Genomic DNA, 55,360 nt, shown 5'->3' with positions numbered 1-55,360 from the left:
CGCGCGGAGAGTCCTTGTTTTGAAATCAGTTTCTGATTGTAACAGGCTCGCTTTCGATGCGTCGGTACCAACTGAGCGTTTCGGCCAACTTCACCACCTCGCCGATGATGATCAGCGCCGGCGACTGCACGCCATGCCGGGCGATCACTTCGGGCAGGCTGGCCAGGGTGCCGGTGACGGTGCGCTGGCGCGCCGTGGTGGCCCACTCGACCACCGCCGCCGGCGTCTCGGCCGGCTTGCCGTGGGCGATGAAAGCGTCGCACAGCTCGCGCGCGGTGGAAACGCCCATGTACACCACCACGGTCTGCTCGGGACGGGTCAGCGCCGGCCAATCGAGGTCGATGCTGTCGTCCTTGCGATGGCCGGTGACGAACACCACCGATTGCGCGTAATCGCGGTGCGTCAGCGGGATGCCTGCGTAGGCGGCCGCACCGCTGGCGGAGGTGATGCCCGGCACCACCTCGAACGGGATGCCGTGCGCCGCCAGGGTTTCGATCTCCTCGCCGCCGCGGCCGAAGGTGAACGGGTCGCCGCCCTTGAGGCGCACCACGCGCCGTCCCTCCTGGGCCAGCCGCACCATCAGCTGGTTGATGTCTTCCTGCGGCAAGGCGTGGTTGGCGCGCGCCTTGCCGACGTAGATGCGTTCGGCGTCACGCCGCACCAGCTCCAGCAGTTCCGGCGCCACCAGTTTGTCGTACAGCACCACGTCGGCCTGCTGCATCAGGCGCAAGGCGCGGAAGGTGAGCAGGTCGGGGTTGCCCGGACCGGCCCCCACCAGGTAGACCGCGCCAGTCGGCTTGTCGTCGGCGCTGGCCAGCCGCTTTTCCATCTCGGCACAGGCGGCCTCGTCGTTACCCAGCATCACGGCGTCGGCCACCGGGCCTTCCAGCACCGACTCCCAGAAGATGCGCCGCGCTTCGACGTCGCCGAAGCGCGCCTTGACCCGATCGCGGAAACGCGTGGCGAAGCCCGCCGGGCGGCCGTAGCCGGCGGGAATCAGGCTTTCCAGCCGGGCGCGCAGCAAACGGGCCAGCACCGGCACGCCGCCGCCGGTGGAGAGGGCGATCACCAGCGGCGAGCGGTCGACGATCGCCGGGGTGATGTAGCTGGAGATGTCGGGGTCGTCCACCACGTTGACCGGGATGCCCTGCACCCGGCCGGCTTCCGCCACCGCCAGGTTGACGCGGCGGTCGTCGGTAGCGGCCACCACCAGGCGCATGCCGGCCAGTTGTTCGCCGCTGAAGCGGCCGTCGACGTGGCGGATTTCCCCCGTGCCGGCCATGGCGCGCAGTTCGGCCACCAGCTCCGGCGCCACCACGGTTACCGCCGCTTCCGCCGAGCGCAACAGGCGTACCTTGCGCAGGGCGACCTCGCCCCCTCCCACTACCAAGCAGGGCTCGCCGCGCAGTTTCATAAAGATCGGAAAATAATCCATTCAGGCGGCTCCCATCGATGCCCCAAGCATACTGCAAATGTTGTAAAAAAACGACGACCCGTGGAACTCGTCCGGAGCAACACAGGACGTCCTATGATACTGGAAGAGACTGACCGCCACGCAGAGGCCCGCTTGACACCGATTTTCCCACGCTGCACGACCGTATTTCTGCCTTTTCCAGTGGCAGCCCGTCCCTTCGGGTTGATCAGAGGTCGCCGCTGATGCCGTCATCGGGCTGGCTGCTGGCGCTACTGGCCATGCTGGCGGGCATGGCACTGGGTAGTGCCGTCACGACGCTGCAGCGCCGCCACCGTGAACGCCAACGCCGGCTGCAGGCCTGCGCGGAGATGGCTGCGCCCTGCCTGCTGCTGCACGCGGACGGCCGCATCCTGCAGGCCAACACGGCGGCGCGGCGCTTGCTGGGCGCCCCGCTCGCCCACCTCGACGACCTGCACCTGCCCGGCGAGGCCCGCAGCTGGCTGGCCGATCACGGCGGCGGGGGCGAAACCCGGCGCTGCGAGCTGAACCGCCCGGCGGCGGCCCCCTCTCGTTGCGGCTGGAAAAGCGCCTTGCCGACCTCGACGGCCAGGACGCGGGCTTCAGCTGGCTGCTGCTGCACGACATCAGTCAGCAGGACGATGACGAGCGCGGCCAGCAGCTATGGCGGGAGGCCTTGCAAGATTCGCGCCTGGCGCTGTTCGAGTACCGTCTGGCGCCGCGCCGCGTCTACGGCCGGGTGCTGGCGGCGGATAACGTGCTGGGGCTGCCGCCGGGCTGGGTCGACATCGGTTTCGACCACTGGCTGGAACGGGTGCACCCGGACGACCGCGACGCCCTGCGCACCATGTTGGAGCACCCGGAGCGCCTCGCCACCGGCTCGGCCTACCTCGAGTTCCGCTTCCGCCACGGCCACGGCCATTGGGAATGGCTGGAGCAGCGCACCCAGTTGCGCCACGAGGACGGCCGAATCAGCGCCATCGTCGGCCTGTGCCAGTCGATCACCTCGCGCAAGCACGCCGAAACCGAGTTGCTGCGGCGCGAGCAGGTGTTCCGCACCCTGGTGGAAAACGCCGACGACGTGATCGCCCGCTACGACCTGAACCTGTGCTGCCAGTTCATCAACCGCAGCATCACCCGTTACCTGCCGCTGCCGCGCCACGAGCATCTGGGCAAGACGCTGCGCCAGCAGGGCTGGCCACAGGGCGCGCTGGACACCCTGGAGCCGGCTTTCCGGGCGGTGCTGGCGCGGCACGAGGCACGCCATCTCGAGGTGGAGCTCGACGTCTTCGGCAAGGCGGCGACCTTCAGCATCCACCTGATTCCCGAGCTGGGGGCGCACGGCGAACTGGTGTCGATCCTGGCGATCGGGCGCGAGATCACCGAGCTGCGCCTGGGCTCGCGCCTGCTGGCCGACGAGAACGCGGTGATGGAGATGATCGCCAACAACCAGCCGCTGAACGATATCCTGACCCGGCTGTGCCGGCTGGTGGAGGCGCAGCGGCCGCAGGCGGTGTGCTCGATCATGCTGCTCAACGAACAGAAGACCGAGCTCAACCTCGGCGGCCGGGCCGTCGTTGCCGGCCAGCTTCAGCGGTTTCCTGCACGGTCTGGCCATCGGCCCCGAGACCGGTTCCTGCGGGAGCGCGGTGTTCTCCGGCGAGCGCGTGGTGGTGAGCGACATCGCCCACGATCCGCGCTGGGAAAACTACCGCTATCTGGCGCTGCCGCACGGGCTGCGCTCGTGCTGGTCGACGCCGATCTACTCCAGCAGCCGCGAGATGCTGGGCGCCTTCGCCATCTACTATCCGACCCCGCGCAACCCCGGCAAGGCCGAGCTGCGCCTGACCGACCGCTGCACGCACCGGCGTCGATCGCGCTGGAGCGCGACCGCCACGAGAAGCAGCTGTATTTCCTCGCCACGCGCGACGGCCTGACCGGGCTGCTCAACCGCCGCTCCTTCATGGAGGTGGGCGAAGCCGAGGTGCTGCGCAGCAAGCGCTACGGCCACGACCTGTCGATCATGATGATGGACCTCGACCACTTCAAGGGCATCAACGACCAGCATGGCCACGCCACCGGCGACCAGGTGCTGCAGCACTTCGCCACGCTGTGCGGCAACACCTTCCGCCATGCCGACATCGTCGGCCGGCTCGGCGGCGAGGAGTTCGGCGTGCTGCTGCCGTTCACCACGCTGGCCGAGGCCGGCATCCTGGCCGAGCGCCTGCGCGCCGAGGTCGACGGCAGCGTGGTGATGGCCTGCGGCGTCGCGGTGCATTATACGGTGAGCATCGGCATCTCCTCGGTGTTCCCCGACGACAAGGACATCGACGGCCCGCTCAGCCGCGCCGACACCCTGCTCTACCAGGCCAAGACGCTGGGGCGCAACCGCATCCGTTACGACGGCGACCCGCCGTCGCTGCCGCTGGCGGGGTAGAATGGCGCCTTTGCTTGATCGCGCCCCATCGTGACCCGCTGGCACTCGACTTACTTCCCTCATCCGCTGTACGCCCCGCTGCGCGCCTTCGCCCCGCTCGCCGACGGCGACGACTGGCCGAACCAGGCCGACTACGACCGCCTGCTGGAGCGCGCCCGCGCCGCCGGCTGCGCGCTACCGAACGACCTGCGCTTCGTCTGCGACCTGGAGCCGCAGGACTATTACGAACTGCACATCGCGCAGAGCGGCGAGGTGCCGACCCGCCACGGCAACTGGCACGACTGGTTCAACGCGCTGGCCTGGCTGGCGTGGCCGCGCAGCAAGGCGGCGCTGAACGCGCGCCACGCCCGCGCCATCGCCCGCGGCGAGGTGCGGCGCGGCCCGCTGCGCGACGCCGCCACGCTGCTGGACGAATGCGGTGTGGTCGTCGCCAGCGCCGACCCGGCGCTGACCACGGCGCTGGACGGCATGCGCTGGCACGAGCTGTTCGTGGCAAGAAGGCACGACTGGGGGCGGCGCATCGGCGTCTTCACGCTCGGCCACGCGCTGTTCGAGACCGGCCTCGAACCGCACCTGGGCTGGTGCGGCAAGGCGCTGCTGCTGGCGGTGGATGACGCGTTCTTCGGCCAACCCTACGCCCGGCAACTGGCCCAGCTCGATCACCGCTTGGCCGAAGCCCTGGCCGACGACGGCTGGCTGGCGCGGCCGCGCGAACTGTGGCCGCTGCCGCTGCTGGGGATACCCGGCTGGTGGCCGGACAACGAGGACCCGGCGTTCTACACCAACACCGACTACTTCCGCCCGACGCGGCGCGCGAAGTCGGCCAGCGTCTCCTGATCGAGCCGCTCCAGCGCCGGCGCCAGCAGGGTGTCGAGCCCCTGGCCGATGTCGTCGTCGTAGCCGACGTCGGAGCGGTAGACGAAGAGCTGGAACAGCTCCGCGAGCGGGATGGTCTCGAGCTTGCGCATCAGCACCCAGCCGTCGCGCTGGCCGCGCTGGGCGTAACCCAGCTGCGCCAGCTTGTCGAGCACCAGCCCGAGTTCGTCGTAGCCCACCTGCACCTCGCGCCGCAGCTCCACCGGCGTCAGCGCCACGCCCTGGCGCTGCGCGGTGTCGAGCAGCAGCAGGACCTCCAGCGCGTCGAGGAAGCGGCGCCGCGGCTCGAAGCGGCGGCGCCACGCCTGCCCCTCCCAGTACGACAGCGAGGCGGTGAACACCGCGCCGGTCAGCACCACCAGCCACAGGCAGTACACCCACAGCAGCAGGATCGGGATGCTGGCGAAGGCGCCGTACACCAGCTTGTACGACGCCACCTCGCCGATGTAGAAGCCGAACACCGCCTTGGTCACCTCCAGCAACAGCGCGGTGACGAGCGCGCCCCACAGCGCGTGACGGTAGGGCACGAAACGGTTCGGCACCACGCGGTACAGCAGCGACAACACCAGCGTGGTCAGGAAGATGCTGCCGCCGCGCTGCAGCAGTTCGTCCAGCAGGCGCGAATAGCGCTCGAAATGGGTCGCCTTGAGCAACCAGTGCCAGCCGATCAGGCCGCCGCCGAAGGCGATCGGCCCCAGCGTCAGCACGCTCCAGTACACCATGCCCTGCTGCAGCCAGGGACGGCTGCGGCGCACGCTCCAGATGGCGTTGAAGGTGCGCTCGATGGTGGACATCAGCATCAGCGAGGTCAGCCCCAGCATGACGATGCCGGCGGCGGTCAGCTTCTCGGCGTTGTCGGCGAACTGGCGCATGTAGACGGTGATCACCTTGCCCGCGAACTCCGGCACCAGCGTCGACAGCAGCATCAGCTTGAAGCGCGCGCTGTAGTCGGCAAACACCGGGAACGCCGCCACCACCGTCAGCACGATGGTCAACAGCGGCACCAGCGCCAGCAAGGTGGTGAAGGTCAGGCTGCCGGCCACCTGCAGCACGCGGTGCGTGCCGACACGGCGGGCGAGGAAACGGGCGAAGCCGCGGTAGGGTTCAATTCGATTGGCAAGACACATGAATGGATCAGAATTTCGGCAAAGGGACTAAAGAGTGCGTTGAACGACGGAAAATTCCGCGCGGCGCGGCAAGCCGGCCGAATTGCACTAAGATTGATGCTTATCGCTTTATGGTAACGATTCGGATGACGATATGCAGGATATTCTGGTTCTCTACTACAGCCAGCACGGCGCCACGCGCGAGCTGGCCCGGCTGATCGCACGCGGCATCGAGAGCGTGCCCGGCTGCCGAGGCGCGGCTGCGCACCGTGCCCAAGGTGTCGACGGTGTGCGAGGCGACCGAGCCCGCCGTGCCGGAGGCCGGCGCGCCCTACGTCGAACGGCGCGACCTCGCCGAGTGCATCGGCCTGGCGCTGGGCAGCCCGACCCGCTTCGGCAACATGGCGGCGGCGCTGAAATACTTCCTCGACGGCACCAGCGCCGAGTGGATGGCGGGCACCCTGGCGGGCAAGCCGGCCTGCCTGTTCACCACCTCGGCCAGCCTGCACGGCGGCCAGGAATCGACCCTGCTGTCGATGATGCTGCCGCTCATGCACCACGGCATGCTGATCCTCGGCCTGCCGTTCACCGAGCCGGCGCTGTCCACGACCCAGTCTGGCGGCACCCCGTACGGCGTCAGCCACGTCGCCGGGCTCAACAACGACCGCCGCATCAGCGACGACGAGAAGACGCTGGCCATCGCCCAGGGCAAAAGGTTGGCCGAAGCGGCGCTGAAACTGGCGGCCAAACACGACTGACAGGGCCAGAGTGGCGGCAAGGGCGTGATCCGGACAGCAAGCAAAACCCCGGAGCCAAGATAGAGGCAACTTACCCTGCTCCCCGTTGGCCCGTGCCGCTTGGGCAGGGTAGAGCGAGGTTTTAAGCCGCCGCTTGTCGGGGTCGACTGGGGTTGCAAGGGGGCTGGCGACACAGCCCCTTGCCTGCCAGCGGTCAGCACCGCCCCTAAATCCGCTAGCGGACACAAATATCCAGATCGATAACCGGCATAGAGAACACTTGTGAAGTGGCTCTCAGCCGTCGTCGCGCCCCCACGGCGCGACCTTCGCCAGCAGCGCCATGCCCGGCAGTGCCAGCAGCGTGCACAGCAGGAAGAACGGCGCCCAGCCGATGGCCTCGACCAGGTAGCCGGTGGCGGCGTTGGCCACGGTGCGCGGCACCGCCGCCAGGCTGGTGAACAGCGCGAACTGGGTGGCGGTGTAGGCCGGGTGCGTGGTGCGCGCGATGTAGGCGACGAAGGCGGCGGTGCCGAGACCGACGCCGAGCGCCTCGAAGCCGATCACCAGCGCCAAGCGCGACAGCTCCGCCGCGCCGATGGCGGTGAACGGTCCCTGCCCGGCGAGCCAGGCGAACCCCAGGATCGACACCACCTGCACCACGCCGAACGCCCATAGCGCGCGGTTGATGCCGAGCTTGATCATCCACACCCCGCCCAGCAGGCCGCCGATCACCGCCGGCCACAGCCCGGCGTGTTTGGCCACCAGCCCGATCTCCGACTTGGTGAAGCCCATGTCGAGGTAGAACGGCGTGGCCAGCGCGGTGGCCATGCTGTCGCCCAGCTTGTAGAGAAAGATGAAGCCCAGCACCAGCGCGGCGCCCTTGAGGCCGCTGCGGGTGAGGAATTCGTGGAACGGCTCGACCACCGCCTCGCGCAGCGTCTTCGGCGCCGCCGCGGCCAGCGCGGGCTCACTCACCGCGAGCGTCATCGCCACCCCCGGCAGCATGAACAGCGCGGTGATCCAGAACACCGTGCCCCACGGCAGGTGGTCGGCCAGGATCAGCGACAGCGAGCCGGGGATCAGGCTCGCCAGGCGGTAGGCGTTGATGTGGATGGTGTTGCCGAGCCCCAGCTCCTGGTTGCTCAGGATCTCGCGACGGAAGGCGTCGAGCACGATGTCCTGGCTCGCCGAGCAGAACGCCACCGCCAGCGCCAGCGCGGCGATGGCCCACAGCTCCTGCTTCGGCGTGAACGCCCCGAACCCCGCCATGGTGGCGATCAGCGCGAGCTGGGTGAGCAGCATCCAGCCGCGCCGGCGCCCGAACAGCGGCGGCGCGTAGCGGTCCATCAGCGGCGACCAGACGAACTTCCAGGTGAACGGCAGCTGGATCAGCGCGAACAGGCCGATCGCCTTGAGGTCCACCCCTTCGCTCCTGAGCCAGGCCGGCAGCAGGTTGATCAGCGTGTAGAGCGGCAGGCCGGAGGCGAAGCCGGTGAACACGCAGGTGAGCATGGTGCGCGAGAAGATCACGCGGCGCCAGGAAATCGCGGATTCAGTCATAGGGGGCAAAGGTTGGCCGAAAGAGGCTAGACCCCGTGCCCATGGCGTGGTTCGGGCGCGGGGTCCACGAAACAACGGGGCGGTCCGAGCCGCCCCGCGCGTCAAGCGTGGCGCGCCACGCGGTAGAACGCCAGGCTGCCGCGCAGGTTGGGCAGGACACGGATGCGCCGCCCCTCGTTCATCACCACCCGCTCCAGCACGCCGATGCCGTTCTTGGCGCACAGCGCCTCGAAGTCGCCCAGCATGCACCAGTGGATGTTGGGGGTGTCGTACCACTGGTAGGGAATGGTCTCCGACACCGGCATGTGACCCTGCAGGATCTGCCAGCGGTTTTCCCAGTAGCCGAAGTTGGGGAAGGTGACGATGGCCTCGCGCCCGACGCGCAGCATCTCCAGCAGGATTTCCTCGGTGTGCTGCATCGCCTGGATGGTCTGCGACAGGATGACGTGGTCGAAGCTGCCGTCGCGGAAATCGGCCAGCCCCGCCTCCAGGTCGCCCTGCACCGCGTTGACGCCGGCGGACACGCAGCGCGCGATGTTGCCGACGTCGATCTCCACGCCGTAGCCGGCCACCTGCTTGTGGCTCTGCAGGTGGGCCAAGAGGGCGCCGTCGCCGCAGCCCAGGTCGAGCACGCGGGCGCGCGCGGGAATCCAGTCGGCGATCAGTCGCAGGTCGGGGCGCAAGGTCGTTTCGGAGTGCTGGCTCATGCCGCCACCTCCTTGGCTACACGGTCGAGGTAGGCGCGCATCAGGTCCACGTAGGGTTGGTCGGTCATCAGGAAGGCGTCGTGGCCGTGGGCGGATTCGATCTCGCCGTAGGCCACGCGCTTGTCGGCGGCGATCAGGCCCTGCACCAGCTCGCGCGAGCGCAAGGGCGAGAAGCGCCAATCGGAGGTGAAGCTCGCCACCAGGAAGTTGGCGGTCGCCTTCTTCAGCGCCGCCACCAGGTCGCCGCCGTGGTCCTTGGCCGGATCGAAGTAGTCCAGCGCCTTGGTCATCAAGAGGTAGGTGTTGGCGTCGAAGTAGTCGGAGAACTTGTCGCCCTGGTAGCGCAGGTAGGACTCGATCTCGAACTCGACGTCGTAGCCGAACTTGTACTCGCCGGAGCGCAGCATGCGGCCGAATTTCTCGCCCATGCCGTCGTCCGACAGATAGGTGATGTGGCCCAGCATGCGCGCCAGGCGCAGGCCGCGACGCGGGATGGCATCCTGCTGGTAGAAGTCGCCGCCGTGGAAGTCCGGGTCGGTGAGGATGGCCTCGGCGCGCCACGTCGTTGAAGGCGATGTTCTGCGCCGACAGCTTGGGCGCCGAGGCGATGACGATGGCGTTGGCGACGCGATCGGGGTAGTCGATGCTCCACTGCAGCGCCTGCATGCCGCCGAGCGAGCCGCCGATGATCGCCGCCCAGCGGTCGATACCGAGACGGTCGGCCAACCGCGCCTGCGCCGTCACCCAGTCCGGCACCGTCACCACCGGGAAGGCCGAGCCCCACGGCTGGCGCGTGGCCGGGTTGATGCTGGAGGGGCCGGTAGAGCCGTGGCAGCCGCCCAGGTTGTTGAGCGCCACCACGAAGAAGCGGCGCGTGTCGATCGGCTTGCCCGGCCCGATCATGCTGTCCCACCAGCCGGCGCTCTTGTCGTCCGGCTGGTAGCGGCCGGCGGCGTGGTGGTGGCCGGACAACGCGTGGCAGATCAGGATGGCGTTGCTCTTGGCGGCGTTCAGCTCGCCGTAGGTCTCAAAGATCAGCTGGTACGACGTCAGCGTCTTGCCGCAGGCCAGATCGAGCGGCACGTCGAACAGCGCCTGCTGGGCGCTGACGATACCGACCGACGATTCGGTTGTGGACATAGTGAAAACAGTGCCTCTTTGATATGGTTTTGTCGGCTTCAAGGCGTACGTGTTATGGCCGGTCCAGGCCGGCGCGGTTTTGAAGGATTATATCTGCATCGGCTTGTGCGCATAGCACCGGCGCCGGATAATCGCCTCTCCTTCCCGCCAGGGCCCCCCATGATCGGTCGCCTGTTCAAGTTCTTCGTGCTCTGCGCCGTGCTCTACGCCGTGGCGCGCTGGCTGCTCAACCGCCGCCAGAAGGAGACGTTGCGCGAACTGTTCCAGACCCTGGCGCAAGCGCTGCTGATCAGCTCGCTGATCTTCGTCGGGCTCTACCTGGCGGGCTTCCACCGGCTGTAGCCCCCCGACGCACGCCCCGCACCAGACCGGCGCCGCGCCCCGGAATCCTTGATCCGGCTCAGGCCGGCGGCGCGGCAAAGCCGCTAGACTGCCGGCTTTTCCGCCGACGAGCCCGGCCGCGCATGGATCTGACCCGCCACCTTCATACCTTCGGCCACTACCTCAAGACCCGTTTCGGGGAAAAGGTGCACAAGCTGTCGCTGGCCGGCGACTTCACCTGCCCCAACCGCGACGGCACGCTGGACCGCGGCGGCTGCACCTTCTGCGACGTCAAAAGCTTTGGCCGCGACGCCGCCGCCCTTTCCATCGCCGAGCAGATCGCGCGCGAAAAACACAAGACCGACCGCGCCCGGCGCTATCTGGCCTACTTCCAGGCCTACACCAGCACCTACGCCGAAGTGACCACGCTCAAGGCACTGTACGACGAGGCGGCGGCGCAGAGCGACGTGGTCGGGCTGTGCGTCGGCACGCGCCCGGACTGCGTGCCGGACAGCGCGCTCGAGCTGCTCGCCGACTACCAGCGGCAGGGCTACGAGATCTGGCTCGAGCTCGGCCTGCAGACCGCGCACGACGCCACTCAGGAACGCATCCGGCGCGGCCACGGCCTCGCCGACTACCGCGACGCGGTGCAGCGGGCGCACCGGCGCGGGCTCAAGGTCTGCACCCACCTCATCGCCGGGCTGCCCGGCGAGGACGACACCCACGTGCACCAGACCCTGGCCGCGGTGCTCGACATCGGCGTTGAGGGGCTCAAGCTGCACCCGCTGATGATCGTGCGCGGCAGCCGCATGGCGGCGCAGTACCGGCGCGGCGAGATCGCCCCGCTGACGCAGCAGCACTACGCCGCGCTGGCGGCCGAACTGATCCGCCGCACCCCGCCCGAGGTGGTCTATCATCGCATCTCGGCCACCGCGCAGGCGCCGACCCTGATCGCCCCGGCGTGGTGCGGCCCGCGCTGGCCGGCGCTGCAGGCGATCGCCGCGAACCTGGCCGTCGCCGGGCCGCAGGGCAGCGCGCTGGGCCGCCCCTGGTTGGGAGCCTGAGCGCGGCGGCGAAACCGTTTCGACGATCGGCTGTCAGATCAGTCCGGGAACGCCGACTAAGGCGTATTCCCCGTGGAGACCGCTACCATGCTGATCAAGAAACCGTCCGACATCCCGCCCTCCGAGATCACCCCGGAAGCGGTCTACCTCAACCGCCGCAGCTTCATGCTCGGCGCCGCCGGCCTGATGCTGTCGGGTGAGACGCTGGCCGCGCTCGCCGCCAGGAAGAGCCCGCTGTCGACCGGCGAGCCGCTCAACAGCCTCAAGGACATCACCAGCTACAACAACTACTACGAGTTCGGCACCGACAAGGCCGACCCGGCGGCCAACGCCGGGCGCCTCAAGACGCGGCCGTGGAGCGTGCTGGTGGACGGCGACGTGGCGAAGCCGCGCCGCTTCAGCATCGAGGAACTACTGAAATTCCCGCAGGAAGAGCGCATCTACCGCCTGCGCTGCGTGGAAGGCTGGAGCATGGTGGTCCCGTGGATCGGCTTCCCGCTCGCCAGCCTGCTCAAGCAGGTCGAGCCCACCGGCAAGGCCAAGTACGTCGCCTTCGAGACCCTGCAGCGCCCGGCCGAGATGCCCGGCCAGCAGCGCCGCGTGCTGGACTGGCCGTACCGCGAAGGGCTGCGCCTGGACGAGGCGCTGCACCCGCTCACCATCCTGGCGGTGGGCCTCTACGGCAACCCGCTGCCCAACCAGAACGGCGCGCCGATCCGGCTGGTGGTGCCGTGGAAGTACGGCTTCAAGAGCATCAAGTCGATCGTGCGCATCCGCCTCACCGAGCAGCAGCCGCTCACCAGCTGGAACCTGGCGGCACCGGACGAGTACGGCTTCTACTCCAACGTCAACCCGGCGGTGGACCACCCGCGCTGGAGCCAGGCGAGCGAGCGGCGCATCGGCGAATTCTTCAAGCGCAAGACGCTGCCCTTCAACGGCTATGCTGAGCAGGTCGCCGGCCTGTATCGGGGAATGGACCTGCGCCGTGATTTCTGACAAGACCCTGCCCTCGCCGGCGCGCGCGCGGGCTTCGGCCAACCCCGCTCGTCCCGCCTCCAGGCCGCTGGGCGTCGCCAAGGCGCTGGTCTTCGTCGCCTGCCTGCTGCCGCTCATGCGCACGGCGTGGATCGTGCTCAACGGCGAGGCGGTGAACCCGATCGAGTTCATCACCCGTTCCACCGGCACCTGGACCCTGGTCTGGCTGCTGGCCACGCTGGCCGTGACGCCGCTGCGCCGGCTCGCCGGCTGGAACGTGCTGCAGCGCTTTCGTCGCATGCTCGGCCTGTTCGCCTTCTTCTACGCCACGCTGCACTTCACCACCTATGTGTGGCTGGACCAGTTCTTCGACTGGCACGCCATCGTCAAGGACATCGCCAAGCGCCCCTTCATCACCGTCGGCTTCGCCGCGCTGCTGCTGATGACGCCGCTCGCGGTGACCTCCACCGACGGCTGGCTGCGCCGGCTCAAGCGCAACTGGGGGCGGCTGCACCGCCTGGTGTACGCGGTGGCGATACTCGGCGTCACCCACTACTGGTGGCTGGTGAAGAAGGACATCCGCCAGCCGCTGATCTACGCCGCGGTGCTGACGCTGCTGCTGGGGCTGCGGCTGTACTGGCGTGCACGCGCGGCACGGATCACGGCTCAGGGCAAGCCACAGGCATGAAAAAGGCCGCCTCGCGGCGGCCTTTCAGCACAGAACGGACGGCTCACTCGATGGTCAGCTGGCGCGAAGTGCCGCCGGTCTTCTTCGGCAGCGTCAGTTCCAGCACCCCGTCGTTGTAGCGCGCCGTGGCCGTGCTCTGGTCCACGTCCTGCGCCAACTGGAAGCTGCGCGATACCTGGCCGTAGTAGCGCTCGGAACGCAGCACGCGTTCGCCTTCCTTGGTCTCGGACTCTTTCTTCACCTCGGCGGAAATCTGCACCCGTCCGCCTTCGATCTGCACGCTGATGTCTTCCTTCTTCACGCCGGGAATCTCGGCGTGCACGGTGTACGCCTTGTCGTCTTCCTTGACGTCGAGCTTGATGCCGCCGGCCAGGTCGGCGCCGGCCTCGAAGCCGAACGGCCGCACGAAGAAGCCCTTGAACATGTCGTCGAGCAGCGGTTCAAGACTGGTGCGACGAATCAGGTCTTTCATGGTGTTACTCCTCCTGTCGGGTTACAAGAAACAATCGCCCGGCCGCCGGCACAACCGGTAGCCACTCACCTTAGGTATGGTCCTTAGCCGCTGATTTTCAAGGCCTTCATCCGGGCTGGCTTGACCTAGCGCAAATCGGCGGCGGCATCTTGGCAGCCACGCGGTTTCGCCCTACCCTTTCACCCTTTCTACCGCCACGACAACAGCCATGAGCAAGGACAAGACCCCGGTGACCCAGGCGGTGCGCGTGCTGCGCGAGCACGGAGTGCCCTTCAGCCCCCATCTCTACGCCTACGAGGAAAAAGGCGGCACCACGGTGTCGGCGCGTGAACTGGGGGTCGACGAACACGTCGTCATCAAGACCCTGGTGATGGAAGACGAGCACAAGAAACCGCTGATCGTGCTGATGCACGGCGACCGCGAGGTGGGCACCGGCATGCTGGCGAAACAGATCGGCGCCAAGAAGGTGAACCCGTGCGACCCCAAGACCGCCGACAAGCACAGCGGCTACCAGGTGGGCGGCACCAGCCCGTTCGGCACGCGCCACGCCATGCCGGTGTACATGGAGGCGAGCATCGCCGAACTCGACACGCTCTACATCAACGGCGGCAAGCGCGGTTTCCTGGTGGCCATCAGCGCCGCCGACCTGGTGCGCGTGCTGAAGCCGACGCTGGTCAACGCCGCCGCCTAGAACGGGCGCAAAAAAGCCGGCGCAGTGCGGCGCCGGCTTGGTGGCGGGTCATTGGTCCTCGCAGCCGATCCCAGTAGGCGAGCGAGCCAAGGCAGGTTGAGCGCCGCCAACGCGCAGGAACCGGAATGAACACAGGGTCCATGAGGATCATGGCTGGGCGAATTCCTACGAGCCAATCTTCGATTGGCTCAGCGCGGGATTCGCACGCAGTCTGCCGGCGCTCAAGATGCGAAGGCGCAGCCGCCTAATGGGGCCGGATTCACCACCACCAGAACATCCAGCCCCAGGCGCTATCCACCCAGGCCAGCGTGCAGAGGAACGGCAGCAGCGCCGCCAGCCAGCGCACGCCGCCGCTCCAGCGCCGCACGATGCGCGCCGCCAGCCACAGCGACCACAGGTTGGCCGAAGCCAGCAGCAGCAGGCGGAAGTCGTTGACCCAGAACACCGGCAGGCCCTCGTTCTTGAGCAGCGTCACCGTCAGCGCCGACAGGCCGAGGAACACGCCGCAGCCGGCGAGCGGGATCAGCGCCTGCGCCAGATGGTGCCAACGCTGGCGCTGCCACGGTCCGGCCAGCCGCACCGCCAGCGCCAACAGCGCGCTGATCACCGTGCCCATCGCCAGCGCGGTGGCAAACACGTAGCCCAGCAGCATGGTGCCGTCGAGCCAGGAGAAGCTGTCGTTCAATTCCGGGTAGTGGGTCAGCAGCCACCACGGCGCGTTGCTCTCGAACGGCCACCAGATGTCGCGTGCGATCAGCCACTCCGCCGCCACCTGCTTGAGCGTGACGAACCAGGGGCTCGCACTCCAGTGGAAGGCGCCGATCGCCACGCCGAGCAGGCCGTAGACGATCAGCAGCGTCTGCCAGCCGTCGGCATCGCGCTCGGCCACTTCCACCACCTCCGCGCTGGGCGAGCGCAGCGACAGCGTCACCGCGTCGCGGTGGCTGCTGCAGCGCCCGCACATGTGACAGCCGCTGCCGCCCTTCATGTGGCGGATCGGCTGCAGCGGTGCGCAGTTGACCGCCTGGATGCGGATCACGCTCTTGTTGGCGATGGACGCCTGCCGGGCTTCTTCCTGCACCTTGAAGTGCAGCGGGGCGAGCTTGGACAGCAGGCCGAACACGCCGTTGACCGGGCACAGGTAACGGCACCAGGCGCGCTTGCCGCGGGTATAGACGAAACCCACCGCCACCGCCGCCACGGTCGAGCCGCCCAGCACCAGCAGGGCGGCTTTCGGATACTGGTAGACGCTCACCAGCTGGCCGTACACCGTGGTCAGCACGAAGGCGACGAAGGGCCAGCCGCCCCAGCGCATCCAGCGCGGGATCGGCCGGCCCAGGCCCTTCTGCGCCGCCCATTCCGACAGCGCCCCCTCGGGGCACAGCACGCCGCACCAGACGCGGCCGAACAGCACCATGCTGAGCAGCACGAACGGCCACCAGATACCCCAGAACACGAACTGGGCGAAGATGGTCAGGTTGTCGACCATGCGCGCCGTGTCCGGCGGCAGCGGCAGACAGGCCGGCACCAGCAGCAGGAAAGCGTAGACCAGCACCACCACCCACTGCAGGCGCTGCAGCAGGCGGCCGTGATCGCGCAGCCAGTCGCCGCCCTTCGCCAACAGGCGGCTCACGCCGCCGGCTGTTGTTGCCGCCATCTCATCAACCCCGTCATCAGCAACCAGAACATGCCGTAGGCCAACAGGCTCATCAGCGCCGGATGGGCGCGATAACCGGTCAGCGCCGCCACCACGCCGCCCACCGGCGACATGTCGTCGAGCAGCATCGAGCTGTCCCACAGCGGATCGACCAGCGCCGGCAGGTAACCCATCGAGATCAGGTGCTCGATGCCGTTCATGAACAGCGCCGCCGCCAACAGCAGCAACATCACCTCGGTGACGCGGAAGAACAGCCGCCACGACAGGAAACGCCCGCCCAGCTGCAACAGGAAGAAGGTCAGCAGCGCCAGCAGGAAACCCAGCAGCGCCGCGCCGCCCATCGACAGCAGCGTGCTGCCGTCGGCCCCGGCCAGCATGCCGTACAGGAACACCACGGTCTCGCTGCCCTCGCGCGCCACGGCGATGGCGGTGAGCGTCAGCACGCCCCACCAGTTGTTGCGCGCCGCGTTATCCGCCAGGCCGCTTTCCAGCTCCCGCTTCAGGGTGCGGCCATGCTCGCGCATCCACAGCACCATGTGCACGATCAGCGCGGCGGCGGTGAATACCATCACGGTCTGGAAGCTGTCCTGCGCGCCGCCGAACAGCTCGGCCGCACCGAACAGGCCCAGCGCCAGCACGATGGCGCACAAGAAGCCGACCAGCACGCCACCCCACAGATAGTGCTTGCCGCGCGCCGCCACCTCGCCATGGTTATTCAGCCAGGCGTAGAGAATGCCGATGACCAGCATGGCCTCGACGCTCTCGCGCCAGACGATGAACAGCACCTGTCCCATTGTTGCCTCCCTGCCCGCCGGCTTACTTGGCGACGATCACGCCTTGCGCCGTGGCCATGTGAAATTCGTCGAAAAACTTGTACTCGCCCGGGCTCAAGGGCTGGATCACCACGAACGAGTCGGCGCCGGGGCCCAGCACCTTTTCCTTGCGCAGCGGGGTGCTCTCGAACTCCACCGGGGTCTTGCCGGAATTAACCAGCTCGATCTTGAACTTCTTGCCGGCCGCCACCTGCAGCCGGGCGGGATTGAGCTTGCCGTCCTTGAGCTCGAGCCGGTACACCGGCAACTCTTCGGCCAGCACGTTGGCCGAAGCCAGCCCCAGCGCCACTACCATCAGCCATGCACGCTTCATCAAACAACGCTCCTGCTAGAAAGGGAAAAAGCGCCGCAGGAAGCTGCGACGCTGTCGGTCGGATCATCGGCCCGGGGGCTTAGTAGCCACCTTTTTTGCCGGTACCGGCGTAGGTGAACTCGTAGTTCAGCTCGAACGGCTTGAACCAGGCGCCGACACCGGTTTCCTTGTCGACGTGGCGGCCGAAATGAGCGTGCTCGTTGGCGCTCGGCGCCTGGATGGTGTACTTCAGCTTGTACTTGCCCGGCCCCATCAGCTTGACGTTGTCGCCGTAGTGCGGGCCGTCGGAGGCCACCATCGGCATGAAGTCGCCCTTGATGGTCTGGTTGGAACCGACCTTGCTGACCTCGTACTTGATCACCAGGTACGGCATCCAGTCGCCTTCGGCGAAGCCGTTCGGGTTGTTCTTGACGGCGTGGATATCCGCTTCCAGGTGCACGTCGGACTCGGCGGCCTTGCGCATCATGCCTTCCGGTTCCATTTTCACCGGCTGCAGGTAGACGGCGCCGATTTCCATGCCGTTCTTGATTTGCGGCTTGCCGATCGGGTATTCGGCGGCAAGGGCGGACGAGGCGGCGGCGACACCGGCAAGGGCCAGCGCGACGTGGCTCAGACGACGGATCATTCGGTTCTCCCAGAAAAGGACGGTGGACTGCCGGCAACGGCCGGCGCCGATCAATTAACGGGAGTCATTATCATTCGTAATCTCACCTGGCGCAATAGATGAGAATGAATTTCATCTTGATCCAGATCAACGCGATGAGCCGGCCAGCGCCACGCCACGCGCCAGGCGGCGCCGGAATGCCATGCGGAAGCCGAAGCCCAGGCAGAGGAAGCACGCCATGGTCAGCGCCAGCGTCAGCGGACTGCCCCACACCAAGGGCGCGATCACGCCGGCCACCAGGCTCGACATCATGGTCTGGGTGAAGCCCTGCAGCGATGACACCGTGCCGCGCAGCTCGGGAAACTGGTCCATCAGGATCAGCGTGATCGACGGCGCCACCAGCGACATGCCGGTGGTGTAGAGCATCAAGGGCGCCACGTTCCAGAACAGCGCGGGCGGAAACAGCAGGTTGTAGAGCAGGTTGGCCGCCAGCGCAGTGAACATCACGCCGTAGCCCAGGTTGACGATCTGGCGTGCGTCGCGCCGCCCGGCCAGGCGCCCGGACAGGAAGGCGCCCAGCATGATACCGCCCACCGCCGGGCCGAACATCCACAGGAACTGCTCCGGCCCGAGCCCCAGGTGCTGCATCAGGAACACCGGCGCCGCCGGAATGTAGACGAAGAAGCCGGCGAAGTTGAACGACACCGCCGCCGCCAACAGCTGGAACTCGCGTTTTCGGCCAACCCGGGCGTAATTGGCGAGCAGCGTGCCCAGGTGCAGGCGCTGGCGCCGCTCGTGGCCGTGCGTCTCCGGCAGCGAGAACCAGCTCATGACGAACAGCCCGAAGCCGATCAGCGCCATGAACACGAAGATCGAATGCCAGCCGAAGGCGCCGAACAGCCAGCCCCCCACCACCGGCGCGATCGCCGGCGACAGCGAAAACAGCATGGTCACCTGCGACATCATGCGCTGCGCTTCGGCGCCGTCGAAACGGTCGCGGATGATGGCCCGCCCCACCACCAGGCCGGCCCCGCCGCACAGTCCCTGCAGGCCGCGGAAGATCAACAGCGTGGTCAGGTTGTCGGCCAGCGCGCAGCCGACCGAGGCCACCCCGAACAACAGGGTGGTCACCAGCACCACCGGACGGCGTCCCACGGCGTCGGAAATCGAGCCGTGCCACAGCATCATCAAGCCGTAGCAGAACAGGTAGACGGTGAGCGCCTGCTGGATTTCCACCGGGCTCGCGCCGAGCGAGGCGCCGATGGCGCGCATCGCCGGCAGAAAGGTATCGATCGAAAACGGCCCGAGCGTCGCCAGCAGCGCCAGCACCAGGGCTAGGCCGCGCGAACGCGTGGCGCTCGGGGAAGTAACAGTCTGTGAAGGCATCAAATCGTCGTTTTCCAAATAATCTAAAGTGGCCCGGCCGCGCGGATGGCGGCGGCTTGGCCCCGGCCGGCCTATTGGGTCACAATAGCCGTCCGCTAAAAAAGGGGAACCCCACATGATTCGCCTCTACCACAACCCGCGTTGCACCAAGTCGCGCGAGGCACTGAAACTGCTGCAGGACGCCGGCGCCGACGTCGAGATCATCGACTACCTGAAAACCCCACCCAGCGCCGAGGAACTCGACCGGCTGCTGACGCTGCTGCAGCTGGAACCGCGCGAGCTGATGCGCCACAAGGAAGACGAGTACCAGGCGCTGCACCTGGACGACGTCACGCTGGAGCGCCGCCACCTGATCGCGGTCATGGTCGACCACCCGCGCCTGATCGAGCGCCCGATCGCGGTACAAGGCGAACAGGCCGTGATCGGCCGACCTCCGGAGCGGGTGCTGACCCTGCTCGGGCAGTGAATCTGCCAACCGGCAAAATGTTTCTTGCGAAATAGTAACACGGTTTACTATAATCGAGCCATGAACAAATCCTTTCACCAGCTCGAACAGGCGATAGACCGTGTCGACAGCCGCTTTCCCGGCGTGCCGCGCCAGGAGGTCATCCTCACCCGGCTCTATTACCACATCATGCCGCGTCTCGGCGCCTATCTGAACGAGGCGCTCAAGGACTACGGCATTCACGAGTCGGTGTGGATGACGCTGATGACGATGTACGCCTGCCCGGACCACGTGCTGTATCCGTCCGACATCAGCGACACGCTCGACTCCTCGCGCACCAACGCCACCCGCATCTCGGACGAACTGGTGAAGAACGGCTGGGCAGAGCGCCAGCCCTGCGCCGAAGACCGCCGCAAGATCCGGCTGGTGCTGACCGACGCGGGCATCCGTTTCGTCGAGCTCATCATGCCGGTGGCGCGTGACCGCAACCGCTCGCTGTGGTCCGACTTCAGCGGGGACGAAAAAGTGCAGCTGGAGGGTCTGCTGCGCAAATTGCTCGCCCGTCTCGGCGGCTGAGCAGGAACCGGCCTGGCCGGTTTTTTGTCGACCATATAGTAACCACAGTTATTATTTTGCAAATGAATAATTGCATGACTAAGCCTCCACTCCCCCGCCCCCACTGGCAGCCCGCTCTGGGGATGCTGCTGCTGTCCGGCCTCTTGGCCGGCTGCGCCACCCCGGCCCCGAGCGCCGCCCCCGCCTCCCCGCTCAACGCCGAGCGCCTGGCGCTGCCGGCCGCCAAGGCGGACACCGTGCACGACAACTGGTGGCAGGCGCTGGGCGACCCGGCACTCGACCAGCTCATCGCCAGCGCGCGCCGGCAAGCACCGTCGCTGAAACTGGCCGCCGCCCGCGTGCGCGAAGCCGCCGCGCTGAGCGGGCTGGCCGACAGCCGGCGCGGCCCGCAACTCGACGCCAACGCCAGCCTCGACCGCGAACGCTATTCCGCCAACGGCCTGTTGCCGCCGCCGATCGGCGGCAGCTACCAGACGCTGTACGCGATCTCGCTCGACGGCGGCTGGGAGCTCGACCTATGGGGCAAGCACCGCGCCGAACTGGACGCCGCGCTGGGGCAGCAGCGCGCCCAGACGCTCGACGCCCGCCAGGCCGAACTGCTGCTGACCCAGGCCGTGGCCAGCCAGTACACCGTGCTGCAACGCGCCCTGGCGCAGCAGCAGCTCACTACCACCCGCCTCAAGCTGGCCGACAGTCGCCTGCAACTGCTGCGCGCCCGCGTCAGCGCCGGCCTGCTCAGCGCCGATGTCCTGCGCCCGCTGGAAGTGCTGCAAGCGCAGCTGAAACAGCAGCTGAGCGCCCAGCAAGGCGATGCAGCGCGCGCCCGCCATGCCCTGGCGGCGCTCACCGGCCAGGCGCCGAACGCGCTCGACGCCCTGAGCCCGGCCCCGCTCGGCTCCACGCCGGACCTCGACGAGGCAGCGCTCACCGCCGCCCTGCTGGGCCAGCGCCCCGATGTGGTGGCGCAGCGCGAACGACTGGAGGCGGCGGCGCACAGCGTCAAGGCGGCGCGTGCCGCGTTCTACCCCAACGTGCAGCTGAGTGCCTTCATCGGCCTGTCGTCGCTCGACATCGGCCAGTTGCTGCAAAGCGAATCGCGCATGCTCGGCATCGCCCCGGCGGTCACCCTGCCGATCTTCCACAGCGGCGCGCTGCGCGCCAACCTGAGCCGCGAGCAGGCGCGCTACGACGAGGCGGTGGAGAGCTACAACCAGACCGTGCTCGACGCCCTGCGCCAGGCCGCCGACGCGTTGTCCGGCCGCGACCGAGGCGCGCCAGCAGCTGGCCGACGCGCGCCAGGCCGAAGACAGCGCCCGCCGCGCCAGCGACGCCGGCGTGGCACGGCTGCGCGCCGGCCTCAGCAACAAGCTGGACCTGCTCGGCACGCAGGATGCGGAGCTGGTGCAGCGCGCCGCCCGCCTCGACAGCCAGGCCGCCGGCCAGCTCGCCTTCGTCAACCTGAATACCGTGCTGGGCGGCGGCCTGCTGGCCCCGGCGCAGCCCTGAGGAACACCCCATGGAAAAACCCGCCAAAAACTCTTCGCGCCAGCGCGGCCTGATCCTGGCCAGCCTGGTGTTCGCCATCGCCGCCATCGGTTACGGCGCCTACTGGGCCACCGTGCTGCGCTACCAGGAAGGCACCGACGACGCCTACGTCAACGGCCACCTGATCCAGCTCACGCCGGAGATCGCCGGCACCGTGGTCAGCATCGCCGCCGATGACACCGACCGCGTCAACGCCGGCCAGACCGTGGTGACGCTGGAAGCCAACGACGCCCGCCTGGCGTTCGAACGGGCGCGCAACGAGTTCGTGCAGGCGGTGCGCGAAACGCGCCAGCTGATCGGCAGCGAACGCCAGCAGAACGCCCAGGTCAGCCTGCGCCAGAGCGAGCTGGCGCGCGCCGAAGACGACCTGAAACGGCGCCAGCAGCTGGCGGGCAGCGAGGCGCTATCGGCCGAGGAGCTGGCGCACGCGCGCGACGCCGTGGCAACCGCGCGCGCCGCCTTGGCGGTGGCGCAGGAACAGGCCGCCAGCACCCAGGCCCTGCTCGGCCAGGAAACGCTGGCCAGCAAGCCGGCGGTGGCGCGCGCCGCCACCCGCCTCAAGGAAGCCTGGCTCGCGCTCCAGCGCACCGAGGTGCGCGCCCCGCTGGCCGGCTATGTGGCGCGCCGCAGCGTGCAGGTCGGCCAGCGCGTCAGCGCCGGCAGCCCGATGCTGGCGATCGTGCCGCTCGACAAGGTGTGGGTGGACGCCAACTTCAAGGAAAGCCAGCTGCACACCATCCGCCTCGGCCAGCCGGTGGAACTGCACGCCGACATGTACGGCGGCGACGTCACCTATCACGGCAAGGTGGCCGGGCTGGCCGCCGGCACCGGCAGCGCCTTCTCGCTGCTGCCGGCGCAGAACGCCACCGGCAACTGGATCAAGGTGGTGCAGCGCGTGCCGGTGCGCATCGAGCTCGACGCCGCCGAGCTGAAGACGCACCCGCTGCGCGTCGGGCTGTCGATGCAGGTCGAGGTGCAGACCCGCAAGCAGGACGGCCCCACCCTGGCCGAGGCGCCGCGCACTGCGCCGGCCCAGGTCACGCGCGCCCTGACCCCGGACCTGGCGCAGGCCGACGCGCTGGTGGCGCAGCTGCTCGCCGCCAACGCCGGCGCCAGCCACTAAGCCGGAGCGCCCGCCATGACGCCTCCTCCGCTCACCGGCGCGCGCCTGGTATGGATCACGCTGGCGCTGTCGCTGGCCACCTTCATGCAGGTGCTCGACACCACCATCGCCAACGTGGCGCTGCCGACCATCGCCGGCAACCTCGGCGCCGCCACCAGCCAGGGCACCTGGGTGATCACCTCGTTCGGCGTCGCCAACGCCATCGCCGTGCCGCTCACCGGCTGGCTCGCCAAGCGCGTCGGCGAGGTGCGGCTGTTCGTCGCCTCGACCGTGCTGTTCGTGCTGGCCTCGTGGCTGTGCGGGCTGGCGCCGAACCTGCCGCTGCTGATCGCCTTCCGCATCCTGCAGGGCGCGGTGGCCGGGCCGCTGATCCCGCTGTCGCAGAGCCTGCTGTTGGCCTGCTATCCGCCCGAGAAGAAAGGCATGGCGCTGGCGCTGTGGGCGATGACGGTGATCGTGGCGCCGATCTTCGGCCCGCTGTTGGGCGGCTGGATCAGCGACAACTGGCACTGGGCCTGGATCTTCTTCATCAACATCCCGGTCGGTCTGTTCGCCGCCGCCGTGGCGCGGCGCGAGCTGCAAGGACGCGAGAGCGAGATCAAGGCGTTGCCGATCGACCGCGTCGGCCTGACGCTGCTGGTGCTGGGCGTCGGCGCGCTGCAGCTGATGCTGGACAAGGGCAAGGAGCTCGACTGGTTCCACTCCAGCGAGGTGGTGATGATGGCCATCGTCGCGGTGGTGGCGCTGACCTACCTGGTGATCTGGGAACTGGGCGAGGAGCACCCGATCATCGACCTGTCGCTGTTCCGCATCCGCAACTTCACGGTCGGCGTGATCTGCATCAGTCTGGGCTACATGATGTACTTCGGCGGCGTGGTGCTGCTGCCCTTGATGCTGCAAACCCAGCTGGGCTACACCGCGACCTGGGCCGGCATCGCCTCGGCGCCGGTGGGCATCCTGCCGGTGCTGCTCTCCCCGATCATCGGCAAGAACGCGCACCGCCTCGACATGCGCTGGCTGGTGACGGTGAGCCTCAGCGTGTTCGCGCTGTGCTTCTTCTGGCGCACCCATTTCTCGCCGCAGATGGACCTGGCCTACGTGATCTGGCCGCAGTTCGTGCAGGGCATCGGGCTGGCCTGCTTCTTCATGCCGCTGACCACCATCACGCTGTCGCGCGTGGCGCCCAACCGCGTGGCGAGCGCCTCCAGCCTGTCGAACTTCCTGCGCATCCTGGCCGGCAGCATCGGCGCCTCGGTCAGCACCACGCTGTGGGATACGCGCGAGGCGGTCCACCACACCCAGCTCACCGCCGCTATCGACAGCGGCGGCAGCGTCGCACAGCAGTGGTTCGGGCTGCTGGGCCGAGGCCGGGCTGTCGGCCGGCCAGCAGGCGGCGCTGACGGCACGCGAGATCACCATACAGGGCTATGTGCTGGCGTCCAACGAGGTGTTCTGGGGCGCGGGTTGCCTGTTCGTGCTGCTGCTCGGGCTGATCTGGTTCGCCAAACCGCCGTTCGGGCACTCGGGCGGCGACGGCGGCGCGCACTGAGCGGTCCTCACCGTCAACACCCGGCGCGACCCACGCCGGGTTTTTTGTCGTCCAAAGGTTGGCCGAAGCCGCCCAACGGCGCGCTACAAGGTGCAGCTTTCCTTGCCGTCCTTCCCGGTCTGGCACAGCTTGATGTTGCCGTCCTGGTCCAGCGTCAGCGTGCCGCCGACCCAGTCCTTGCCCGCCTTGGGCGAGGCCTCCAGCTGGTACTCGCCGTCGTCGGTGTTCTTGGCGGTGCTGGCGAAGGCGATGTCGTAGAACTCGGTGGCGGTCACCGGCAGGGTGGGCCAGGCGGTGGACGACTGCTTGAAGGTGCCCTTCTCGCTGTACCAGCGCTCGAGGAAGTGGGCATTGTCGAGCAGCGCGGCGCGCGCCTCGCTCTGGCGCGCGCGGATCACGTGCTCGCGGTACGAGGGCAGCGCCAGCGACGCCAGGATGCCGACCACCGCCAGCGCGATCAGCAGTTCGATCAGGGTGAAGCCCCGGCTTCGGCCAACCTTGTACCGCATCAGAATATCTCCCTCCAGGCGATGCGCCTGCCTTGTTTGCTGGCGTCGCCGGGAATGCCCACCCCCGCCGGCGTCCCGTCGTTGCTGCCGCCGAACGCCAGCCGCAGCCCCTTGCCGGCCTTGGCGATGCTGGCGTTGTCGCGGTTGGTGATCTGGCCGTTCTGGTCGGCATAACTCTGCCATTGATAGTTGCTGGCGGCACTGACGTAGAGCCGCAGCGCCGACGGCATGCCGACTTCGGAACGCACGCCGCTGGGGATCTGGGCCACCTTGCCCGTTTCGAACACGGCCCAGTCGGCGATCGTGCCCTTGTCGTCGCCGTTCAGGTCGAACGCGGTCTTGGCCGGCGCCGCCCCGGAGAGCGGGTCCAACGACATCAGCCAGCCGTCGCCGCCGACCGAACACTGCAGGTTCGCCACGAAGGGAATCTGCGTGGTGAAGTAGAGCCGCTCGCCGACCAGCAGCGGGGCGTGCAGCAGGCGCTCGCCGCTGGCGGCCGCCAGGTCCAGGTACCAGCCGCCGGCCGCCTTCTCGCCGATGGCGACCGGATGGCTGGTGGTGCGGCGCACGGTGTAGTCGTGCAGGCTGCCATCGGGCATCTTCACCGTGCTGCCGACTTCGCCATCGAGGCTCTGGCGCACGATCAGCCCGCGCCCGCCGGCACCCTCGCGGTCGCCGTACTGGTAATACTTGCCGCTTTGCGGCGTGTCCCACAGCCCGTACACGCTCTGGCCGGTGGTGGAGCGGCGGTCGCTGTCGTACAGCAGCTGGCCGCTGCCGAACAGCACCATGTAGCCGTCGCCGCCCGGGCGCCGGTACAACGCCGGCGTGGCGGTGACCGGCTGGCTGGCGTCGCCCTGCCAGAACGGGCTGGCCGGCGCCGCCCAGTCGCCGCGCAGGTCGAAGCGCCAGACATTGCCCTTGAGGTCGCCGGCGTAGACCGCATCGGCCACCTTGTCGCCGTCGAAGTCCAGCACCGCCGGCCCGGACAAGCCGTTGCCGCCGGCGCGGCCGACCTTGATCTCGCCCAGCAGGGTGCCGCTGTCCAGTTCGAACACCAGCAGCGCGGCACTGGCCGCTGGCGCTGTCGTAGCCGTTGCCGCTGATCGCCGCCCATACGCTGGCGCCGCTCGCCGGATGGCGCACCTTGGCGATCACCGGTTGGCCGAAGACGTAGCCGAGCGCGCTCGCGCCGCTCGCCGCGCCGGCTTCCCAGCGCACCACCTCGGCCGGTGCGGCCGCCTTGCCGCCGGCCGACATCAGCGAGCTGACGTCGAGCGAAAACAGCGCCTTGCCACCCTGCGCCAACGCGCCCACCAGGTAGGTGCGGCCGTTGTCCAGGGTCTGCGCCACGCTCGGGCCGTTAACGTAGTAGCGGTGCGGCTTGGCCGCGGAGCCGTAGTCGGGGTCGGTGAGATCGGCGAGCCGGGTCAGCACCTCGAACGGCACGTAGCCCAGCACCTCCTGGTAGGCGCTCCCGCCCGTCGCCTTGCGGAACACGTGCAGCATGCCGTCGTTGCCGCCCACCGCCACCAGCTGGGCGTCCGTGGCCGAGAACGTGGTCAGCGGCGAGTCGATGACGTCGCCGAGCCAGGGCGTGGTGCGCTTATCGAAGCGCTGCCCCGGCATGGTGTGGCCCAGCACGAAGTGGATCACGTCGTTGGGCTGGCTGCCGAAGGTGAGCTTGTCGTTGTCGGCCATGCCGGGCTTGAACGCCTGCGCCACGACGTTGCTGTCGAAGGCCTTGTTGCTACCGTTCTTGTTGCATACCCAGTTGTTGCTGCGGTTGTCGTAGTAGCGGGTATAGACGGTGCGCTTGTCCCAGTCCGGCAGCAGCGCCTCGCTCGGCCGGCTGAAGTCCGGCCTGCCCTTGGCGTCGACCGGGTAGCTCAGCAGGCGCGAGGTCCAGCTGCGGGTGTCGTAGGTGGTATGCAGCAGCGCGCTGGTCTGGCGCTCGCCGCTGACCGGCGGCGTCGAGGTCGAGTTCTGGCGGTAGATGTCATCCATCGCCGAGGTGAAGCTGGCCTTGAGCTGCTCCCGGTTGCTGGCGGTGAAGTAGCGCCCCCCGCCCTGCGTGGCCGTTTGCTGCAGCAGGGTGTTATCGACGGTGAAGCCGATGGTGTAGGTCTTGATCGACTGCCGTGCGAACGGCTCGGCGTCCCAGCCCTGGCCCTCGCCGTCGCTGCCGGAGGTGAACAGGTCGCCGGCAGCGGCGCGCCCGGCGAAGGACGGCAGGGGATTGTCCTTGCCGGGGGAGAGACTGCTGTAAAGAGGGTCGCCCGCCAGCGGAAATTCGTTGTCCTCGGTCGGCTCGCCGTCGGTCATCATCAGGACGAAGTTGGCCTGGCAGCGGTACTGCACCGGGCTGGCGTAGCGGCCGGAACCGCGGCTGCCCGACGCCGGATTGACCGGCTTGTAATAGGCCGAGCTCATGCCGCGGTAATAGCGCGTCATCTCGTAGTAGGCCTCGGCCAGCGGCGTGTTGGTGTCGGCGCCGAGGCTGTCGATGGCGCTCTTGACCCGGTCGAGATGATCCTGGCCGCCACCGACCTCCGCCACCAGCCGCCCCGCCCGGTTGTAGCGCAGATCCTCGCGGTCGTTGACGTAGTCCTTGTTGCTGGACGGATCGAACGAGAACAAGCCCCAGCGCATGTCGGGATAGGCATCGATCATGCTCTTGGTGACGTCCTTGGCAATCGACAGCCGCGTCTCGCCCTGCAGCGGGTCAAGCACGTCGCCGTACCAGCAGCCGCGCCAGTTGCAATACCTCTCGCGCTTCTGACCGGTATTGCCGTACACATCCCAGGCCATGCTGCCCGAGTTGTCGAAGAACAGCAGGATATTGGGGGTGACCTTGACCGACAGCTGTAACGGCGCGCCCGGATAGGGGCTGTTGTAGGCCGGCAGCGTGCAACTGTTGGCCGGATAGGTTGGCATCGGCAGCAGCAGCCCGGCCAGGCCGAGCAGGGGCAGGAAGCGAGAGATCATCACGGCACCACGTAATAGCTTTGCAGCGTCACCACGCTGTTGGCGTTCTTGCCCCAGGCGCGCACGGTGAGACGGTACAGCCGTCCGCCGCCGTCGCTGTCCTGGTAGTTCCGGTCGACCAGCTCGATCAGGTAGCGCGGGTTGGCCCACACCCCGTCCAGCGCCACCACGTCGGGACAGCGGTTCTGCACCGCGCCGCTCTTGAAGGCGTATTCCAGCGCGTTGCCGCAGGGGTGCAGCGCGGGCACGCTCTGCTTGCCGACGCTGACGGTGCGCTCCCAGGGCTGGAGCGCACCGCCGCCCACCTGCGCGCTGGTGGCGCACAGCCCGCTCTGCCAGCCGGCCGGGTTGGCGTCGTTGCGGCAGCTGGCGCTGAACACGCCGCCGGCGCCGAACAAGGCGTCGTCGCTCTTGCCCGCCACGTCGAGCGCCTGATCCATCTCCGCCACCCGCGCCTCGGCCGCCTTCAACGCCAGCTCGGCGAGCTGGAAGGTGGCCTGGCGGTCGCTCTGGTTGCTGCCGATGCGCTGCTCGTCGACGATCAGGCGCGACGACGCCAGCACCACCAGGGTCATCATGAGCAGCACCATCAGCGCCACGATCAGGGCGCTGCCGCGCTGCCTCAGCCCTGCAGCGGACGCTGTGCGCATTGCACCCCTCCCCGCAAGGCCACCGTCAGCGGGTAGGCCACGCTCACCTTCTGCCCCGCCTGCAGCGCCGAAGCCTGCTGCAGCGTCAGCGTCAGGCGCACCGTGCCGACCTGCCGCCAGTCGGCCACCTCGCCGGCCGCGGCGTAATGCAGGCGCGGCGTCGAGTCGGCGTCGCAATCGTCCAGCACGCCGTAGTCCACCTCGAGCGAGGCCACCCCGTCCGCCACCAGCGTGGCGGCGCCCAGGCTGCCGTCGGCCAGCATCTCGCGACGCAGCAGCTGCTTTTCCCCGTTCACCTCGGCGACGAAATAGGCGCGCGACACCAGCGCCATCACTTCCAGCGAACCCAGCTGATGACCGGTGGCGCGGCTGGCCGTCCTGAGCGGCAGCGCATGGGCCTCGTCCAGCGTCAGCGTCTGCGCCGTCTCGCTCTTGCCCAGGGTCATGCCGCTGGCGCTGGCCAGCACGTCGATCTGCGAGCAGCTGGCCAGCGCCAGCCGGGTCCAGTTGGCCCAGTCGCCCTGCTCGGGCGGCTGGAAGGTGAGGCCGGTGACGGCGTCGCCCGCGGCGTTGACGGTGCGGGTGGCGAGCGGGAAGGCGCCCTGGCCGTACTGGACGATCAGCAGGTCGCTGTTAGAGGTCAGGCCGCCGAGCCAGGCGCTGGCGGCGGCGCTGGCCTTGGCGAGGCCGCGCAGGCCGTTGCTATCCTGGTCGACCTGCTGCCAGGCGCTCGCCCCGCCGTGGTTCACCACCTGCCAGTCGTCGCCGCGCTCGCCCAGCGCGGCGCAGCCGAAGTTGCCGGCCATGCGCAGGTCGCGCGCCAGCAGCTGCAACGCCGAGCGGGCGTCCTGCTGGCGTGCGATGCGCTGCTCGGCGGAGCGCAGGCTCTGGCGCGTCGAGACGAAACTGCCGAACACCACGGCGACGATGATCGAGCCGATGGCGACGGCGATCATCAGCTCGATCAGGGTGATGCCGCGCTGGCGCACGTCAAGGCTCGAACACGAGGACATAGCGGTTTTCAGCGAGGGGAGGACGCCGTGGCGGCACGCTGGCCGCTGTCGACCAGCGCCTGGCGGCTCTTGCCGTCGAGACGGGACGACCACACCACGCGGATCGACAGGGGACCGCTGCCGCTGCAGCCCGGATCGTCTTGGCTCGGGGCGGCGCTGCCGCGGCAGACCGCCGCCTGGACGGCGTTGCCGGCGGCCAGTCCGCTGGCCAGCCCGGACTTGAAGGTCCACAGGTCGAGCGCGGCGAGGTTCTGCTGGCTGCAGCCGGCGGCATCGCGGCAGCTGTTGGCGGGAGCGCTGGCGTCGTGGCTGACGTAACCGCTCTCGACGTAGTGCGCCCAGGACAGCACGGTGGCGCCGTTGGCATCGAGCTGGCGCAGCGGGTTGGCACGCATCGCCTCGGCCAGGCTTTCCGCCTGCAGCGCCACCAGGCTGCGGATCTCGGTATCGCGGGTCTGGCTCAGGGTGCGCGCCTGCAGCCCGGCCAAGGCCAGCAGGCCGACCAGCAGCACGAACATGGCGATCAGCACTTCCAGCAGCGAGAAGCCGTGCTGGCGGGACGCAGAACCTGCCCACGATCTGTCGCGAGCGCCCCTCAGCGTGGTGAAGAGCAGCACAGAAACCGGAATGTACTGGAGTACATGAGGATCATGGCTGGGCAAATCGGAGATTTGCACGCGCAGCGCCGCGCATGAGCCCCGATCAGGGGCGCGCAGCAAGATCGTGGACAGGTTCTCAGGCGCAGCCGGCACAATCGCCCCCTTGCACAGCCGTGGCCGGCCGTTGGCCAGCACCGTGACGCTGGCGCATTGCCCCGAGGCGGCGTCGCGCACCACCCAGGACGGGCTGACCCCGGTGGGCAGGCGCCCTTCCGGGGTCAGCATGAACTGGTCGAGCGCCGAGCTGACCGTCGGCGCGCCGCTGAACATGACGTGGCGGCGGCGCTCGCCGCTGTTGTAGCGCCCGGGGTTGCCGCCGGGCTGGTCGGCGTACAGCAGCACGCCTTCCGACCACGAGGTGTCGCCCTTCTTGGCCTTGCCCTGGCAGCCCTGCACGTCGAGGTTGCTCTTGGTGTTGAGCGCGCACAGGTAGACGTTGGCGTTGCTGCGGATGGCCTCGCTGCGGGCGAACTGCACGCTGGAGAGTAGCGCCTGGGTGCGGCTTTCCATGCGCGAATCCGCCAGCAAGGCGTTGAAGCCGGGCACGGCCAGCGCCAGCAGGATGGCGGCGATCGAGATCACCACCATCATCTCGATCAGGGTGAAGCCCCGCTCCCCTCGGCGAAACGCGACAGACATCATGGCAAATACGGCTTAATTATAGTTTTGTCATATAAGTTCATCAGATTATCATGATGAATGGGCTTTTCCAAGCCGCGCGCGTTGCCGGGGCCAAAGGGCAGGAGGCGATCAACGCGGGCGCGCTAGCTGACCGCCCCGGCCGGGTCGAGCGGGCAAGAAAAAACCGCCCGTAGGCGGTTATTGGTCGGCAGGCGGCGGACGCGCTCAGTGCGCCGCCTCCCAGCTCTCCCCGGCCCCCACTTCGGCCAGCAGCGGCACCTTGAGCTCGGCCACGCCGGCCATGATCTGCGGCAGCCGCTCCTTGACCCGCGCCAGTTCGGCTTCTGGCACTTCCAGCACCAGTTCGTCATGCACCTGCATGATCAGCTTGCTGGCCAGGCCTTCCGCCACCAGCCAGCGCTGCACCGCGATCATCGCCAGCTTGATCAGGTCGGCGGCGGTGCCCTGCATCGGCGCGTTGATCGCGGCGCGCTCGGCGCCGCTGCGCCGGCCCGGATTGCTGGCGCGGATCTCCGGCAGGTAGAGCCGACGCCCGAACACGGTCTCGACGTAGCCCTGCTCGCGCGCCGCCTCGCGCGTGCGCTGCATGTAGTCGGCCACGCCGGGGAAGCGCATGAAGTAGCGGTCGATGTACTGCTGCGCCGCGTTGCGCTCGATATCGAGCTGGGCGGCCAGGCCGAAGGCGCTCATGCCGTAGATCAGGCCGAAGTTGATCGCCTTGGCGGCGCGGCGCTGCTCCGACGTCACCTGCTCGCGCGTCACGCCGAACACCTCGGCGGCGGTGGTCTTGTGGATATCCTCGCCGCTGGCGAAGGCCGCCAGCATGTTGGCGTCGTCCGACAGGTGCGCCATGATCCTGAGCTCGATCTGCGAATAGTCGGCGCTGACGATGCGGTGGCCCGGCGGCGCGATGAAGGCTTCGCGCACGCGCCGGCCCTCGGCGGTGCGCACCGGGATGTTCTGCAGGTTGGGGTCGGAGCTCGCCAGCCGTCCGGTGATCGCCACCGCCTGCGCGTAGTTGGTGTGCACGCGGCCGGTATCGGGGCGGATCAGCGACGGCAGCTTGTCGGTGTAGGTGGACTTGAGCTTGGCCAGCCCCCGGTATTGCAGGATCAGCTTGGGCAGCGGGTGGTCGAGCGCCAGCTGCTCGAGCACCGACTCGTCGGTGGAGAAGCCGCCGGACGGCGTCTTCTTGACGCCCTTGGTGTCGATGCCGAGCTTGCCGAACAGGATTTCCTGCAGCTGCTTGGGCGAGTTGAGGTTGAACGGCTGGCCGGCCTGCTGGTAGGCCTCCTGCTCCAGTTGCAGCATCTGGCTGCCGAGCTGGTGGCTTTGTTCGGCCAACCTTTGGCGGTCGATCAGCACGCCGTTGCGCTCCATCGCGAACAGCACCTCGGCCACCGGCAGCTCGATGTCGCGGTACACGCTGGCCAGGCGGCCTTCCAGCTTGCCGGCCAGGGCCCGGTTGAGGCGCAGCGTGATGTCGGCATCTTCGGCGGCGTAGTTGGACGCCACCGCGATGTCGACCTCGGCGAAACCGATCTGCTTGGCGCCCTTGCCGCAGATCTCCTCGTAGCTCACCGTGCTCTCGCCCAGATGACGCTGCGCCAGGTCGTCCATATTGTGCGTCAGGTGGCTCTCGATCACGTACGACGCCAGCAGCGTGTCGTCGGCGACGCCGGCCAATGCGATGCCGTGGTTGGCCAGCACGTGGCGGTCGTACTTGAGGTTCTGGCCGAGCTTCTTCCTGGCCGGGTTCTCCAGCCACGGCTTGAGCCGGGCCAGCGTGGCGTCGAGGTCGAGCTGCTCGGGCACGCCGGCGTAGTGGTGCGCCAGCGGCAGGTAGGCTGCCTCGCCTTCCTTGATCGAGAAGCTCATGCCGACCAGGCGCGCTTCCATCTGGTCGAGGCTGGTGGTTTCGGTGTCGAGCGACACCACCGGCGCCGCCTCCAGCTTGGCGAGCCAGGCATCGAGCTGCGCCGCGGTGAGAATGGTCTCGTAACGGCGCTCGACGGCGGCGGCGGGCGCCTCGTCGTCCTCGGCGGCGCCGAACAGCTCGCCGTTGACGCCGGGGTTGGCCGAAGCCGGGGCCGGAGCGGCGGCATCGGCCGCGGCGCTGCCGTTGGCGTCGCTCACCTCGCGCAGCCAGCTGCGGAAGCCGAAACGGGTGAACAGTTCGATCAGCTTCGGCTTGTCGCGCTCGCGGTGCAGCAGCGTGGCCATGCCCTGCGGCATCTCGTCGTCGAGCGGCACGTCGCACTTGATGGTGATCAGCTCGCGCCCCTTGGGCAGCCAGTCGAGCGCGGCACGCAGGTTGTCGCCGACCTTGCCGGAGATGGCCGCGGCGTTGGCCATCACCGCCTCGAGCGAGCCGTACTGTTCCAGCCATTTGACCGCGGTCTTGGGACCGCACTTGTCGACGCCCGGCACGTTGTCGACCTTGTCGCCGATCAGCGTCAGGTAGTCGATGATGAGGTTCGGCGGCACGCCGAACTTCTCCTTCACCCCGCCCTCGTCGAGCGTCTCGTTGGTCATGGTGTTGACCAGCGTCACCACCGGCGACACCAGCTGGGCGATGTCCTTGTCGCCGGTGGAGACGATCACCTGCATGCCGGCGGCCTCCGCCTGGCGCGCCAGCGTGCCGATCACGTCGTCGGCCTCGACGCCGTCCACCACCAGGATCGGCCAGCCGGACGCTTGCACCACGTCGTGCACCGCCGTAATCTGGCTGGCCAGCTCTTCCGGCATCGACGGGCGGTTGGCCTTGTAGTCGGGATAAAGCTCGTCGCGGAAGGTCTTGCCTTTTGCGTCAAAAACGCAGGCGCTATAATCGAACCGGACCTCCTTCTCCAGGCGACGCAGCATGTTGACCATGCCGTAGATCGCTCCCGTCGGTTGGCCTTCCGGAGAACGCAAATCGGGCATGGCGTGAAAAGCGCGATACAGATAAGAAGAGCCGTCGATCAATAATAACGTTTTCATAGAAGGCGAATAGTTATGAGCTTGTCCGATAAATTGCCGCAGACGAGCGACCGTCACGCCGCGATGCAGCGTTTCCGTTCGCGCGAAGCGTGGCACGTGATGAAGATTCTGGCCGAATTCGTCGAATCGGCGGAAGAATTGCAGGGGATCCAGCCCGCCGTCAGCATCTTCGGCAGCGCCCGCACCCCGCGAGACCACACCTATTATAAGCTGGCCGAGGAAATCGCCCGTCGTTTGTCGGATTCGGGCTTTTCGGTCATTTCCGGCGGCGGCCCGGGCATCATGGAAGCCGCCAGCAAGGGCGCCTTCTACGGCCGCAGCCCGTCGGTGGCGCTCAACATCGTGCTGCCGCACGAGCAGAAGCCGAACGAATACCAGGACCTGTCGATCAAGTTCAACCACTTCTTCCCGCGCAAGGTGATGTTCGTCAAGCACGCCATCGCCTACGTGGTAATGCCGGGCGGCTTCGGCACGCTGGACGAAATGTTCGAGGCGCTGACGCTGATCCAGACCGGCAAGAGCCGCAAGATTCCGATCATCCTGTGCGGCACCGAGTTCTGGAAAGGCCTGCTGGACTGGGTGAAGGAGCGACTGGTCGGCGACCAGCTGATCAACCCCAACGACCTCGACCTCCTGAAGCTGATCGACGATCCGCAGCAGATCGTCGAGGCCATCTTCAAGCACTACGAGACGCGTGGCTTCGAGGCACTGCCGGAAGAACGCGAACAATTGCTCAATCTGTAATCTTCATGAACTCAAGGAACGCCGCCATGCGCCGCCTGCTCCCCCTCCTCCTGCTCGTGGCCGTCCCGGCCCTGGCGGACACGCCCCCCGCCAAGGCGGTGGTCCCGCCGCCGCCCAACGTGGCGACGGACGCCAACGCCGCCGTGGAGCCCGAAGTCCGCATCATCCAGAAGGGCAGCGACAAGATCGAGGAATACCGCATCAACGGTCAGCTCTACATGATCAAGGTCACCCCCGCCCATGGCGTGCCGTACTACCTGATGGACGAGGAAGGCAACGGCAGCATGAGACAGATCGACTCGAACCAGCGCCTGGTGATCCCGCGCTGGGTCCTGTTCCGATTCTGACGGGGGCGGCATGTCGGTTTACACCACCGTCGACAACGACACCCTGGCACAATGGCTCGAGCGCTACGCGCTGGGCGAGCTGGTCGAGCTCAAGGGCATCGCCGCCGGCATCACCAACACCAACTACTTCGTCACCACCACGCACGGCCGCTATGTGCTGACCATCTTCGAGGTGCTGAAGCTCGACGAGCTGCCCTACTACCTCGAACTGATGAGCCACCTGGCGCGCCACGGCGTGGCCTGCCCGGCGCCGATCGCCGACCACACCGACAACTTCGCCTCGCTGCTGGCCGGCAAGCCGGCCTGCCTGGTGACCTGCCTGCCCGGCAGCGACGTGGAGGCGCCGAACGCGGCACAGTGCCGCGCCGTGGGCGAGATGCTGGCGCAACTGCACCTGGCCGGCGCCACCTTCCCGCGCAAGATGCACAACCCGCGCGGCCCGCGCTGGTGGAGCCAGACCGCCGCCACGGTCTACCCCTACATGGACGAGGCCGACGCCGCCAGCCTGCGCGCCGAGGTGCACTTCCAGGACAGCCACCGCTTCGACCACCTGCCCACCGGGGTGGTCCACGCCGATCTGTTCAAGGACAACGTGCTGATGAACGGCGACGCCATCGCCGGCTTCATCGACTTCTACTACGCCTGCAACGACGTGCTGCTGTACGACGTGGCAATCGCCGTCAACGACTGGGCACGCCGTCCCGACGGCGAGATCGACGGCGAGCTGGCGCGCACGCTCTTGGCCGGCTACCAGTCGATCCGCCCGTTCGAGGCCGAGGAAAAGCGCGGCTGGCCGGTGATGCTGCGCGCCGCCGCGCTGCGTTTCTGGACCTCGCGCCTGCTGGACCTGTACCAGCCCCAGGAAGGCGAACTGACCTACACCAAGGACCCCAAGGTGTTCCAGCGCCTGGTCGAAGCGCACCGCATGCGCAGCGACTTCTGGCTGTAAGCGCCCCGCACCCGGTCTCGGCGATCCCGAGCCCGGGCGCCGCCGCCAGCCCCCTGGCGGCTTCCGCCTCGTTTCGCCCAACCCTCCTCCTCGCCCCCCGATTCCCCGCCGTCACCGCACCGACACTGCGCTATACCCCGGACGATCAGCCATTGCAGCGGCCGCAGCGCGAGGCGGGACGCTCCTGTCGCCACCAGCCTGAGCCCGTCGCTTGGCGTGCTGCCGCGCGCAGTAGCCTGCCGTGCGCTTTTGCGCGGCATGGCGGACTGATTTGCCGATATTGCGCGGCATTTCGTCTATTTCAGTCGCTTATTCGATGTCTGGCAGACGTATCGCCACGGCAAAATGGAGCGCAATAGCGGCGTCGCGGCGTTCCGCCCCGTGGCACCGAGACGCGGTGGAACGCAAGCCGAGCCGTGGCTGCATGACGAAGGAGGAGCTATGTCCGAACTGCCGTTTGTCCTTTCCCGGCGCGTCGAGCAACGCCTGGCCGCGCTGGCCGGTGGGGCCACGCTGGCCCCGATGGCGGCCGGCCCGAAATGGGCCTGCCTGCTGGTCGCCGAGGCGCCGGCACCGAGCCATAAACAACTCGCGGCGGCGCGGCCCTGGCTGGCGGCGCTGCGGCCGCTCAACGTGCCGCTGCAGGACTGGCGCGACGAGGCCGCCGCCCCACTGGTTTGCTCGGCGCGCGACCGCGCCGGCCGGGTCGGCGCCTACGCCGGCGTGGGGAGTGACGGTGCCGTGGAAATCGTGGCGGCCCTGCCCTGCGGGCTGTGGTCGAGCGAGCCCCACGTCTGGTGGCCGGGCTCGTACGAAATCCCGCTGCTGCGGCAACTCGACACGGTGTACGCCCCGCTGTGGCAGGCGCTGCGGTCGGGCGCGCCGGGCTATCTGTGCCTGAGCCTGCTCGGCATGCGGGGCACGGCGCTGATCGCCAAGGGCGAGTTCGGCAACGAGCGGCCCTATCGCCTGCCGCACGAAATCGATACTCTGGCGCTACCCCCGGTGCGCTTCGCGGGCTCCGCGGCGGAGGCGCGGGACGCGCTGATGGCGGCACTCGATCAGGTCAGAGCGTGCGCCGGGGTGAGCCCCGCGCATCCGTTCTACCTGTAACCCCGCTGGATTGGACTTCGCCATGCCCGCTACTCTCGACGCCTTCGACCGCAAGATTCTGGTGCTGGTGCAGCGCGACTGCTCGCTCAAGGCCGAGGCGATCGCCGCGCAACTGGGGCTGTCGACCTCCGCCGTGCAAAAGCGTCTGAAACGGCTGCGCAGCGAAAAGATCATCGCGGCGGAGATCGCGGTGCTGGACCAGGCCGTGGTCGGCCGCCCCATGACCTTCATCGCGGCGCTGGAAATCGAGCGCGACAACTACGACACGGTGGCGCGGTTTCGCGAGTGGGCGCGCCACGTCGACGCGATCCAGCAGATTTACTACGTGACCGGCTCGGCCGACCTGATCGCCATCATCACCACGCGGGACGTAGAGAGCTACGACCGGCTCACCGCCGAGGTGATGAAGGGCAACCCGATGATCCGGCGCATCACCACCAACGTGGTGCTGAATACCCTGAAAACCAGCCTGTTCGTGCCGCTCGAGGGCGCGGAAGGCTAGCCCGCGCCCGGCACCCTCATTCCTGCCCAGCCCTTGACCCGGCGCCACCCGCCCGGAGGGAGAGACCATGCACGATAACGACCTCGACACCATCGACCGCAAGATCCTCAACGAACTGTCGCGCGATGCGCGCACCCCGGTGTCGACGCTGGCGCTGAAAGTGGGGCTGTCGCGCCGAGCCACGCGCCAGCGCATCGACCGCCTGGAGGCGCACGGCGTGATCGCGGCCTATACCATCCGCCAGAAGCGCCCGCACGGCAGCGAGACCCTGGTGCCGGCGGTGATACAGGTCTACCGCAAGGACCGCATGCGCGGCAGCGACGTCACGCGCGCCATCGCGGCCATCCCCGAGGTGACCTACTGCGCGGTGCTGAGCGGGGACATCGACCTGCTGCTGACGGTGGAGGCGCGCTCGCACGAGCGCATCAACGAGATCTGGTCGGTCATTTCCAGCCTGCCCGGGGTGGAAAACACCAAGACGCATTTCGTGCTGTCGTCCGTGGTCGACCGCCGGCATCCCTGATCCCGCACGGCGGCCGGGGCGCCACGCCCCGGCCCCCTCCCATTCCGCCGTTACAGCCGTTCCAGCGCCTGCAGCACGTCGGCCTTGATGTCGTCAATGTGCTCCACGCCGACCGCGTAGCGGAGGGCGTTGAGCGGGATGCCCGAGGCCGCCATCTGCTCGGGTGTCATGGTGCCGGCCCACATCGCCGCGGTGTGGATCACCAGCGAATCGACCCCGCCCAGGCTGGCGGCGTTGAGCGGCAGCTCGAGCAGCGAGACGAAGCGCTCGGCCTCGGCGTAGCCGCCCCGTACCGAGAACGCCACGATGCCGCTGCCGCCTTTCATCTGGCGGCATGCCAGCTCGTGCTGCGGGTGGCTGGCGAGCCCCGGGTAGAGCACCGATTCGATCTTGGGGTGGGCTTCCAGCGTCTCGGCCAGCGCCTGGGCGTTGGCGTTGATGCGCTCGACGCGCATCGGCAGTGTGCGCAGCCCGCGCAGCAGCAGCCAGGCGTCCATCGGCGACAGCACCGCGCCCAGCGTGATGTGCGTCTTCCAGATGCGCTCGGCCTGTTCGTGGCTGCAGCAGATCACCCCGGCGGTGAGGTCGTGGTGGCCGCCCAGGTACTTGGTGGCGCTGTGCAGCACGATGTCGACGCCGAGGTCGTGCGGGCGCTGGTTGAGCGGCGTGGCGAAGGTGTTGTCGGCGATGGTCAGCACGCCGTGCTCGCGCGCGATGGCGGTGATCGCGGCGAGATCGGTCAGCGTCAGCAGCGGGTTGGCCGGCGTCTCCAGCATGATGAACTTGGTGTTGGCACGGATGGCGCGACGGAACGCCTCCGGGTCGCCCTGGTCGACGAAAGTCACCTCGACGCCGAAACGGCGCAGCATCTCGTCCATGAGGCGCGTGGTGCTCATGTAGTGGCTGGTCTGGCCGATGACGTGGTCGCCGGCCTCGACGAAGGTGAGCAGCGTGGCCGCCACCGCACCCATGCCCGAGGCGGTGACCAGCGCGGTTTCGGTGCCTTCCAGCTCGGCCATGATCTTCTTCACGCGCTCGTGCACCGGGTTGCCGTAGCGGGTGTAGTTGCGCGGGTGCTGCGGGATTTCCGACATGGCTGCGAACTCGGCGGCGTCGGCCGCCTTGAAGGTGGCGGAATAGTGGATGGACGGTGCCACGGTCTTGTCGTCGGTGACGTCGCAGTCGGCGTGCACCACCAGGGTTTCGGGCCTGTATGCCATGTTCTCTTTCTCCGTTATGCGCCGCGTCCGGCCCCTTGCCGGACGGCGGCGAGCGCCATCAGCTCAGCGCGGCTGATGGCAATTGATCCTGCGTTCGGCCAACCTCGCCAGCAGCGAGAGCAGCAGCGTGACCGCGACGTAGAGCAGGCCGGCGACGATCAGCGGATCGGTGCTGTAGCTCTGCGCCGAGAAGCGCCGCGCCACCCCGGTCATCTCCAGCACCGTGATCACGCTGGCCAGGGCGCTGGCCTTGAGCTGCGACACCACCTCGTTGCCGAGCGCCGGGGCGGCGATGCCGATGGCGCGCGGCAGGATGATATGGAGGTAGCTGCCGCAACGGCCCATGCCGTAGGCCAGCGCCGCCTCCTTCTCGCCGTGCGGGACCCCGATGATACCGGCGCGCAGGTCTTCCGCCATATAGGCGGCGATATTCAGCGTCAGCGCCAGCAGCGCGCAGTTGAAGGCGTCGGCCAGCACGAACCACGCCGGCGAGTTGCGCACCGCCTCGAACTGGCTGAAGCCGTAGTAGAGGATGAAGATCTGCACCAACAGCGGGGTGCCGCGAAACAGCGCCGAGTAGCCGCGCGCCAGCGCCGCCAGGGTGCGGTTCGGCGACACCCTGGCCACCGCCAGCGGCAGCGCCAGCAAAAAGCCCCCCAGCGAGGACAGCGCCAGCAGCTTGAGCGTGATCCACAGGCCGTCCAGCAGTTCCTGTCCGTGCTCGAACGCGAATCCCAGGTAGTCGTAAAGCATCGTCGTTCTCCTCAGCGGAAGCCCTTGTTGGCGGATTTTTCCAGCGCCCCGAACAGCGGGTTGGAGGCGGCCAGCAGCAGCAGGTAGACCAGCGCCACCGCGGCGTAGAACAGGAACGGCTGCTTGGTGTACTGCGCCCCGATCTGCGCCTTGCGCAGCATGTCCTCCAGCCCCACCACCGAGATCAGCGAGGTGTCCTTGAGCAGCGACTGCCACATGTTGTTGAGGCTGGGCAGCGCGGTGCGCCACGCCAGCGGCAGGCGGATGAAGCAGAACAGCTGGAGGCGGTTGAGCCCGTACGCCTGGCCGGCCTCGAGCTGGCCGCGGCCGACCTCGAGAAAGGCGCCGCGGAACACCTCGGACGAGTACGCCGCGAAGATGATCGACAGCGCGAACACGCCGCCGAAGAACGGGCTGATCTCGATGGCGCCGTCGAAATGGTCGGCGAGGAAGTTGGAGAGGCCGAAGTAGAAGATCAGGATGATCAGGAACTCCGGGATGCCGCGCAGCACGTTGCTGAGCAAGGTCACCGGGTGGCGCAGCCAGGGGCTTGGCGCCAGCTTGGCCCACGCCGCCGCCAGGCCCAGCAGCAGCCCGAACAGCAGCGACGTCAGCGCCAGCTCGATAGTCACCAGCGCCCCGGCCAGGAGCTGGTTGGCGTAGTCGGCCAGATCGTTCATGGTTGTGTTCCTCGTGGTGGAAGAAAAGGCCGGCGCGCGGGCGCCGGCCCGGGCCTTACTTGGCCGCCACGGGGGCGATGCTGAACGGGAAGTACTGCTTGTTGACCGCGGCGAAGCTGCCGTTGCCGAGCACCGTGGCGATGGCCTGGTCGAAGCGCGCCTTCAACCCGGCGTCGCCCTTGCGCACCGCCACCGCGGTGCCCTCGCCGAAGATTTCCGGGTCGGCTACCGGCTTGCCGACCAGCACGAAGCCGCCCTTGCGGCCCTCCTTGGTGATCCAGTCGAGCCCCACCGTGCTGTCCGCCAGCACCGCCTGGATGCGGCCGGCCTGCAGGTCGAGCCAGGCCTGGTCGAGGCCCTGGTAGACCTTCATCTCGATGCCCGAGCTGGCGCTGGGCAGGCGCGTCTTGAGGTAGCTCTCGTGGATCGAGCCGCTTTGCACCCCCACCGTCTTGCCGCGCAGCGAGGCCGGGTTGTCGCTGATGCCGGTCAGCCCCTTGGCGACGTACTGCACCGGGGCGATGGTGAAGATGCGGCTGAAGTCGACGGTCTTGAGGCGCTCCGGGTTGACCGACATCTGCGCCAGCGCGGCGTCGATCTTGTGCGCCTTGAGCGCCGGGATCAGCGCGTCGAAGTCCATGGTCACCCACTGGCACTTGACCCGCATGTGCTGGCACATCTGCTGGCCCAGTTCGATCTCCATGCCCTTGAGCTGGCCGCTCGGGTCGCGGTATTCGAACGGGGCGTAATCGGCCAGCGTGCCGATGCGGATGACGTCCTCGGCGTGGGCGCTGGAAGCGGCGACGGCGGCGCCGACGAGCAAGGCTTGAACGATACGTTTCATGGTCTATTTCTCCGGATGTTTTACTTGTTGGACATGCTGGACAGGAACTTCTGGAAACGGGGCGACTTCTGGCTGGTGAACACCTCGTGCGGCGGGCCGTCCTCCTCCACCCGGCCCTGATGCAGGAACACCACGCGGCTCGCCACTTCGCGCGCGAAACCCATCTCGTGCGTGACCACCAGCATGGTGCGGCCGTCCTCGGCCAGGGCGCGCATCACCTTCAGCACCTCGCCCACCAGCTCCGGGTCGAGCGCCGAGGTGGGCTCGTCGAACAGCATCACGTCGGGCTCCATGGCCAGCGCGCGGGCGATGGCGACGCGCTGCTGCTGACCGCCGGAGAGCTGGCTCGGGTAGTGGTGGCGCTTTTCCGCCAGGCCGACCTTCTCCAGCATCGCCAGCGCGGTGAGCTCGGCGTCCTTCTTGTCGATCTTCAGCACGCGCATCGGCGCGAACATCACGTTCTGCAGCACCGTCATGTGCGCCCACAGGTTGAACTGCTGAAACACCATCGCCAGCTTGCGGCGCATCTTGACGATCTGCGCCGGGTCCTCGGCGACGAAGGCGCCGCGCTTGCCGTCCTGGCGCAGGCGGATTTGCTCGCCGTTGACGCTGATGCGGCCGCAGTCCGGGGTTTCCAGGAAGTTGATGCAGCGCAGGAAGGTGCTCTTCCCGGAGCCGCTGCTGCCGAGGATGCTGATCACGTCGTGCGGCTTGGCCGCCAGCGTGATGCCCTTGAGGATTTCGATGCCGCCGAAGGATTTGTGCAGGTCCTCGACCCGCAGCACCTCGCGGCTGTTGCCGTCGCTCATCGCGTACTCCTTGTGGATGCCGCGCCGCCGCCCTCCGGCGGCGCGGCGCGGGTTCAGGAACGGGGCGCCGGCTGGCGGCGCAGGCAGAACACCTTGGGCTGCGACATCTCGTGCACCGCGAAGCGCACCCCTTCGCGCCCCAGGCTGCCGTACTTGGCGCCGCCGAACGGCATGCCGTCGAAGCGGTAGTCGGAGGAGTCGTTGATCATCACGCCGCCGGCCTCGAGCGCTTCGGCCAACGTCAGCGCGGTGTCGAGATCGCGGCTGAACACCCCGGCGTGCAGGCTGCTTTCCGAGTCGTTGGCGAGCGCCACCGCCTGGTCGAGGTCGGAGAACGGCACGATCGATACCACCGGGGCGAAAACCTCGTCGCGCCACACGCGCGCCGTGCGCGGCACGTCGAGCAGCACCGTGGGGGCGTACAGCGCGCCGTCGCGGCGGTGCCCGGTGAGCACGCGCGCGCCCTGCCCGATCGCCTCCTCGACCCAGCCCTCGATGCGCCGCGCCTCGGCCTCGCTGATCATCGGCCCCATGTCGGCCTCCTCGTCGAGCGGGTTGCCGACGCGCAGGCGCCCGGTGGCGAGCGCGAAACGCTCCACGAACGGCGGGTAGATCGCGGCGGCGACCAGGATGCGCTGGGTGCCGATGCAGTTCTGCCCGGCGGCCCAGAACGCGCCGGAGACGCAGCTCGCCACGGCGTCGTCGAGGTCGGCGTCGGCGGTGACGATGACCGGGGCGTTGCCGCCGAGGTCCATCGCCATCTTCTTCAGCCCGGCCTGGCGCGTGATGGCCTCGCCGGTTTCCGGGCCGCCGGTGAACGAGATCATGCGGATGCGGCGGTCGGCCACCAGGCGCTCCAGCAGCGCGCGCTCGCCGTGCACGATCTGCAGCGCCTGGCGCGGCAAGCCGGCGCGCCAGAACGCCTCGACCAGCCGTTGCGCCGACAGCGGCGCCAGTTTCGACGGCTTGAGGATCACCGCGTTGCCGGCGGCCAGCGCCGGGCCGAGCTTGTGCGCCACCAGGTTGAGCGGGTCGTTGAACGGGGTGATGGCGAGAATCACGCCGAGCGGCTCCAGCGTGTAATGGCCGCTGCGGTTCTCCGAGCCGGGGTAGGCGCTGAACGGGATGACTTCGCCGGCGAGGCGCTTGGCCTCCTCGGCCGACAGGCGCAGGGTGTTGACGCAGCGCGCCACTTCCTTGCGCGCCTGGCGCATCACCTTGCCGGCTTCCAGCGCGATGGTGCGGGCGAATTCCTCGGCGTGCTGTTCGACCTCGTCGGCCACGGCGCCGAGCAGGCGGGCACGCTCGTGGCGCGGCAGCGCGCGCGCGGCGTGGCGCCCGGCTTCGGCGCGCGCCACGATGGCGTCGGCGGCCTCGGCCGGGGTGAGCGCCACTTCGCCCAGCGGTGCGCCGTCGAACTTGGCGTACACCGCCAGCGCCGGCTGACGCGCGGCGGCCATGATCGGGGGTTCTGCGCGGTCCATGGTCACTCCTTGTGCGGGATGGCGAGCTCGTCGGCGAGCTCGATCAGGTCGGACAGGATGGCGAAGGCGGTTTCGACGCGGCCGGCACCCGGGCCGCTGATCGTCACCTGGCCCAGCAGGTCGGTGTCGAAGGCGATGGCGTTGGTGGCGCCGGTGGCGGCCAGCAAGGGATGGCCGGCGGGCAGGCGCTGCGGCGCGACGCTGGCGGCGAGGCGGCCGTCGGCCTGGCGCGTGGCACTGGCCGATCAGTTTCCAGGCGCCGCCCTCGGCGCGCGCGGTGCGGATGTCGTCCTCGGACAGCTGGGTGATGCCCCGGCACGGCACGTCGCCGGGCTGCAGGCGGGCGTCCCACAGCGCATTGGCGAGGATGGTGACCTTGAGCTGCACGTCGTAACCCTCGATGTCGGCCGCCGGGTTGGCCTCGGCGTAGCCCAGCCGTTGCGCCTCGCGGATCGCCTCGGCCATCGAGCGCCCCTGCTCGACCTGGCCCAGCACGAAGTTGGAGGTGCCGTTGAGGATGCCGGCGAAACCGTTGAAGTCGCAGCCGCGCAGCGTGGTGGAGAGCTGGCGCAGCACCGGGGTGCCGCTCATCACCGCGCCTTCGTACTTGAGGCGGGCTTGGCCGGCGGCAGCGAGCCGCTGCAGCGAGTCGAGCGCCAATGCGATCGGCCCCTTGTTGGTGGTGACGACGTGCTTACCGTGCGCCAGCGCGGCCTTGCAGTGCGTCAGCGCCGGCTCGCCGCTGGCGGGGTCGGTGAAGGTGGCTTCCACCACCACGTCGATGAAGTCGGCGGCCAGCAGCTCGAGCGTGCGCTCCAGGGTGAGGTCAGGGTGGTAGCCGCCGTCGCTGCCGGCCAGCTCGCGGAACGAGAAGCCGTTGGCCGGCACCGCGGCCAGCGCAGCGAGATCCAGCCCGCCGCGGTTCCACACCAGGCCGCCGCGCAGGTCGGTCACCGCGACGATGTTGAGCGTCAGGTCGTGCTGCCGTTGCAGCCGCGCCTGCTTCTGCCGGAGCACGTCGACCAGTCCCTGGTTGACGCCGCCGTAGCCGATTAATGCCAGATTCAATTGCATCGTATTTCCCCGTCGAGTTAGTGGAACCGCAGGGAAATTCTAGGCATCCGAACGCTCGCGCACAGCTTGCTAATCGGCTGATTTAACGGGGTTTTCCAGGCAAAGCGACAAGCCGGCCTAACACTCTGTCAGGTCGGCGCCGCAACCGGGCGGAATGACCCGTGCGGGACAGCCCGGGGAGTGCGAAGGTTGGCCGAAGCGGGGGCTCAGTCGCCCGCCATGTCGAGGAACTGGCTGAGGCCCTGGGTGAGGGTCTTGTCGCGGTGCACGATGCGATGGAAGCGGCGCATCAGGCGCGGCAGCGTGGTGGCGAGTTCGACCACGCTGCCGGCGTGCAGCAGGTCGTCGATCACGCGGCGCGACAGGCAGCTCACGCCGAGCCCGGCCGCCACCGCGCGCTTGAGCGCCTCTGAGTTGCCCAGCTCCATCACCAGGTTGACGCGGCCCAGCTGCGCCAACAGCAGCCGCTCCACCTCCTCGCGCGTGCCGGAGCCGGGCTCGCGCAGCAGCCACGGCGCCGCCGCCAGCTCCTCCAGCGTCAGCTCTCGCCCCGCCAGCGAATGCGCGGCGGCGCAGAACGGCACCAGCTCGTCGTCCAGCCACGGCGTCACCACCAGCTCGGGGTGGTGGCACGGCCCCTCGATGAAGCCGGCGTCGACGCGGAACGCCGCCACCGCCTCGACGATGTCGCGGGTATTGGCCACCTCCAGCTCGACCCGCGCCTGCGGGTGGGCCGAGGCGGAACGCGGCGATGCGCTCCGGCAGCAGGTAATTGGCCACCGTGGTGCTGGCGCCCAGGCGCAGGTCGATGGCGCCACCGCTGAACAGCCCCTGCAGCTCCTGCGCCTGGTCGAGCAGGGCGCGCGCCCGCGGCAGCAGCAGCCGGCCGTGCTCGTTGAGCAGCAGGCGCCGGCCGACGCGGTCGAACAGCGCCGCCGCCAGCCCGCTCTCCAGCGATGCCAGCGCCTGGCTGGCGGCCGATTGGGTCATCGCCAGGGTATCGGCGGCACGCGTCACGGTGGCGCAGTCCGCCACGGCGACGAACACCGCCAGTTCGCGCAGGGTGAGTTTGAGCGTCATGGTCGCGCCTTATTGATCGGTTTTACTAATTGATATCAGTAATTTTATCCGTTTTACCACTGAATTGCCGAGCGCTATCGTGGCGTCACTCCCACTTATTCCATTTGACACTATGTTTATTCCATACATCCGAAAGACGCTGCCCGGCTTGGCACTGACCCTGCTGCTGGCGACAGCGGCGCTACTCCTGGCGACCCTCCCGGCACTGCAAAAGCTCGGCCTGTCGGCGCTGACGCTCGCCATCGTCGGCGGCATCGCCCTGGGCAACAGCGTCTACCCGATGCTGGCGCCGCGCTGCGACAGCGGCGTGCAGCTCGCCAAGCAGCGCCTGCTGCGCCTGGGCATCGTGCTGTTCGGGCTGCGCCTGACGCTGCAGGACATCGCCGCGGTCGGCCCGGCCGGCGTCCTGATCGACGTCGTGATGCTCTCCAGCACCTTCCTGCTGGCGTGCTGGCTCGGGCCGCGCTGGTTCGGGCTGGAGCGCGACAGCGCCATGCTGATCGGCGCCGGCAGCGCCATCTGCGGTGCGGCGGCGGTGCTGGCCACCGAGCCGGTGGCGCGCGGCGGGGCCGAGAAGGTGGCGGTGGCGGTGGCCACCGTGGTGGTGTTCGGCACGCTGGGCATGTTCCTCTACCCCGGGCTCTATGCGCTGGCCCAGGTGGCCGGGCTGCACGGTCTGGACAGCCGGCATTTCGGGCTGTTCGCCGGCTCGACGCTGCATGAGGTGGCGCAGGTGGTGGCGGCCGGGCGCGCGGTGAGCGAGCAGGCGGCCGAGGTGGCGGTGATCGCCAAGATGATGCGGGTGATGATGCTGGCGCCGTTCCTGCTGCTGCTGTCGGCGTTCCAGGCGCGGCGCGAACGCGGCGCCAGCGGCGACAACGCGCGTCGCCTCACCATTCCGTGGTTTGCACTGGGTTTCGTCGTGCTGGCCGGCGTCAACTCGCTGGGCTGGCTGCCGCCGGCCTGGCGCGCCGGGCTGCTGCAGCTCGATACCCTGCTGCTGGCGGCAGCGATGGGCGCGCTGGGACTGCACACCCAGGTGTCGGCGATCCGCCGTGCCGGCCTCGCCCCGCTCGGGCTGGCGGCCTGCCTGTGCGGCTGGCTGATCGTCGGCGGCGCGCTGGTGAACGCCGGGGTGGGTGTGTTGCTGAAGTGAACAACGGGAGGATGGGTGAAGCGCAGCGTAAGCCATCACCGATGGGTTACGGCACTGACTGAGCGAGGCAAGCGAAGCGTCGCGAAGGAAGGGGGCCTCCACCCATCCTTCGCACCCAAGATACGAAAGCGCAGCCGCCTAATGGGATAAGCCTAGAGCCGCGAACAAAACCCAGCGTAGCGGTCTTGGCTAGGCGCGCGGCCGCAGACAGTACAAGTAGTACGGCAAGGCCGCGCAACAACGCCAAGAGGGTTTTGTTCGTGGCTCTCAGCCCGGCACCTGCATACCGCGTTGCACCGCCGGCCGCGCCCCGATCTCGTGGTACCAGCGCTCGACGTGGGGATAGGCGGCCAGATCGATGTCGTGCCACTCGTGGCGCGCCGCCCAGGGGTAGAGCGCCATGTCGGCGATGCTGTAGTCGCCGGCGACGTAAGGGGTTTCGGCCAGCCGGGCGTCCAGCACGCCGTACAGGCGCTGGGTTTCCTTGTGGTAGCGCTCCATCGCGTACGGCACCTTTTCCGGGGCGTAGCGCAGGAAGTGGTGGGTCTGCCCCAGCATCGGGCCGAAGCCACCCATCTGGAACATCAGCCACTGCAACGCCTGGTAGCGCGCAAAGCCCGAGGCGGGCAGGAAGCGGCCGTGCTTCTCCGCCAGGTAGATCATGATGGCGCCGGACTCGAACACGGTGATCGGACCGCCTTCCGGGCCGTTGCTGTCGACGATGGCCGGGATCTTGCCGTTGGGGTTGACCGTCAGGAAGGCCGGCGAGAACTGGTCGCCCTGGCCGATGTCGATCGGCTCCACCCGGTAGCCCAGACCCAGCTCTTCCAGCAGGATCGAGACTTTTCTTCCATTGGGCGTGCCCCAGGTATACAACGTGATCATGAATGCTCCTTACCGGGCGGCGCTGTCGGTTACAATGCCGCGCTAACGATCACGCTAGGATACCGCGAATGAGTCACTTTTCCTCTACGGTGGTGCACGCCTTCCTCACCGACCTGCAGGACCGCATCTGCGCCGCGCTGCAAACGGCCGACGGCGGCGCGTCGTTCGTCGAGGACAGCTGGCAGCGCGAGCAGGGCGGCGGCGGCAGGAGCCGCGTGCTGACCGGCGGCGCGGTGTTCGAGCAGGCCGGCGTCAACTTCTCCCACGTCACCGGCGACACCCTGCCGCCCTCGGCCACCGCGCACCGTCCGGAACTGGCGGGACGGCGCTGGGAGGCGATGGGCGTGTCGCTGGTGGTGCATCCCGAGAACCCCTACGTCCCCACCAGCCACGCCAACGTGCGCTTCTTCATCGCCGAGAAGGAAGGCGAGGCGCCGGTGTGGTGGTTCGGCGGCGGCTTCGATCTGACGCCGTTCTACGGCTTCGAGGAGGATGCGCGCCACTGGCACCGCGTGGCGCACGACCTGTGCCAACCGTTCGGCGCCGAGGTCTACCCCAACTACAAGCGCTGGTGCGACGAGTACTTCTTCCTCAAGCACCGCCACGAGGCACGCGGCGTCGGCGGCCTGTTCTTCGACGACCTCAACGCCTGGGGTTTCGAGCAGAGCTTCGCCTTCCTGCAGGCGGTGGGCAACGGCTACCTCGACGCCTACCTGCCGATCGTGGCGCGGCGCAAGGATACGCCGTGGGGCGAGCGTGAGCGCCAGTTCCAGCTCTACCGGCGCGGGCGCTACGTCGAGTTCAACCTGGTGTGGGACCGCGGCACGCTGTTCGGCCTGCAGTCGGGCGGGCGCACCGAGTCGATCCTGATGTCGATGCCGCCGCTGGTGCGCTGGGAATACGGCTACCAGCCCGAACCGGGCTCGCCCGAAGCGGAGCTGTACGAGAAGTTTTTGCCGGCGCGCGACTGGCTGTAACCCGTCCAACGCCAGACCACCATCCATCGGGCGATGGCTGGCGCTGCGCTTCAGTCATCCGACAATCCCATTCTCTCTGCTGAATCCAGCATTGGTCATGCTTCGGCCAACCTTTCGCCTCGCTCTCACTCCAGCGCGTCGAGCGGCAGCGGCGCGCCGGTCTTGACCGGGCGGATGGCGAAGTTGCTGGTCATGTCCTGCACCATGCTCAGCGTCTGCAGCTTGCGCACCACGCGCTCGTAGCCCGGCAGGTCCGGCACCACCACTTCCAGCAGGTAATCGTAGGCGCCCGACACCACGTGGCAGCTGATCACCTCGTCCATCAGCGACAGCGCCTCCTCGAACAGGCGCGAGGCATCCTCGCGGTGGTGCATCAGGCGCACGCTGACGAACACCGTGGTGGCGAGCTTGAGGCGGCGGCGGTCCAGCACCGCGCGGTAGCCGCTGATGATGCCGTCCTCCTCCAGCCGCTTGAGCCGGCGCGCCACCGGGGTCGGCGACAGCGCCACGCGCTCGGCCAGTTCGGCGGTGCTGAGGCGCCCCTCGCGTTGCAGCAGTTCCAGCAGTTGCCGGTCGATGCGGTCCATGGCCATGTCCCCATTGGTCGAATCGACCAACTATAGCGTTTTTTACGCCGACTTCCACCAATAAATACGCCAAACTTGTCGCACATTGCCGGATAACCCTCCGCTGGCGCGCCGATAATCGGCTTATTCCCCTTCCGGAGCCGTGCCATGTCCGCCGCCACCCTCGCCCTGCCCGCCGCCGCTCCGCGCCCCGGCCTCGTCGCCGGCCTCGCCGCGCTGGCGGTGACCGTGCTGATCTGGTCCAGCTTCTTCGTGTCGCTGCGTGCCGGCGCGCGCGCCCAGCTGCGCCCCGAGGAGCTGGCGCTGATCCGCTTCGCCCCGGCCGGGCTCGGCTTCCTGCCGCTGCTGGTGCGGCGCTGGCGCCGCATCGCGGCGGTGCCGTGGCCGCTGCTGGCGTCGATCCTGGTGGGCGCCGGCCTGCCCTACTTCCTGATCGCCGGCCTCGGCATGCGCCACGCCCCGGTGGCCGACGGCAGCACGCTGATTCCCGGCACCCTGCCGCTGCTGGTCGCCGTGCTGGGCGCGCTGCTGTACCGCCAGCGCCCGCCGACGGCGCGCCTGCCGGCCTTGCTGCTGATCGGCGCCGGGGTGCTGGTGCTGATGACGCTCAACCACGGCCAGGGCGAGCTGGGCCGGGGTTACGCGCTGTTCCTGCTGGGCAGCCTGATGTGGGCCAACTACACGCTGGCGCTGCGCCGCTCCGGGCTGTCGCCGCTGGAAGGCGCGGCGCTGATCTCGACCGGCTCGCTGGCGCTGCTGCTGCCGTGGCTGCTGCTGCATCCCCCGCTCGGGCTGCTGACGCTGCCGGCGAGCCAGCTGGCGCTGCAGGGGCTGATCCAGGGGCTGGGGGTGGGGCTGGTCTCGACGCTGTGCTACGCCGTCGCCATCTCGCGCCTCGGTGCCGACACCGCCGCCGCGGCCGGCGCGCTGACCCCGGTACTGGCCTCGCTGCTGGCGCTGCCGCTGTTCGGCGAAATGCCGGGCGCGGGCTCGCTGCTCGGCATGGCGCTGATCGTGGCGGGCGTGGTCGGCGCCAGCCGGCCGCTGCCGCCGCGGCGTTGAGTCCCGGCTCTGCCGCGGCTTCCTAGCCCCGGTCGAACCGATCGGCGCAAGTTGGAGTTAGGTCGCCCGGAAAAGACATGGCCGCCCTCGCTCACGCGACGGCGGCCATGCTGCTGTACGGCGTAGCGAAGGACGACGGCCTCAGCCCAGCTTGGCGCGCAGCGATTCCAGCAGCGCCTGGCACTCAGCGTCTGTGCCGACGGTGATGCGCAGGAACTGCGCGATGCGCGGCACGTTGAAGTGGCGCACGATGATGCCCTCGCTGCGCAGCGCGGCGGCCAGGGTGGCGGCGTCGTGGTCGGGGTGGCGCCCGAACACGAAGTTGGCGGCCGACGGCAGCACCTCGAAGCCGAGCCCTTCCAGCCCCGCGGTCAGCGCCTCGCGGCTCGTCATCACGGCGCGGCGCGTGCTGTCGAAATGTTCCTCGTCCTCGATCGCGGCGGTGGCGCCGACGATCGCCATGCGGTCGAGCGGGTAGGAGTTGAAGCTGTTCTTGACCCGCTCCAGCGCGTCGATCAGCGCCGGGTGGCCCACCGCGAAGCCGACGCGCAGCCCGGCCAGCGAGCGCGACTTGGACAAGGTCTGCACCACCAGCAGGTTGGGATGGCGCTCCACCAGCGCGATGGCGCTGTCGCCGCCGAAGTCGATGTAGGCCTCGTCCACCAACACCACGCGCTGCGGCTGCGCGGCCAGCAGACGCTCGACCGCGTCCAGCGCCAGCAGGCGGCCGGTCGGGGCGTTGGGGTTGGGGAAGACGATGCCACCACATGGCACGAGGTAATCGTCGATCCGCAAGCTGAAGTCGTCGGCTAGCGGCACGGTACGGTAGTCGACGTCGTAGAGCTTGCAGTAGGTCGGGTAGAAGCTGTAGCTGATATCCGGGAACAGGATCGGCAGCTCGTGCTTGAGCAGCGCGCAGAAGGCGTGCGCCAGCACCTCGTCCGAACCGTTGCCGACGAACACGTGGGCCGGGGTCAGGCCGTGGCGGCGCGCGATGGCGGCCTTGAGCGGCGTGGCGTCCGGGTTGGGATAGAGGCGCAACGACGCGCCCAGCTCGCGCCCCATCGCCTCGATGGCGCGCGGCGACGGCGGGTAGGGGTTTTCGTTGGTGTTGAGCTTGATCAGGCGCTGGTGCTGCGGCTGTTCGCCGGGGGTGTACGGCGTCAGGCGGGAAACGGTGGCACTCCAGTATTGACTCATGGCGGGTCCGGGATGACGGGATGGATGGCTAGCAAACCTCCATCGTAACAAACGGCGGGCCGCTGCGGCAGCGCCGTTCCTCCCGTCAGCGCTCTAGCCGGCGCAAGAGCTTGGCGCCGTAGGCCCCGTCCGCGCTCACGGTCGGCAAGCCGGCGTCGCTCAGGCGCTGGTTGAGCAGCGCCAGGCGCTTCAGGCCGCGCGTGAGCACCTCGCCCTCGGCGCCGTCCAGCGTCAGCGCCAGTTCCACCGCCTCGCGCCGCGCCGCCAGCTCCGGCGGCAGGTAGCCGGCGTTCTTCAGGATGCGCCAGGCCATGCGCTGCTCGGGCGGCACCAGCGGGCTGATGTCGTCCTCCGGCAGCGGCTGCCCCTCGCCCGCCAGATGGCTCAGCTCGCCCTTCTCCGCCGCTTCGGCCAACCTTTGTTCCCCGATCAGCGCCAGGATGTCCATGCCACGCCCTCCTCTCCCCTGAATGCTAGCGCGGACAGGGGCGGGAAGACAGCATGAGAAAAGGGGCCGAAGCCCCTTTTGGTTTGCTGCTTAGCGCGATTTACACCGCGATGGCCGCAATCGCCGACTTCGCCGCATGAATCGCGGTAGCGCGCTTGTCGTCGCCCATGTTGACCGCTTCGGCACGCACGAACTCGATGTCGGTGATGCCGAGGAAGCCCAGCACGGTCTTCAGGTAGTCTTCCTGGAAGTCCATCAGGCGACCCTGTTCGGTGGAGTAGACACCGCCGCGGCTGGAGGCGATCAGCACCTTCTTGCCGCCGGCGAGACCGACCGGGCCATTCTCGCCGTACTTGAAGGTGCGGCCGGCCACGGCAACGCGGTCGATCCAGGCCTTGAGCTGCGACGGGATCGAGAAGTTGTACATCGGTGCGCCAATCACGATCACGTCGGCGGCCAGGAACTCGGCGATCAGCTCTTCCGACAGCGCCTTCTCGGTGCGCTGGGTGGCGTTCCAGTCGGCTTCCGGGGTGAAGTTGGCGCCGATGATCTCGCCGGACAGGTGGGCGATCGAGGTACCAGCCGGTCACGGTAGCTGACTTCGATGGCCGGGTGCTGGCGACGCACGTTGTCGACCAGGGCAGCGGTCAGCTGACGCGAAACGGAGTTGCCGGCGAGGATGCTGGAATCGAGGTGAAGCAGTTTCATGGTGGTGCTCCTGTAAAAAGTGGGTACAGGTGCATGGTAGGTTTTATCGCCAATCGCCACTAGACGGCTAAAATAAGAAGCATTGTTCCACCTATAGGACAATCGCCATGCGCGATCTCAACGATCTGCTGTTCTTCGCCAAGGTAGTCGAACACGGCGGCTTCAACGCCGCCTCCCGCGTGCTGGGGATTCCCAAGTCGCGCCTGTCGCGGCGCGTGGCCGGGCTGGAGGAGGAGCTCGGGGTGCGCCTGCTGCAGCGCACTACGCGCAAGCTGGCGCTGACCGAGGTCGGCGCCAGTTTCTACGACCACTGCCAGGCCATGTTGGCCGAAGCCGACGCCGCCGAGGAGAGCGTCTCACGCGTCACCGCCGAGGCACGCGGCCTGATCCGGGTGAGCTGTCCGGAGCTGCTGGCCAAGACCGAGCTGGGCCCGCTGCTGCCGCGTTTCATGCAGCAGCACCCGCAGGTGCGGCTGCTCTTGGAGGCGACCAACCGCCGCGTCGACCTGATCGAGGACGGCATCGACGTGGCGATCCGGGTGCGCAGCGTGATCGAGGACAGCGCCAGCCTGGTGGCGCGCCGCCTCGGCATCGCGCGCCAGGTGCTGGTGGCAAGCCCGGCGCTGCTGCAGCAATACGGCACCCCGGCGAGCCCGGCCGACGTGGCGCGGCTGCCGGCGCTGTCGATGAACTGGCCGGACGGGCGCGGCCATCTCGCCCTGCTCGACGCGGTCGGCCACGACTACAGCGTGCAGATCGAGCAGCCGCGCCTGATCACCGACGACCTGATGGTGCTGACCGAGGCCGCCGAAGCCGGGCTGGGCGTGGCGCAACTGCCGGTGCAGCTGTGCCATGCCGCCCTCGCGGCGGGCCGGCTGGTACGGCTGCTGCCGGACTACATCATCCCCGGCGGCATCCTGCACGCGGTGTTCCCGAGCCGGCGCGGGCTGGTGCCGGCGGTGCGCGCCTTCATCGACTTCCTCGCCGCCGAACTGGTGCCGCCCGGCCATCCGGGCTACGACCGCTTGGGCTGAGCCAGGTCGGCGCTTGCGAAAGAAATCGCCGCGAGCGCCCCTAGGCCGATCCGAGAAGCACAGCCGTACAAGTGGTACGGCGAGCATCACAGGACCGGGATCGGGGCGCGCAGCCGATTTATTCACAAGCGCTCACACCGGCATCTCGTCGGCCAGGGGCTCCGCCGGCTGCAGGTGCAGCCACGACGACCACAGCACCCCGCCCAACAGCAGCAGCATCGCCAGGCCCTCGAACGGACGCGGCCAGCGCCACTCGTAGAGGAAGCCGTAGAACAGCGCGAACAGCGTCTCGAACACGATCAGCTGGCCGCTCAGGGTGAGCGGCAGGCGGCGGCTGGCGGCGTTCCAGAAGCCGGTGCCGAGCACCGAGGCCCCCAGCGCCACCGCCACCGTGATGCCAGCGAACAGCCCCCAGTCGCGCCCGGGCGACGCCGGCACCGACAGCGCCAGCCAGCCCGCCGGCAACGCCAGCAGCAGCGCCAGCGCGCCGGTGCACACCCCGGTCAGCAACGACCACTCGTGGCTGTTGAAGCGCGGGTGGCGACGCAGGTAGCGCGCATTGGCCACCGCGTACCAGGTCCACGACACCAGGGCGGCGACGGCGCAGGCAAGGCCGCCGAGCTTGACCAGCCAGCCGGCGCCGCCGTGGGCCGGGTCCGGCGCGTAGAGGAACACGTCGAGGTTGATCGCCGCCACCCCTGCCATGATCAGCGCCAGCGGCCAGACCAGCGCGGAGAGGCGCAAGGCGCCGTGCTCGCGGCTGCCGATCAAGGTGGTCAGCACCGGCAGCACGCCGATGATGAGCGAGGTCGGCGCGATGCCGACCAGTTGCACCGCGCTGATCAACAGCACGTAATAGATGATGTTGCCGATCAGCGAGAGGCGCAGCAGCGCCAGCCAGTCCTCGCGCTGCAGTTTCCCGCGCACGCTGCGCCACACCGGCCACAGCATCAGCCACGACACCACGCCGTAGCTCAGGTAGCGGCACGAGGCCAGCTCCAGCGGCGAGAACGCCGACAGCGCGCGTGGCGCCAGAAACACCATGCCCCACAGGGCGCCGGCCGCGAGGCCGTACAGCACACCTTGAATCACCATCACTCCCATTGGTCCGTTGCGGCCCGGCGCGCGCACGCGCTCGGCCCCATTACGTCCGGCAGTGTAGTGAAGGAAAGAGAAAAATCTGTCGCGGGGCTACGCCGGCTTGGCGCGCGACTCCGCCCGCGCGGCACGGCGCAGCGTGCTCGGGGTCTCGCCGTACTCGCGCACCAGCGCGCTGGTGAAGGCGCTCTGCGAGGCGTAGCCGGTGCGCGCCGCCACCTCGCCCACCGGCAACGCGGTGGTGGTGAGCAGCAGGCGCGCCAGCCGCAGGCGGCGCCGGCGCACGTACTCCATCGGGCGCAGCCCGGTCTCGGCGAGGAAGCGTTCGTGGAAGCGCGACGGCGCCAGCCCCGCCTGCTCGGCCAGGTCGCGCACCTGCAGCGGATGGGCGCAATGGCGGTCG

52 protein-coding genes and 6 pseudogenes (1 of these 58 running past the window's edge) are annotated in these 55,360 nt (G+C 68.5%); 25 read left to right on the top strand and 33 right to left on the bottom strand.

Annotated elements, in window-relative coordinates; translation table 11 throughout:
• Positions 1-25 precede the first annotated feature (25 nt).
• Positions 26-1,435 carry a siroheme synthase CysG gene (gene cysG / locus ABKF58_RS07330; protein WP_482583977.1) on the bottom strand — a complete coding sequence of 470 codons (1,410 nt, stop codon included), beginning with the start codon at positions 1,433-1,435 and terminating at the stop codon, positions 26-28.
• A gap of 248 nt (positions 1,436-1,683) precedes the next feature.
• A complete protein-coding gene (locus ABKF58_RS07325) occupies positions 1,684-1,809 on the bottom strand; it encodes a hypothetical protein (protein WP_482583976.1) in 126 nt (41 codons plus the stop codon).
• A gap of 362 nt (positions 1,810-2,171) precedes the next feature.
• Between ABKF58_RS07325 and ABKF58_RS07320 the strand changes: the two are divergent.
• The 4 genes and pseudogenes from ABKF58_RS07320 to ABKF58_RS07305 form a co-directional block, all read left to right on the top strand.
• Positions 2,172-2,765: pseudogene (locus tag ABKF58_RS07320) on the top strand (PAS domain-containing protein); the annotation flags it as partial.
• Positions 2,766-3,009: 244 nt separating this feature from the next.
• Entirely contained in the window at positions 3,010-3,369 is a 360-nt protein-coding gene (locus ABKF58_RS07315) for a GAF domain-containing protein (RefSeq protein WP_482584342.1), read from the top strand.
• A 26-nt stretch (positions 3,370-3,395) separates the two neighbouring features.
• A complete protein-coding gene (locus ABKF58_RS07310; RefSeq protein WP_482584341.1) occupies positions 3,396-3,869 on the top strand; it encodes a GGDEF domain-containing protein in 474 nt (157 codons plus the stop codon).
• Positions 3,870-3,899: 30 nt separating this feature from the next.
• Complete coding sequence (locus ABKF58_RS07305; RefSeq protein ID WP_482583975.1) at positions 3,900-4,706, top strand: DUF3025 domain-containing protein; 807 nt, start codon at positions 3,900-3,902, stop codon at positions 4,704-4,706.
• Here the strand turns inward: ABKF58_RS07305 and ABKF58_RS07300 are convergent.
• Positions 4,661-5,872: a YihY family inner membrane protein gene (locus ABKF58_RS07300; protein ID WP_014088530.1), complete on the bottom strand. Its 1,212-nt coding sequence runs from the start codon at positions 5,870-5,872 to the stop codon at positions 4,661-4,663. The two genes, ABKF58_RS07305 and ABKF58_RS07300, sit on opposite strands and share 46 nt — an antisense overlap.
• A 133-nt stretch (positions 5,873-6,005) precedes the next feature.
• Here ABKF58_RS07300 and wrbA point away from each other — a divergent pair.
• A pseudogene (gene wrbA / locus ABKF58_RS07295) lies at positions 6,006-6,609 on the top strand (NAD(P)H:quinone oxidoreductase).
• A 273-nt stretch (positions 6,610-6,882) separates the two neighbouring features.
• Here wrbA and ABKF58_RS07290 read toward each other — a convergent pair.
• The 3 genes and pseudogenes from ABKF58_RS07290 to metX all read right to left on the bottom strand — a co-directional run bounded on the left by ABKF58_RS07290 (position 6,883) and on the right by metX (position 9,995).
• Positions 6,883-8,148 (bottom strand): AmpG family muropeptide MFS transporter, encoded by a 1,266-nt coding sequence (locus ABKF58_RS07290; protein ID WP_482583974.1) that lies wholly within the window; start codon positions 8,146-8,148, stop codon positions 6,883-6,885.
• 101 nt (positions 8,149-8,249) lie between these two features.
• Entirely contained in the window at positions 8,250-8,855 is a 606-nt protein-coding gene (gene metW, locus ABKF58_RS07285) for a methionine biosynthesis protein MetW (RefSeq protein WP_014088532.1), read from the bottom strand.
• Positions 8,852-9,995 (bottom strand): annotated as a pseudogene (gene metX, locus ABKF58_RS07280) (homoserine O-succinyltransferase MetX). Before metX ends, metW begins: the two are co-directional and overlap by 4 nt.
• 159 nt (positions 9,996-10,154) lie before the next feature.
• Here metX and ABKF58_RS07275 point away from each other — a divergent pair.
• From ABKF58_RS07275 to ABKF58_RS07260, 4 genes are all read left to right on the top strand, one after another.
• On the top strand, positions 10,155-10,337 hold the full coding sequence (locus tag ABKF58_RS07275; RefSeq protein ID WP_008952230.1) for a protein MIGRI: 183 nt from the start codon (positions 10,155-10,157) through the stop codon (positions 10,335-10,337).
• A gap of 122 nt (positions 10,338-10,459) precedes the next feature.
• A complete protein-coding gene (gene mnmL, locus ABKF58_RS07270; RefSeq protein ID WP_482583973.1) occupies positions 10,460-11,380 on the top strand; it encodes a tRNA modification radical SAM protein MnmL/YtqA in 921 nt (306 codons plus the stop codon).
• Between the two features lie 87 nt (positions 11,381-11,467).
• Entirely contained in the window at positions 11,468-12,376 is a 909-nt protein-coding gene (gene msrP, locus ABKF58_RS07265) for a protein-methionine-sulfoxide reductase catalytic subunit MsrP (protein ID WP_482583972.1), read from the top strand.
• Positions 12,366-13,043: a protein-methionine-sulfoxide reductase heme-binding subunit MsrQ gene (locus ABKF58_RS07260; protein WP_482583971.1), complete on the top strand. Its 678-nt coding sequence runs from the start codon at positions 12,366-12,368 to the stop codon at positions 13,041-13,043. Before msrP ends, ABKF58_RS07260 begins: the two co-directional genes overlap by 11 nt.
• A 43-nt stretch (positions 13,044-13,086) precedes the next feature.
• Here the strand turns inward: ABKF58_RS07260 and ABKF58_RS07255 are convergent, their stop codons facing one another.
• On the bottom strand, positions 13,087-13,515 hold the full coding sequence (locus ABKF58_RS07255) for an Hsp20/alpha crystallin family protein (RefSeq protein ID WP_008952226.1): 429 nt from the start codon (positions 13,513-13,515) through the stop codon (positions 13,087-13,089).
• Between the two features lie 208 nt (positions 13,516-13,723).
• On the opposite strand from ABKF58_RS07255, the gene ybaK reads away from it, so the two are divergent.
• Entirely contained in the window at positions 13,724-14,206 is a 483-nt protein-coding gene (ybaK, locus tag ABKF58_RS07250; protein ID WP_008952225.1) for a Cys-tRNA(Pro) deacylase, read from the top strand.
• Between the two features lie 259 nt (positions 14,207-14,465).
• Here the strand turns inward: ybaK and ABKF58_RS07245 are convergent, their stop codons facing one another.
• The 5 genes from ABKF58_RS07245 to ABKF58_RS07225 all read right to left on the bottom strand — a co-directional run bounded on the left by ABKF58_RS07245 (position 14,466) and on the right by ABKF58_RS07225 (position 18,999).
• The gene (locus ABKF58_RS07245) at positions 14,466-15,863 is read right to left on the bottom strand and encodes a 4Fe-4S binding protein (protein ID WP_482583970.1); all 1,398 of its coding nucleotides are present in this window, start codon (positions 15,861-15,863) and stop codon (positions 14,466-14,468) included.
• Positions 15,836-16,657 (bottom strand): FTR1 family iron permease, encoded by an 822-nt coding sequence (locus ABKF58_RS07240; RefSeq protein ID WP_482583969.1) that lies wholly within the window; start codon positions 16,655-16,657, stop codon positions 15,836-15,838. Before ABKF58_RS07240 ends, ABKF58_RS07245 begins: the two co-directional genes overlap by 28 nt.
• Positions 16,658-16,679: 22 nt before the next feature.
• Positions 16,680-17,009, bottom strand: coding sequence for a cupredoxin domain-containing protein (locus tag ABKF58_RS07235; RefSeq protein ID WP_482583968.1), 330 nt, complete (start codon positions 17,007-17,009; stop codon positions 16,680-16,682).
• A 79-nt stretch (positions 17,010-17,088) separates the two neighbouring features.
• A complete protein-coding gene (locus ABKF58_RS07230) occupies positions 17,089-17,634 on the bottom strand; it encodes an iron transporter (protein ID WP_014088542.1) in 546 nt (181 codons plus the stop codon).
• 126 nt (positions 17,635-17,760) lie between these two features.
• On the bottom strand, positions 17,761-18,999 hold the full coding sequence (locus ABKF58_RS07225) for a multidrug effflux MFS transporter (RefSeq protein ID WP_014088543.1): 1,239 nt from the start codon (positions 18,997-18,999) through the stop codon (positions 17,761-17,763).
• A 115-nt stretch (positions 19,000-19,114) separates the two neighbouring features.
• Between ABKF58_RS07225 and arsC the strand changes: the two genes are divergently transcribed.
• The 5 genes and pseudogenes from arsC to ABKF58_RS07200 all read left to right on the top strand — a co-directional run bounded on the left by arsC (position 19,115) and on the right by ABKF58_RS07200 (position 24,237).
• Positions 19,115-19,465, top strand: coding sequence for an arsenate reductase (glutaredoxin) (gene arsC, locus ABKF58_RS07220; protein WP_014088544.1), 351 nt, complete (start codon positions 19,115-19,117; stop codon positions 19,463-19,465).
• 60 nt (positions 19,466-19,525) lie between these two features.
• Entirely contained in the window at positions 19,526-20,020 is a 495-nt protein-coding gene (locus ABKF58_RS07215; protein ID WP_008952218.1) for a MarR family transcriptional regulator, read from the top strand.
• Between the two features lie 74 nt (positions 20,021-20,094).
• Complete coding sequence (locus ABKF58_RS07210; RefSeq protein WP_482583967.1) at positions 20,095-21,579, top strand: efflux transporter outer membrane subunit; 1,485 nt, start codon at positions 20,095-20,097, stop codon at positions 21,577-21,579.
• Positions 21,537-22,688, top strand: a complete 1,152-nt coding sequence (locus ABKF58_RS07205) for an EmrA/EmrK family multidrug efflux transporter periplasmic adaptor subunit (protein ID WP_482583966.1) — start codon at positions 21,537-21,539, stop codon at positions 22,686-22,688. The genes ABKF58_RS07210 and ABKF58_RS07205 overlap by 43 nt, the downstream gene beginning before the upstream one ends.
• 15 nt (positions 22,689-22,703) lie before the next feature.
• Positions 22,704-24,237: pseudogene (locus tag ABKF58_RS07200) on the top strand (DHA2 family efflux MFS transporter permease subunit).
• An 83-nt stretch (positions 24,238-24,320) separates the two neighbouring features.
• On the opposite strand, the gene ABKF58_RS07195 reads toward ABKF58_RS07200, so the two are convergent.
• From ABKF58_RS07195 to polA, 6 genes and pseudogenes are all read right to left on the bottom strand, one after another.
• Positions 24,321-24,746, bottom strand: coding sequence for a type IV pilin protein (locus tag ABKF58_RS07195; RefSeq protein ID WP_008952214.1), 426 nt, complete (start codon positions 24,744-24,746; stop codon positions 24,321-24,323).
• Positions 24,746-26,255 (bottom strand): annotated as a pseudogene (locus tag ABKF58_RS07190) (pilus assembly protein). The gene ABKF58_RS07195 and the pseudogene ABKF58_RS07190 overlap by 1 nt, the downstream one beginning before the upstream one ends.
• A 1,478-nt stretch (positions 26,256-27,733) precedes the next feature.
• Positions 27,734-28,384, bottom strand: a complete 651-nt coding sequence (locus tag ABKF58_RS07185) for a pilus assembly PilX family protein (protein WP_482583965.1) — start codon at positions 28,382-28,384, stop codon at positions 27,734-27,736.
• On the bottom strand, positions 28,357-29,397 hold the full coding sequence (locus tag ABKF58_RS07180; RefSeq protein ID WP_482583964.1) for a PilW family protein: 1,041 nt from the start codon (positions 29,395-29,397) through the stop codon (positions 28,357-28,359). Before ABKF58_RS07180 ends, ABKF58_RS07185 begins: the two co-directional genes overlap by 28 nt.
• 8 nt (positions 29,398-29,405) lie before the next feature.
• Positions 29,406-30,698, bottom strand: a complete 1,293-nt coding sequence (pilV, locus tag ABKF58_RS07175; RefSeq protein WP_482583963.1) for a type IV pilus modification protein PilV — start codon at positions 30,696-30,698, stop codon at positions 29,406-29,408.
• A gap of 204 nt (positions 30,699-30,902) precedes the next feature.
• Positions 30,903-33,680, bottom strand: a complete 2,778-nt coding sequence (gene polA / locus ABKF58_RS07170; RefSeq protein WP_482583962.1) for a DNA polymerase I — start codon at positions 33,678-33,680, stop codon at positions 30,903-30,905.
• A gap of 15 nt (positions 33,681-33,695) precedes the next feature.
• Between polA and ABKF58_RS07165 the strand changes: the two genes are divergently transcribed.
• From ABKF58_RS07165 to ABKF58_RS07140, 6 genes are all read left to right on the top strand, one after another.
• Entirely contained in the window at positions 33,696-34,424 is a 729-nt protein-coding gene (locus tag ABKF58_RS07165) for an LOG family protein (protein WP_008952207.1), read from the top strand.
• Positions 34,425-34,429: 5 nt separating this feature from the next.
• Positions 34,430-34,771: a DUF2782 domain-containing protein gene (locus tag ABKF58_RS07160; protein ID WP_294864102.1), complete on the top strand. Its 342-nt coding sequence runs from the start codon at positions 34,430-34,432 to the stop codon at positions 34,769-34,771.
• Between the two features lie 10 nt (positions 34,772-34,781).
• Positions 34,782-35,720: a homoserine kinase gene (locus tag ABKF58_RS07155; RefSeq protein WP_482583961.1), complete on the top strand. Its 939-nt coding sequence runs from the start codon at positions 34,782-34,784 to the stop codon at positions 35,718-35,720.
• A 441-nt stretch (positions 35,721-36,161) separates the two neighbouring features.
• Complete coding sequence (locus tag ABKF58_RS07150) at positions 36,162-36,833, top strand: hypothetical protein (protein ID WP_482583960.1); 672 nt, start codon at positions 36,162-36,164, stop codon at positions 36,831-36,833.
• A 22-nt stretch (positions 36,834-36,855) separates the two neighbouring features.
• Complete coding sequence (locus tag ABKF58_RS07145; protein ID WP_014088558.1) at positions 36,856-37,335, top strand: Lrp/AsnC family transcriptional regulator; 480 nt, start codon at positions 36,856-36,858, stop codon at positions 37,333-37,335.
• 67 nt (positions 37,336-37,402) lie between these two features.
• The gene (locus ABKF58_RS07140; RefSeq protein WP_482583959.1) at positions 37,403-37,858 is read left to right on the top strand and encodes an Lrp/AsnC family transcriptional regulator; all 456 of its coding nucleotides are present in this window, start codon (positions 37,403-37,405) and stop codon (positions 37,856-37,858) included.
• Positions 37,859-37,908: 50 nt separating this feature from the next.
• Here the strand turns inward: ABKF58_RS07140 and ABKF58_RS07135 are convergent, their stop codons facing one another.
• The 8 genes and pseudogenes from ABKF58_RS07135 to ABKF58_RS07100 form a co-directional block, all read right to left on the bottom strand.
• Positions 37,909-39,078 carry a trans-sulfuration enzyme family protein gene (locus ABKF58_RS07135; RefSeq protein WP_482583958.1) on the bottom strand — a complete coding sequence of 390 codons (1,170 nt, stop codon included), beginning with the start codon at positions 39,076-39,078 and terminating at the stop codon, positions 37,909-37,911.
• A gap of 63 nt (positions 39,079-39,141) precedes the next feature.
• Positions 39,142-39,831: an ABC transporter permease gene (locus tag ABKF58_RS07130; protein WP_482583957.1), complete on the bottom strand. Its 690-nt coding sequence runs from the start codon at positions 39,829-39,831 to the stop codon at positions 39,142-39,144.
• An 11-nt stretch (positions 39,832-39,842) separates the two neighbouring features.
• A complete protein-coding gene (locus ABKF58_RS07125) occupies positions 39,843-40,511 on the bottom strand; it encodes an ABC transporter permease subunit (protein WP_294864107.1) in 669 nt (222 codons plus the stop codon).
• A gap of 55 nt (positions 40,512-40,566) precedes the next feature.
• Entirely contained in the window at positions 40,567-41,355 is a 789-nt protein-coding gene (locus ABKF58_RS07120) for a transporter substrate-binding domain-containing protein (RefSeq protein WP_482583956.1), read from the bottom strand.
• 20 nt (positions 41,356-41,375) lie between these two features.
• On the bottom strand, positions 41,376-42,164 hold the full coding sequence (locus tag ABKF58_RS07115) for an ABC transporter ATP-binding protein (RefSeq protein ID WP_014088563.1): 789 nt from the start codon (positions 42,162-42,164) through the stop codon (positions 41,376-41,378).
• A 53-nt stretch (positions 42,165-42,217) separates the two neighbouring features.
• A complete protein-coding gene (locus ABKF58_RS07110) occupies positions 42,218-44,722 on the bottom strand; it encodes an aldehyde dehydrogenase family protein (protein ID WP_482583955.1) in 2,505 nt (834 codons plus the stop codon).
• A 206-nt stretch (positions 44,723-44,928) separates the two neighbouring features.
• Positions 44,929-45,426, bottom strand: coding sequence for a LysR substrate-binding domain-containing protein (locus ABKF58_RS07105; RefSeq protein WP_482583954.1), 498 nt, complete (start codon positions 45,424-45,426; stop codon positions 44,929-44,931).
• Between the two features lie 238 nt (positions 45,427-45,664).
• Positions 45,665-45,802 (bottom strand): annotated as a pseudogene (locus ABKF58_RS07100) (LysR family transcriptional regulator); the annotation flags it as partial.
• A 148-nt stretch (positions 45,803-45,950) separates the two neighbouring features.
• Here ABKF58_RS07100 and ABKF58_RS07095 point away from each other — a divergent pair.
• Entirely contained in the window at positions 45,951-46,958 is a 1,008-nt protein-coding gene (locus tag ABKF58_RS07095; RefSeq protein WP_482583953.1) for a YeiH family protein, read from the top strand.
• A gap of 267 nt (positions 46,959-47,225) precedes the next feature.
• On the opposite strand, the gene ABKF58_RS07090 is transcribed toward ABKF58_RS07095, so the two are convergent.
• Entirely contained in the window at positions 47,226-47,843 is a 618-nt protein-coding gene (locus ABKF58_RS07090) for a glutathione S-transferase N-terminal domain-containing protein (RefSeq protein ID WP_482583952.1), read from the bottom strand.
• 68 nt (positions 47,844-47,911) lie between these two features.
• Here ABKF58_RS07090 and hemF point away from each other — a divergent pair, with 68 nt between their 5' ends.
• Entirely contained in the window at positions 47,912-48,820 is a 909-nt protein-coding gene (gene hemF, locus ABKF58_RS07085) for an oxygen-dependent coproporphyrinogen oxidase (protein ID WP_482583951.1), read from the top strand.
• Between the two features lie 125 nt (positions 48,821-48,945).
• On the opposite strand, the gene ABKF58_RS07080 is transcribed toward hemF, so the two are convergent.
• The gene (locus ABKF58_RS07080; protein WP_041703637.1) at positions 48,946-49,407 is read right to left on the bottom strand and encodes an Lrp/AsnC family transcriptional regulator; all 462 of its coding nucleotides are present in this window, start codon (positions 49,405-49,407) and stop codon (positions 48,946-48,948) included.
• Positions 49,408-49,554: 147 nt separating this feature from the next.
• Here ABKF58_RS07080 and ABKF58_RS07075 point away from each other — a divergent pair, with 147 nt between their 5' ends.
• A complete protein-coding gene (locus tag ABKF58_RS07075; RefSeq protein ID WP_482583950.1) occupies positions 49,555-50,469 on the top strand; it encodes a DMT family transporter in 915 nt (304 codons plus the stop codon).
• Positions 50,470-50,610: 141 nt separating this feature from the next.
• Here the strand turns inward: ABKF58_RS07075 and hisC are convergent, their stop codons facing one another.
• The 3 genes from hisC to ABKF58_RS07060 all read right to left on the bottom strand — a co-directional run bounded on the left by hisC (position 50,611) and on the right by ABKF58_RS07060 (position 52,664).
• The gene (hisC, locus tag ABKF58_RS07070) at positions 50,611-51,669 is read right to left on the bottom strand and encodes a histidinol-phosphate transaminase (protein WP_482583949.1); all 1,059 of its coding nucleotides are present in this window, start codon (positions 51,667-51,669) and stop codon (positions 50,611-50,613) included.
• Between the two features lie 85 nt (positions 51,670-51,754).
• Entirely contained in the window at positions 51,755-52,117 is a 363-nt protein-coding gene (locus ABKF58_RS07065; RefSeq protein WP_482583948.1) for a DnaJ family domain-containing protein, read from the bottom strand.
• Positions 52,118-52,217: 100 nt separating this feature from the next.
• Entirely contained in the window at positions 52,218-52,664 is a 447-nt protein-coding gene (locus ABKF58_RS07060) for an FMN-dependent NADH-azoreductase (protein WP_482584340.1), read from the bottom strand.
• Positions 52,665-52,932: 268 nt separating this feature from the next.
• On the opposite strand from ABKF58_RS07060, the gene ABKF58_RS07055 reads away from it, so the two are divergent.
• Entirely contained in the window at positions 52,933-53,859 is a 927-nt protein-coding gene (locus tag ABKF58_RS07055; RefSeq protein ID WP_294864118.1) for a LysR substrate-binding domain-containing protein, read from the top strand.
• Between the two features lie 132 nt (positions 53,860-53,991).
• Here ABKF58_RS07055 and ABKF58_RS07050 read toward each other — a convergent pair whose 3' ends face one another.
• Positions 53,992-54,954, bottom strand: coding sequence for a DMT family transporter (locus tag ABKF58_RS07050; protein ID WP_482584339.1), 963 nt, complete (start codon positions 54,952-54,954; stop codon positions 53,992-53,994).
• A gap of 96 nt (positions 54,955-55,050) precedes the next feature.
• Positions 55,051-55,360, bottom strand: the end of a protein-coding gene (locus ABKF58_RS07045) for an AraC family transcriptional regulator (protein WP_482583947.1). The gene runs 470 nt beyond the window's last position; 310 of the gene's 780 nt are visible here — the last part of the coding sequence; the start codon falls outside the window, past its right edge — the gene reads right to left on this strand; its stop codon occupies positions 55,051-55,053.

Source organism: Pseudogulbenkiania sp. AW2-16, assembly GCF_056824575.1.
This window is presented reverse-complemented; position numbering and strand designations above follow the sequence as displayed.

Coding starts and splice junctions, on each gene's coding strand:
- cysG (WP_482583977.1), bottom strand. CDS start 1,435: ATGGATTATTTTCCGATCTTTATGAAACTGCGCGGCGAGCCCTGCTTG.
- ABKF58_RS07310 (WP_482584341.1), top strand. CDS start 3,396: ATGGAGGTGGGCGAAGCCGAGGTGCTGCGCAGCAAGCGCTACGGCCAC.
- ABKF58_RS07300 (WP_014088530.1), bottom strand. CDS start 5,872: ATGTGTCTTGCCAATCGAATTGAACCCTACCGCGGCTTCGCCCGTTTC.
- ABKF58_RS07290 (WP_482583974.1), bottom strand. CDS start 8,148: ATGACTGAATCCGCGATTTCCTGGCGCCGCGTGATCTTCTCGCGCACC.
- metW (WP_014088532.1), bottom strand. CDS start 8,855: ATGAGCCAGCACTCCGAAACGACCTTGCGCCCCGACCTGCGACTGATC.
- ABKF58_RS07275 (WP_008952230.1), top strand. CDS start 10,155: ATGATCGGTCGCCTGTTCAAGTTCTTCGTGCTCTGCGCCGTGCTCTAC.
- mnmL (WP_482583973.1), top strand. CDS start 10,460: ATGGATCTGACCCGCCACCTTCATACCTTCGGCCACTACCTCAAGACC.
- msrP (WP_482583972.1), top strand. CDS start 11,468: ATGCTGATCAAGAAACCGTCCGACATCCCGCCCTCCGAGATCACCCCG.
- ABKF58_RS07255 (WP_008952226.1), bottom strand. CDS start 13,515: ATGAAAGACCTGATTCGTCGCACCAGTCTTGAACCGCTGCTCGACGAC.
- ybaK (WP_008952225.1), top strand. CDS start 13,724: ATGAGCAAGGACAAGACCCCGGTGACCCAGGCGGTGCGCGTGCTGCGC.
- ABKF58_RS07245 (WP_482583970.1), bottom strand. CDS start 15,863: ATGGCGGCAACAACAGCCGGCGGCGTGAGCCGCCTGTTGGCGAAGGGC.
- ABKF58_RS07240 (WP_482583969.1), bottom strand. CDS start 16,657: ATGGGACAGGTGCTGTTCATCGTCTGGCGCGAGAGCGTCGAGGCCATG.
- ABKF58_RS07235 (WP_482583968.1), bottom strand. CDS start 17,009: ATGAAGCGTGCATGGCTGATGGTAGTGGCGCTGGGGCTGGCTTCGGCC.
- ABKF58_RS07230 (WP_014088542.1), bottom strand. CDS start 17,634: ATGATCCGTCGTCTGAGCCACGTCGCGCTGGCCCTTGCCGGTGTCGCC.
- ABKF58_RS07225 (WP_014088543.1), bottom strand. CDS start 18,999: ATGCCTTCACAGACTGTTACTTCCCCGAGCGCCACGCGTTCGCGCGGC.
- arsC (WP_014088544.1), top strand. CDS start 19,115: ATGATTCGCCTCTACCACAACCCGCGTTGCACCAAGTCGCGCGAGGCA.
- ABKF58_RS07215 (WP_008952218.1), top strand. CDS start 19,526: ATGAACAAATCCTTTCACCAGCTCGAACAGGCGATAGACCGTGTCGAC.
- ABKF58_RS07210 (WP_482583967.1), top strand. CDS start 20,095: ATGACTAAGCCTCCACTCCCCCGCCCCCACTGGCAGCCCGCTCTGGGG.
- ABKF58_RS07205 (WP_482583966.1), top strand. CDS start 21,537: ATGGAAAAACCCGCCAAAAACTCTTCGCGCCAGCGCGGCCTGATCCTG.
- ABKF58_RS07195 (WP_008952214.1), bottom strand. CDS start 24,746: ATGCGGTACAAGGTTGGCCGAAGCCGGGGCTTCACCCTGATCGAACTG.
- ABKF58_RS07185 (WP_482583965.1), bottom strand. CDS start 28,384: ATGCGCACAGCGTCCGCTGCAGGGCTGAGGCAGCGCGGCAGCGCCCTG.
- ABKF58_RS07180 (WP_482583964.1), bottom strand. CDS start 29,397: ATGTCCTCGTGTTCGAGCCTTGACGTGCGCCAGCGCGGCATCACCCTG.
- pilV (WP_482583963.1), bottom strand. CDS start 30,698: ATGATGTCTGTCGCGTTTCGCCGAGGGGAGCGGGGCTTCACCCTGATC.
- polA (WP_482583962.1), bottom strand. CDS start 33,680: ATGAAAACGTTATTATTGATCGACGGCTCTTCTTATCTGTATCGCGCT.
- ABKF58_RS07165 (WP_008952207.1), top strand. CDS start 33,696: ATGAGCTTGTCCGATAAATTGCCGCAGACGAGCGACCGTCACGCCGCG.
- ABKF58_RS07160 (WP_294864102.1), top strand. CDS start 34,430: ATGAACTCAAGGAACGCCGCCATGCGCCGCCTGCTCCCCCTCCTCCTG.
- ABKF58_RS07155 (WP_482583961.1), top strand. CDS start 34,782: ATGTCGGTTTACACCACCGTCGACAACGACACCCTGGCACAATGGCTC.
- ABKF58_RS07150 (WP_482583960.1), top strand. CDS start 36,162: ATGTCCGAACTGCCGTTTGTCCTTTCCCGGCGCGTCGAGCAACGCCTG.
- ABKF58_RS07145 (WP_014088558.1), top strand. CDS start 36,856: ATGCCCGCTACTCTCGACGCCTTCGACCGCAAGATTCTGGTGCTGGTG.
- ABKF58_RS07140 (WP_482583959.1), top strand. CDS start 37,403: ATGCACGATAACGACCTCGACACCATCGACCGCAAGATCCTCAACGAA.
- ABKF58_RS07135 (WP_482583958.1), bottom strand. CDS start 39,078: ATGGCATACAGGCCCGAAACCCTGGTGGTGCACGCCGACTGCGACGTC.
- ABKF58_RS07130 (WP_482583957.1), bottom strand. CDS start 39,831: ATGCTTTACGACTACCTGGGATTCGCGTTCGAGCACGGACAGGAACTG.
- ABKF58_RS07125 (WP_294864107.1), bottom strand. CDS start 40,511: ATGAACGATCTGGCCGACTACGCCAACCAGCTCCTGGCCGGGGCGCTG.
- ABKF58_RS07120 (WP_482583956.1), bottom strand. CDS start 41,355: ATGAAACGTATCGTTCAAGCCTTGCTCGTCGGCGCCGCCGTCGCCGCT.
- ABKF58_RS07115 (WP_014088563.1), bottom strand. CDS start 42,164: ATGAGCGACGGCAACAGCCGCGAGGTGCTGCGGGTCGAGGACCTGCAC.
- ABKF58_RS07110 (WP_482583955.1), bottom strand. CDS start 44,722: ATGCAATTGAATCTGGCATTAATCGGCTACGGCGGCGTCAACCAGGGA.
- ABKF58_RS07090 (WP_482583952.1), bottom strand. CDS start 47,843: ATGATCACGTTGTATACCTGGGGCACGCCCAATGGAAGAAAAGTCTCG.
- hemF (WP_482583951.1), top strand. CDS start 47,912: ATGAGTCACTTTTCCTCTACGGTGGTGCACGCCTTCCTCACCGACCTG.
- ABKF58_RS07080 (WP_041703637.1), bottom strand. CDS start 49,407: ATGGACCGCATCGACCGGCAACTGCTGGAACTGCTGCAACGCGAGGGG.
- ABKF58_RS07075 (WP_482583950.1), top strand. CDS start 49,555: ATGTCCGCCGCCACCCTCGCCCTGCCCGCCGCCGCTCCGCGCCCCGGC.
- hisC (WP_482583949.1), bottom strand. CDS start 51,669: ATGAGTCAATACTGGAGTGCCACCGTTTCCCGCCTGACGCCGTACACC.
- ABKF58_RS07065 (WP_482583948.1), bottom strand. CDS start 52,117: ATGGACATCCTGGCGCTGATCGGGGAACAAAGGTTGGCCGAAGCGGCG.
- ABKF58_RS07055 (WP_294864118.1), top strand. CDS start 52,933: ATGCGCGATCTCAACGATCTGCTGTTCTTCGCCAAGGTAGTCGAACAC.
- ABKF58_RS07050 (WP_482584339.1), bottom strand. CDS start 54,954: ATGGTGATTCAAGGTGTGCTGTACGGCCTCGCGGCCGGCGCCCTGTGG.